The sequence below is a fragment of the Pseudomonas sp. NPDC087342 genome (genome assembly GCF_044744265.1).
Classification (GTDB): domain Bacteria; phylum Pseudomonadota; class Gammaproteobacteria; order Pseudomonadales; family Pseudomonadaceae; genus Aquipseudomonas; species Aquipseudomonas nunensis.
In genome coordinates this window covers 56,913-108,989 of record NZ_JBIUXZ010000018.1, presented here as the reverse complement: position 1 = coordinate 108,989, position 52,077 = coordinate 56,913, and the positions used below count along the sequence as shown (strand labels likewise).

The 52,077-nt window shown below is 59.5% G+C and carries 50 protein-coding genes (1 of these 50 cut by a window edge); 24 read left to right on the top strand and 26 right to left on the bottom strand.

Features of this window, described 5'->3' with window-relative positions; translation table 11 throughout:
• The coding region (rplU, locus tag ACIOYV_RS25445; protein ID WP_401328086.1) for a 50S ribosomal protein L21 at nt 1–195 on the bottom strand (195 nt) is incomplete at its 3' end.
• Nucleotides 196–435: 240 nt separating this feature from the next.
• Between rplU and ACIOYV_RS25440 the strand changes: the two genes are divergently transcribed.
• The 3 genes from ACIOYV_RS25440 (at nt 436) to ACIOYV_RS25430 (ending at nt 2,390) form a co-directional block, all read left to right on the top strand.
• Nucleotides 436–1,404 carry a polyprenyl synthetase family protein gene (locus ACIOYV_RS25440; protein ID WP_163911709.1) on the top strand — a complete coding sequence of 323 codons (969 nt, stop codon included), beginning with the start codon at nt 436–438 and terminating at the stop codon, nt 1,402–1,404.
• A gap of 180 nt (nt 1,405–1,584) precedes the next feature.
• Nucleotides 1,585–1,926: a zinc ribbon domain-containing protein YjdM gene (locus ACIOYV_RS25435; protein ID WP_010467527.1), complete on the top strand. Its 342-nt coding sequence runs from the start codon at nt 1,585–1,587 to the stop codon at nt 1,924–1,926.
• A gap of 206 nt (nt 1,927–2,132) precedes the next feature.
• Nucleotides 2,133–2,390: a hypothetical protein gene (locus ACIOYV_RS25430; RefSeq protein WP_401328082.1), complete on the top strand. Its 258-nt coding sequence runs from the start codon at nt 2,133–2,135 to the stop codon at nt 2,388–2,390.
• 126 nt (nt 2,391–2,516) lie between these two features.
• Here the strand turns inward: ACIOYV_RS25430 and ACIOYV_RS25425 are convergent, their stop codons facing one another.
• From ACIOYV_RS25425 to ACIOYV_RS25415, 3 genes are all read right to left on the bottom strand, one after another.
• Nucleotides 2,517–3,134: an FKBP-type peptidyl-prolyl cis-trans isomerase gene (locus ACIOYV_RS25425; RefSeq protein ID WP_054051384.1), complete on the bottom strand. Its 618-nt coding sequence runs from the start codon at nt 3,132–3,134 to the stop codon at nt 2,517–2,519.
• 112 nt (nt 3,135–3,246) lie between these two features.
• A complete protein-coding gene (locus tag ACIOYV_RS25420) occupies nt 3,247–3,558 on the bottom strand; it encodes a DUF6482 family protein (RefSeq protein WP_163911699.1) in 312 nt (103 codons plus the stop codon).
• A 209-nt stretch (nt 3,559–3,767) separates the two neighbouring features.
• The gene (locus ACIOYV_RS25415; protein ID WP_054051388.1) at nt 3,768–4,256 is read right to left on the bottom strand and encodes a TIGR00645 family protein; all 489 of its coding nucleotides are present in this window, start codon (nt 4,254–4,256) and stop codon (nt 3,768–3,770) included.
• 160 nt (nt 4,257–4,416) lie between these two features.
• Between ACIOYV_RS25415 and ACIOYV_RS25410 the strand changes: the two genes are divergently transcribed.
• Nucleotides 4,417–6,246 carry a hypothetical protein gene (locus tag ACIOYV_RS25410; RefSeq protein ID WP_401328077.1) on the top strand — a complete coding sequence of 610 codons (1,830 nt, stop codon included), beginning with the start codon at nt 4,417–4,419 and terminating at the stop codon, nt 6,244–6,246.
• Here the strand turns inward: ACIOYV_RS25410 and ACIOYV_RS25405 are convergent.
• Nucleotides 6,240–6,581, bottom strand: a complete 342-nt coding sequence (locus ACIOYV_RS25405; protein ID WP_054051392.1) for a hypothetical protein — start codon at nt 6,579–6,581, stop codon at nt 6,240–6,242. The genes ACIOYV_RS25410 and ACIOYV_RS25405 overlap by 7 nt on opposite strands.
• Between ACIOYV_RS25405 and ACIOYV_RS25400 the strand changes: the two genes are divergently transcribed.
• The gene (locus tag ACIOYV_RS25400; RefSeq protein WP_401328074.1) at nt 6,580–6,792 is read left to right on the top strand and encodes a hypothetical protein; all 213 of its coding nucleotides are present in this window, start codon (nt 6,580–6,582) and stop codon (nt 6,790–6,792) included. The genes ACIOYV_RS25405 and ACIOYV_RS25400 overlap by 2 nt on opposite strands.
• A gap of 120 nt (nt 6,793–6,912) precedes the next feature.
• Here ACIOYV_RS25400 and ACIOYV_RS25395 read toward each other — a convergent pair whose 3' ends face one another.
• A complete protein-coding gene (locus ACIOYV_RS25395) occupies nt 6,913–9,351 on the bottom strand; it encodes a Lon protease family protein (RefSeq protein WP_054616671.1) in 2,439 nt (812 codons plus the stop codon).
• Between the two features lie 280 nt (nt 9,352–9,631).
• Here ACIOYV_RS25395 and ACIOYV_RS25390 point away from each other — a divergent pair, with 280 nt between their 5' ends.
• From ACIOYV_RS25390 to ACIOYV_RS25375, 4 genes are all read left to right on the top strand, one after another.
• A complete protein-coding gene (locus ACIOYV_RS25390; protein ID WP_054051400.1) occupies nt 9,632–10,120 on the top strand; it encodes a DUF3015 domain-containing protein in 489 nt (162 codons plus the stop codon).
• A gap of 93 nt (nt 10,121–10,213) precedes the next feature.
• Entirely contained in the window at nt 10,214–12,067 is a 1,854-nt protein-coding gene (locus ACIOYV_RS25385; RefSeq protein WP_401328070.1) for a DUF4105 domain-containing protein, read from the top strand.
• 212 nt (nt 12,068–12,279) lie between these two features.
• Nucleotides 12,280–12,636: a hypothetical protein gene (locus ACIOYV_RS25380; RefSeq protein ID WP_401328067.1), complete on the top strand. Its 357-nt coding sequence runs from the start codon at nt 12,280–12,282 to the stop codon at nt 12,634–12,636.
• Between the two features lie 70 nt (nt 12,637–12,706).
• A complete protein-coding gene (locus tag ACIOYV_RS25375) occupies nt 12,707–13,201 on the top strand; it encodes a GreA/GreB family elongation factor (protein ID WP_401328064.1) in 495 nt (164 codons plus the stop codon).
• 163 nt (nt 13,202–13,364) lie between these two features.
• On the opposite strand, the gene ettA is transcribed toward ACIOYV_RS25375, so the two are convergent.
• A complete protein-coding gene (gene ettA, locus ACIOYV_RS25370) occupies nt 13,365–15,029 on the bottom strand; it encodes an energy-dependent translational throttle protein EttA (RefSeq protein ID WP_401328061.1) in 1,665 nt (554 codons plus the stop codon).
• Between the two features lie 284 nt (nt 15,030–15,313).
• On the opposite strand from ettA, the gene ACIOYV_RS25365 reads away from it, so the two are divergent.
• The 5 genes from ACIOYV_RS25365 to ACIOYV_RS25345 all read left to right on the top strand — a co-directional run bounded on the left by ACIOYV_RS25365 (nt 15,314) and on the right by ACIOYV_RS25345 (nt 23,730).
• A complete protein-coding gene (locus ACIOYV_RS25365; protein ID WP_401328058.1) occupies nt 15,314–19,162 on the top strand; it encodes an EAL domain-containing protein in 3,849 nt (1,282 codons plus the stop codon).
• A gap of 247 nt (nt 19,163–19,409) precedes the next feature.
• Entirely contained in the window at nt 19,410–20,663 is a 1,254-nt protein-coding gene (glyA, locus tag ACIOYV_RS25360; protein ID WP_401328055.1) for a serine hydroxymethyltransferase, read from the top strand.
• A gap of 277 nt (nt 20,664–20,940) precedes the next feature.
• Nucleotides 20,941–22,254 carry a C4-dicarboxylate transporter DctA gene (locus ACIOYV_RS25355; protein ID WP_401328052.1) on the top strand — a complete coding sequence of 438 codons (1,314 nt, stop codon included), beginning with the start codon at nt 20,941–20,943 and terminating at the stop codon, nt 22,252–22,254.
• Nucleotides 22,255–22,311: 57 nt separating this feature from the next.
• Nucleotides 22,312–23,016 (top strand): FadR/GntR family transcriptional regulator, encoded by a 705-nt coding sequence (locus ACIOYV_RS25350; RefSeq protein ID WP_054616677.1) that lies wholly within the window; start codon nt 22,312–22,314, stop codon nt 23,014–23,016.
• A 24-nt stretch (nt 23,017–23,040) separates the two neighbouring features.
• Nucleotides 23,041–23,730 (top strand): GntR family transcriptional regulator, encoded by a 690-nt coding sequence (locus ACIOYV_RS25345; protein WP_401328048.1) that lies wholly within the window; start codon nt 23,041–23,043, stop codon nt 23,728–23,730.
• 99 nt (nt 23,731–23,829) lie between these two features.
• On the opposite strand, the gene yjiA is transcribed toward ACIOYV_RS25345, so the two are convergent.
• The 3 genes from yjiA to ACIOYV_RS25330 form a co-directional block, all read right to left on the bottom strand.
• Nucleotides 23,830–24,801 carry a GTPase gene (gene yjiA / locus ACIOYV_RS25340; RefSeq protein ID WP_265041002.1) on the bottom strand — a complete coding sequence of 324 codons (972 nt, stop codon included), beginning with the start codon at nt 24,799–24,801 and terminating at the stop codon, nt 23,830–23,832.
• Nucleotides 24,802–24,965: 164 nt separating this feature from the next.
• Complete coding sequence (locus tag ACIOYV_RS25335) at nt 24,966–25,163, bottom strand: YbdD/YjiX family protein (RefSeq protein WP_007895266.1); 198 nt, start codon at nt 25,161–25,163, stop codon at nt 24,966–24,968.
• Nucleotides 25,164–25,178: 15 nt separating this feature from the next.
• Complete coding sequence (locus ACIOYV_RS25330; RefSeq protein WP_401328045.1) at nt 25,179–27,245, bottom strand: carbon starvation CstA family protein; 2,067 nt, start codon at nt 27,243–27,245, stop codon at nt 25,179–25,181.
• Nucleotides 27,246–27,405: 160 nt separating this feature from the next.
• Between ACIOYV_RS25330 and ACIOYV_RS25325 the strand changes: the two genes are divergently transcribed.
• Nucleotides 27,406–27,774, top strand: a complete 369-nt coding sequence (locus tag ACIOYV_RS25325; RefSeq protein ID WP_401328042.1) for a PilZ domain-containing protein — start codon at nt 27,406–27,408, stop codon at nt 27,772–27,774.
• Nucleotides 27,775–27,870: 96 nt separating this feature from the next.
• Here the strand turns inward: ACIOYV_RS25325 and radA are convergent, their stop codons facing one another.
• From radA to ACIOYV_RS25310, 3 genes are read right to left on the bottom strand one after another with little or no spacing between them, the layout of a single operon-like run.
• Nucleotides 27,871–29,238 carry a DNA repair protein RadA gene (radA, locus tag ACIOYV_RS25320; RefSeq protein WP_054051427.1) on the bottom strand — a complete coding sequence of 456 codons (1,368 nt, stop codon included), beginning with the start codon at nt 29,236–29,238 and terminating at the stop codon, nt 27,871–27,873.
• A gap of 45 nt (nt 29,239–29,283) precedes the next feature.
• A complete protein-coding gene (locus ACIOYV_RS25315) occupies nt 29,284–29,838 on the bottom strand; it encodes an ankyrin repeat domain-containing protein (protein ID WP_401328039.1) in 555 nt (184 codons plus the stop codon).
• 60 nt (nt 29,839–29,898) lie between these two features.
• Nucleotides 29,899–31,440: a catalase gene (locus tag ACIOYV_RS25310; RefSeq protein WP_401328036.1), complete on the bottom strand. Its 1,542-nt coding sequence runs from the start codon at nt 31,438–31,440 to the stop codon at nt 29,899–29,901.
• A gap of 287 nt (nt 31,441–31,727) precedes the next feature.
• Here ACIOYV_RS25310 and mscL point away from each other — a divergent pair, with 287 nt between their 5' ends.
• Nucleotides 31,728–32,141 (top strand): large-conductance mechanosensitive channel protein MscL, encoded by a 414-nt coding sequence (mscL, locus tag ACIOYV_RS25305; protein ID WP_054051433.1) that lies wholly within the window; start codon nt 31,728–31,730, stop codon nt 32,139–32,141.
• A gap of 47 nt (nt 32,142–32,188) precedes the next feature.
• Here the strand turns inward: mscL and ACIOYV_RS25300 are convergent, their stop codons facing one another.
• The gene (locus ACIOYV_RS25300) at nt 32,189–32,965 is read right to left on the bottom strand and encodes a ferredoxin--NADP reductase (RefSeq protein WP_401328033.1); all 777 of its coding nucleotides are present in this window, start codon (nt 32,963–32,965) and stop codon (nt 32,189–32,191) included.
• A gap of 335 nt (nt 32,966–33,300) precedes the next feature.
• On the opposite strand from ACIOYV_RS25300, the gene ACIOYV_RS25295 reads away from it, so the two are divergent.
• Together ACIOYV_RS25295 and ACIOYV_RS25290 are read left to right on the top strand one after the other, a co-directional pair.
• Complete coding sequence (locus tag ACIOYV_RS25295) at nt 33,301–34,014, top strand: autoinducer binding domain-containing protein (RefSeq protein WP_401328030.1); 714 nt, start codon at nt 33,301–33,303, stop codon at nt 34,012–34,014.
• Nucleotides 34,015–34,191: 177 nt separating this feature from the next.
• Nucleotides 34,192–35,316 carry a methyltransferase gene (locus ACIOYV_RS25290; protein ID WP_401328028.1) on the top strand — a complete coding sequence of 375 codons (1,125 nt, stop codon included), beginning with the start codon at nt 34,192–34,194 and terminating at the stop codon, nt 35,314–35,316.
• Between the two features lie 75 nt (nt 35,317–35,391).
• Here ACIOYV_RS25290 and ACIOYV_RS25285 read toward each other — a convergent pair whose 3' ends face one another.
• The 3 genes from ACIOYV_RS25285 to ACIOYV_RS25275 all read right to left on the bottom strand — a co-directional run bounded on the left by ACIOYV_RS25285 (nt 35,392) and on the right by ACIOYV_RS25275 (nt 38,094).
• A complete protein-coding gene (locus ACIOYV_RS25285) occupies nt 35,392–35,559 on the bottom strand; it encodes a DUF2474 domain-containing protein (RefSeq protein ID WP_082356715.1) in 168 nt (55 codons plus the stop codon).
• 81 nt (nt 35,560–35,640) lie between these two features.
• Complete coding sequence (gene cydB / locus ACIOYV_RS25280) at nt 35,641–36,648, bottom strand: cytochrome d ubiquinol oxidase subunit II (RefSeq protein WP_163911643.1); 1,008 nt, start codon at nt 36,646–36,648, stop codon at nt 35,641–35,643.
• A gap of 3 nt (nt 36,649–36,651) precedes the next feature.
• On the bottom strand, nt 36,652–38,094 hold the full coding sequence (locus ACIOYV_RS25275) for a cytochrome ubiquinol oxidase subunit I (RefSeq protein WP_163911639.1): 1,443 nt from the start codon (nt 38,092–38,094) through the stop codon (nt 36,652–36,654).
• Between the two features lie 531 nt (nt 38,095–38,625).
• Between ACIOYV_RS25275 and ACIOYV_RS25270 the strand changes: the two genes are divergently transcribed.
• The gene (locus tag ACIOYV_RS25270; protein ID WP_163911636.1) at nt 38,626–39,864 is read left to right on the top strand and encodes an MFS transporter; all 1,239 of its coding nucleotides are present in this window, start codon (nt 38,626–38,628) and stop codon (nt 39,862–39,864) included.
• Here ACIOYV_RS25270 and ACIOYV_RS25265 read toward each other — a convergent pair.
• The 5 genes from ACIOYV_RS25265 to ACIOYV_RS25245 form a co-directional block, all read right to left on the bottom strand.
• Nucleotides 39,861–42,062 carry a xanthine dehydrogenase family protein molybdopterin-binding subunit gene (locus ACIOYV_RS25265; protein WP_401328023.1) on the bottom strand — a complete coding sequence of 734 codons (2,202 nt, stop codon included), beginning with the start codon at nt 42,060–42,062 and terminating at the stop codon, nt 39,861–39,863. The genes ACIOYV_RS25270 and ACIOYV_RS25265 overlap by 4 nt on opposite strands.
• The gene (locus ACIOYV_RS25260) at nt 42,062–43,048 is read right to left on the bottom strand and encodes an FAD binding domain-containing protein (protein WP_401328020.1); all 987 of its coding nucleotides are present in this window, start codon (nt 43,046–43,048) and stop codon (nt 42,062–42,064) included. Before ACIOYV_RS25260 ends, ACIOYV_RS25265 begins: the two co-directional genes overlap by 1 nt.
• Entirely contained in the window at nt 43,045–43,566 is a 522-nt protein-coding gene (locus tag ACIOYV_RS25255; protein ID WP_401328017.1) for a (2Fe-2S)-binding protein, read from the bottom strand. The genes ACIOYV_RS25260 and ACIOYV_RS25255 overlap by 4 nt, the downstream gene beginning before the upstream one ends.
• A 168-nt stretch (nt 43,567–43,734) precedes the next feature.
• Nucleotides 43,735–44,286 carry a DJ-1 family glyoxalase III gene (locus ACIOYV_RS25250; protein ID WP_401328014.1) on the bottom strand — a complete coding sequence of 184 codons (552 nt, stop codon included), beginning with the start codon at nt 44,284–44,286 and terminating at the stop codon, nt 43,735–43,737.
• Nucleotides 44,287–44,353: 67 nt separating this feature from the next.
• Nucleotides 44,354–44,812, bottom strand: coding sequence for a YolA family protein (locus ACIOYV_RS25245; RefSeq protein ID WP_265041026.1), 459 nt, complete (start codon nt 44,810–44,812; stop codon nt 44,354–44,356).
• 205 nt (nt 44,813–45,017) lie between these two features.
• On the opposite strand from ACIOYV_RS25245, the gene ACIOYV_RS25240 reads away from it, so the two are divergent.
• Both ACIOYV_RS25240 and trmA read left to right on the top strand, forming a co-directional pair.
• Nucleotides 45,018–46,313: an NCS2 family permease gene (locus tag ACIOYV_RS25240; protein ID WP_054616690.1), complete on the top strand. Its 1,296-nt coding sequence runs from the start codon at nt 45,018–45,020 to the stop codon at nt 46,311–46,313.
• On the top strand, nt 46,310–47,389 hold the full coding sequence (trmA, locus tag ACIOYV_RS25235; protein WP_401328010.1) for a tRNA (uridine(54)-C5)-methyltransferase TrmA: 1,080 nt from the start codon (nt 46,310–46,312) through the stop codon (nt 47,387–47,389). The genes ACIOYV_RS25240 and trmA overlap by 4 nt, the downstream gene beginning before the upstream one ends.
• A gap of 57 nt (nt 47,390–47,446) precedes the next feature.
• On the opposite strand, the gene ACIOYV_RS25230 is transcribed toward trmA, so the two are convergent.
• Both ACIOYV_RS25230 and ACIOYV_RS25225 read right to left on the bottom strand, forming a co-directional pair.
• Complete coding sequence (locus tag ACIOYV_RS25230; protein ID WP_401328008.1) at nt 47,447–47,893, bottom strand: DUF2442 domain-containing protein; 447 nt, start codon at nt 47,891–47,893, stop codon at nt 47,447–47,449.
• Complete coding sequence (locus ACIOYV_RS25225) at nt 47,890–48,318, bottom strand: DUF4160 domain-containing protein (protein ID WP_401328005.1); 429 nt, start codon at nt 48,316–48,318, stop codon at nt 47,890–47,892. The genes ACIOYV_RS25230 and ACIOYV_RS25225 overlap by 4 nt, the downstream gene beginning before the upstream one ends.
• A 241-nt stretch (nt 48,319–48,559) precedes the next feature.
• Here ACIOYV_RS25225 and ACIOYV_RS25220 point away from each other — a divergent pair, with 241 nt between their 5' ends.
• From ACIOYV_RS25220 to ACIOYV_RS25210, 3 genes are all read left to right on the top strand, one after another.
• On the top strand, nt 48,560–49,471 hold the full coding sequence (locus ACIOYV_RS25220; RefSeq protein ID WP_163911608.1) for a LysR family transcriptional regulator: 912 nt from the start codon (nt 48,560–48,562) through the stop codon (nt 49,469–49,471).
• Nucleotides 49,472–49,611: 140 nt separating this feature from the next.
• Entirely contained in the window at nt 49,612–50,052 is a 441-nt protein-coding gene (gene aroQ / locus ACIOYV_RS25215) for a type II 3-dehydroquinate dehydratase (RefSeq protein WP_401328003.1), read from the top strand.
• A gap of 5 nt (nt 50,053–50,057) precedes the next feature.
• Nucleotides 50,058–50,912, top strand: coding sequence for a shikimate dehydrogenase (locus ACIOYV_RS25210; RefSeq protein ID WP_401328000.1), 855 nt, complete (start codon nt 50,058–50,060; stop codon nt 50,910–50,912).
• A 73-nt stretch (nt 50,913–50,985) separates the two neighbouring features.
• Here ACIOYV_RS25210 and ACIOYV_RS25205 read toward each other — a convergent pair whose 3' ends face one another.
• Together ACIOYV_RS25205 and quiC are read right to left on the bottom strand one after the other, a co-directional pair.
• Nucleotides 50,986–51,663, bottom strand: a complete 678-nt coding sequence (locus tag ACIOYV_RS25205; RefSeq protein WP_401327997.1) for a TetR/AcrR family transcriptional regulator — start codon at nt 51,661–51,663, stop codon at nt 50,986–50,988.
• Nucleotides 51,664–51,765: 102 nt separating this feature from the next.
• Nucleotides 51,766–52,077, bottom strand: the 3' portion of a protein-coding gene (quiC, locus tag ACIOYV_RS25200; protein ID WP_401327994.1) for a 3-dehydroshikimate dehydratase QuiC. It continues 1,590 nt past the right edge of the window; 312 of the gene's 1,902 nt are visible here — the last part of the coding sequence; the start codon falls outside the window, past its right edge; its stop codon occupies nt 51,766–51,768.

Below are 52,077 nucleotides of genomic sequence, written 5' to 3'. Positions count from 1 at the left end.
GATCACTTCAGCCACAACGGTAGCGCCTGCAACAACAGGAGCGCCGATGTTCACGTCATCGCCATTGGCGACCAACAGAACGAGATCAAAAGACACGGATACGCCAGTAGCGATTTCCAGTATTTCGATCTTCAGGTATTCACCTGGGGCGACCTTGTATTGCTTGCCACCAGTAACAATTACTGCGTACGACATGGTATTTCTCCGATAATCCTGCTCACCCAGCTCTTTATAAGAAGAGGTATTGGCTGGCATGGCTGCATAAGGCTGGAAGGCCTGATTGCAATTGCGTAAGGCAGGTGCTGCCCAGGAAGTTCAGGGTGCGCGATTGTACGCAAGCTGCCTTTGCGATGCAAGAGGCCGTCCATCGTACCTTGACACCTGCGGACGTGGGTCCTAGCATGCCGCGCAACCCTTCTGGAGCAACTGTCGCTGATGCAACCCCAAGCTTTCTACCGCGCGGTGGCGGACGATTTTAACGCCGTCGACGGCATCATCAAGAAGCAGCTGACTTCCCGAGTGCCGCTGGTATCGAAAATCGGCGACTACATTACCTCGGCGGGCGGTAAACGCCTGCGTCCTCTATTAGTGTTGCTGTGTGGCAAGGCACTGGGTCGCGAAGGCGATGACCTGCGCCTGCTGGCCGCCACTATCGAGTTCCTGCACACCGCCACCCTGCTGCATGACGATGTGGTCGACATGTCCGGCATGCGCCGTGGCCGTTCGACCGCCAACGCCATGTGGGGCAACGCCCCAAGCGTGCTGGTGGGCGACTTCCTGTATTCGCGCTCCTTCGAAATGATGGTCGAACTGGGCTCCATGCCAGTGATGAAGATCCTTTCGCAAGCCACGCGGATCATTGCCGAAGGCGAAGTGTTGCAGCTGTCGAAAATCCGCGACGCCAGCACCACCGAAGAAACCTACATGGAAGTCATCCGCGGCAAGACTGCGATGCTCTTCGAGGCCTCGACCCATAGCGCCGCCGCCCTGTGCGAAGCCACCGCTGAACAGGCTGAAGCCCTGCGTACGTTTGGTGATCACCTGGGCGTAGCCTTCCAACTGGTCGATGACCTGCTGGATTACAAAGGCGACGCGGAAACCCTGGGCAAGAACGTCGGTGACGACCTGGCCGAAGGCAAGCCGACCCTGCCGCTGATCTACACCATGCGCGAAGGCACCCCGGAACAGGCCGCACTGGTACGCCAGGCGATCCAGAAAGGTGGTATCGAAGACCTGGAAAGCATCCGTGAGGCCGTTGAAGCTTCAGGCTCGCTGGACTACACCGCATCGCTGGCCCGGGATTACGTGGCCCGCGCAATCAAATGCCTCGACGCCCTGCCGGCCAGCGAATATCGCGATGCGCTGGTTGAGTTGAGTGAGTTTGCGGTAGCCCGCACGCACTAACACGCGCCCTCGTAGGAGCGAAGCTTGCTCGCGAAGGCGGTCTATCAGTCGACATTGATGTTGGCTGACAGATCGCCTTCGCGGGCAAGCCTCGCTCCTACAAATCATGTGTCACCCCCTCCTCCGTATAAACCCTATATAATGTGCGACTTTTAGCGATCCTCAATCCAAGGAGCTTTAGTGAGCACGTTGCCACCCTGCCCGAAATGCAATTCCGAATACACCTACGAAGACGGCGCGCAGCTGATCTGCCCGGAGTGCGCCCACGAGTGGTCCGCCAGTGGCGAAGCCGAAGCGGCGTCCGATGACACCGTGAAAAAGGATTCGGTGGGCAACGTCCTGCAGGACGGCGATACCATCACCGTGATCAAGGACCTCAAGGTCAAAGGCACGTCCCTGGTGGTCAAGGTCGGCACCAAGGTCAAGAACATCCGCCTGTGCGATGGCGATCACGACATCGACTGCAAGATCGACGGCATTGGCCCGATGAAGCTCAAATCCGAGTTCGTCAGAAAAGTCTGAAGTTGCTGTGCTCCATCCTGCGCCCGGCGTGGGATGGTGCTTCACCCTCCCCCGCTTTGCCCCGCAATCCCTCGCAGTAGCCAAACGCCAGCCGTTTTGACCTTACGCAACCTTTACCCTGAAAAAAACACAAACCGCCAATAGGCCCTTGCTATTTGATGAATAAGAATTATTCTCATTGAAACCAATCAATGGAGATGAGACCCATGACTTATTTGATCGATGCCTGGCTGGACCGCCCACACCCCTACCTCAGGATCCTGCATCGGGAAACCGGGGAAGTCTGTGCGGTGCTTGAAGAGGAAGCCTTGAACGAGCTGCAGGATCAGGGTGACCTGGACGTCAGTGGCTTGAGTTCCAGCGAGCCGGTGGTGCTCAAGGAACTGGTGCGTAATCTGTTTCTGTTCTGCTATGCCCGGGCGTTGCGCCCGTCGAATGAACTGCACCACAAGATCGAACTATGAGTAACGCTGAAAACCCTGTAGGAGCGAGGCTTGCCCGCGAAGAGGCCATCACATTCAACATCATCGCTGACTGAGACACCGCCTTCGCGAGCAAGCTTCGCTCCTACAGGTTTACAGGTTCAGGTCTTAAAGTACGTCGAGCAGCTCGACGTCGAACACCAGTACGCTGTGCGGCGGAATGCTGCCAACGCCTTGAGCGCCGTAAGCCAGTTCGCTCGGCACGTACAGACGCCATTTGCTGCCGGCATTCATCAGTTGCAGGGCTTCGGTCCAGCCAGCGATCACGCCGCCAACCGGGAATTCTGCAGGCTGGCCGCGCTCGTAGGAGCTGTCGAACACAGTGCCGTCGATCAGGGTGCCGTGGTAGTGAGTGCGCACTTGATCTTCACGGGTCGGCTTGGCGCCTTCACCTTGAGTCAGTACTTCGAATTGCAGGCCGGAAGCCAGGGTGGTGATGCCGTCACGCTTGGCGTTTTCAGCCAGGAAGGCCAGGCCTTCGCCAGCAGCGGCTTCAGCTTTGGCAGCCGCTTCGGCTTGCATGATCTCGCGGATCACTTTGAAGCTGGCGGACATTTCTTCCTGGCCCACACGGCTTGGCTTGCCGGCGAACGCGTCGGTCAGGCCAGCCAGGATGGCGTCTAGGTTAACGCCCGGTGGCGGGTTGTCGCGCAGTTGGTCGCCCAACTGACGGCCGATACCGTAGCTGACGCGGGTTTCGTCGGTGGACAGATTTACTTCGGACATGACACTGCTCCGCTGTGCGGACAGCCCTGGAACTTGCCGTGCGAGCACAGCGCATCCCGGAGCGCCCGGAACCAAAAGGGCGAGCAGACTAGCACAGATGCAGGCGTGGTGATCAGCTCTGCCAGGTCGACCGGAAGGCAATCGGTACCTTCAGGCTTTCCTCGGCACTGGCGCCGAGCCCGCACATCTCGTCATGAACCGAGGTGTGCACCAGGTTGAATTGCAGCTTGGGAAAAGCGTGCAGCACTTCGCGCGCGTGTTCGACCGAACGCAGATGAAACATCTGGCCGTGGGTATCGCTCAACGGATACGCCGCACCATGCATCCGCGCTTCCAGCAGATAGATCCCGCCTTCCAGCGAAATCAGGTTCAGCTCATCGACCTTCCCGGCGATGGCATACGCATTCAGCTCTTGCAGGTTCATGAGCGCACCTCTGACAGTGACGAATCAAGACCCCTACAGGCATATGCCTCGACGCTTCAAAGTACAAGCCATAAACCACACCGCCCGTCTGTTTACATTGCCCCTGTAGGAGCGAGGCTTGCCCGCGAAGGCGGCGTTACAGTCGAAACTAATGTAGTCTGACACGGCCTCTTCGCGGGCAAGCCTCGCTCCTACAGGGGTCGTGTAAATCAATGCTTGGTCAGTTTATCCAGGTAGCCCATCGCAAACGCCGAGATCACGAAGGTCATGTGAATGATCACGTACCACTTCAGATGCTCGGGATCGACGTTCTTGGCGTCCATGAAAATCCGCAGCAGGTGGATCGACGAAATCGCCACGATCGAGGCCGCGACTTTCATCTTCAGCGAAGACGAATCCATGGTCCCCAACCAATGGAGCTTCTCTTTGTTCTCGTCGATGTCCAGCTCGGACACGAAGTTCTCATAACCGGAAATCATCACCATCACCAGCAGTCCGCCCACCAGCGCCATGTCGATCAGCGACAGCAGCACCAGGATCAGGTCCGATTCCGCCATCGAGAAGACATTGGGGATGACATGGAAAACTTCCTGGAAAAACTTCAACGCCAGAGCCAACAAGCCCAAGGACAATCCGAAGTAGATCGGCGCCAGCAGCCAGCGGGAGGCGTACATTGCATTTTCGATAAAGCGTTCCATTGAGTCTCACACAAGGGCTGGTAAATGGCCGCGAGTATATCAGCCGTATGTAACAGCCAGAAACCGCCCGGAAATCCGCAACCTGCGCGTTTGTGACAAGGTTTTTCTGCTAGTGTCCAAACCATTGACAGGTTAGCGACACCGGACAGGAAGACAGGAAATGGATGTGCGATTGCCTTTAACGAGTGCCGGACTTTGCTTCGCGCTGCTGCTCGGCGGATGTTCACCCAGCGATGAGAAACGCCAGGTCAGCCTCGAAGAAAAAACCGCGCAGTTCGAAAAGTCCCTGGATGCCATTGCGGACCCGAAACTCAAGGACGCCGTTGCCGAGCTGGGCGGTTCGCTGCTGTTGCTCGAACGGGCGCAACTCAAGCTCGACAGCAAACCGCTGCAAACCGAGTACAGCGAAGACGCGCTGGCGGTGCTCAAGCACTACCCCACGCCGCAAGCGCTGGTGGACACCTACATCAACGGCCTGTTTGTGCTGCACAAGGACTCCAGCTCCGATTACCTGACCGACCTGCAACCGGTATTCCCTTTCAACTTCAGCATTCCCGCAGCCTTCCTCTTCCCCCATGGTCTGGAATGGCAATCGGTGACCCTGAGCAACAAGCGCGTCATTCCCTTCCAGCCGGAATGGTCGGAAACCGATCCCGGCATCCAGTTGAGCCCTTCCAGTTCGAACCTGACCAACCCCGATGACCTGACGGTGACCTACCCGTTCATCGATGGCCTGGACGTGGAAAACAAGAACCAGCCACAACCGGTGAGCCTGCAAGGCAAGGTCGAAGTGGTTGCGCCACGCCGCCTGTACAGCTTCGACCTGACGAAAAAAGACGTCGGCCAGACCCGCACCAACGACAACCTCAGCGTCACCCTGCTAAAGCTCGGCCCCAACTACGCCGAAGTCGAACTCAGTAACGCCTTGCCATTGGCCCCGGAAGTCAGCGAAACACCGCTCAACCCGCTGATCGTGCAAGCCAAGGACAGCACCGGGCAGTTTCTCTCGCGCTCGGGCTCAATCAACGAAACCGCCGCGCAAATCGCCTTTTACCAAAAACAACTCGCGCAACTGCAACAACAGAAAGCCTGGACCGAGACGCTCGAAAAACAGCTGGACGAAGACCAGCGAGCGTTTGAGAAGCAGCAGACCCGGCATTACACCAAGGTGTATTTCAACGGCCCGATCGAGACGCTCGAAGTCAGTGTGCTGGACTTCTCCAGCGCCACCGTGACGCGCAAGGACCTGAACCTGCCGATACGCCGCTTTGATCACGACACCACCGAAAAAACCATCCAGCCGTTGAGCTTGCCGGTGGTGGTGTACGACGATCAGGCGCCGATCTGGCTCAAAGGCGCGACACTCGGCGAGGAACAGCTGAAAAAGAGCGTCAGCATTACCCAGTCGGTGGATGACCCGAGTGCGGCGCGCATCGAGTTCGATCATCCGCGCAGCTTCAACGATGAGCTGCTCGGTTCGTCCTTCAGCCCCGGCGAGAGCCCGGTGACGTTCTTCACCGCCGATGATAACGGCAAGCGCGATGAACCGATTGAATTGCCGGCCGAGGCTTACCAGATTGATCCGTTGCGCGGGGTCATTACTTACGATTTGAATCTGTTTCCAGAAACACCGGTCTTTGCGGTGGGCTCGATGCCGCTGTTCCTCGCCACGATCGAACAGAAATCACTCGACGCAAACCAACTGCCCAAGGGCCTGGAACTCAAAGGCAATGCGCTGGTGGTTGATCTGAAGCTGTTTCCCGCCCAGGAATGGCGCTTTTTCGCCAAGGACGACAGCGGTAACTATCTGAAAGAGATTCTTTCGGTCACACATGACGCGAGCGCAGAAGGCCCCGCGCTATTTGGCGTGCATTATTTCTACGGCCAGCCAACCCGACTGGAAACCTACCAACGAACCGACCTCAGCACCGTGCAATATGGTTTTGAGGTCAAACTCGACAAAACCGAGATGCCCGATGCTGATCAGTGATCAGGGCGAAACTCGAAGCCACCCAGGCTTCGACTACGGCCACCATTGATTTCCCGCAGTTGGGCTTGCAGGTGCAGGCTCCAGATTTGCGGATCATCGGCCAGCTCATAGCCATGCAGGGTCAGGCTTTCAACAATTGTGTCGAGGATAGATTCGGCCACGAACGGGCCATGAAACGGGCCTTGAGCCTTGATGGCGGAAGGTTGTTCGCCGGCCATTCCGGCGGCGAAGAGTAAGGTCCACATGCCCGTATCCCCCGCCAATGGGCGGATGGCGCACTCGATACGGGTCACAAGACCCAGGCATTGACGTGTGAGGCAGAGGTTGCGCGACATGGCGGCGACCCTCGGTAGATCCGGTATTCAGCCTCCATCGGAAGGCTGTTTCGATCCAGTGATTACTGTCCTTATCCTTGAGCTGAGAATAGAAGAAAAGTTCGTGTCGCAAGCAAAGCGAAACCAGAAGGCGCCGAGCGGTCATTGTGTGAATATTGACGTCAGCCTGATGGCACTTTTTCTACTGATTGTCGATTTCGCCAATGCATAAAAAACCCTGTAGGAGCGAGGCTTGCCCGCGAAGGCGGTGTATCAGCCAAGATTAATGTCGGCTGATAGATTGCATTCGCGGGCAAGCTTCGCTCCTACAGGGGATCTACGTCGAGATTGTTCAGGCAGGTTTGGCCTCGACCAACGCCTCCAGCGCAATCTCCTTCTCGGCTTCCTTGAGATCCTCCTCGCTGATCATTTCCGCGATCACTCGCAGGCGTTCCACGACTCGCGCATTGACGCTGCCTTCAGGGAATTCACCGTTCTCGTCCGGCGAACCAGCCGGCTCGCCCACCAACAAGCTCAGGGCTTCGTCAGCCTGGCGCACCGCGTAGACATGGAACTGCCCCGCGCGCACTGCCGCCAGCACTTTCTCGTCGAGCATCAACGTCGCCACGTTAGCCTGGGGAATGATCGCCCCTTGCTCACCGGTCAATCCGCGAGCCTCGCAGAGGCGGAAGAAGCCTTCGATCTTCTCGTTGACCCCACCGACTGCCTGCACTTCACCGAACTGGTTGATCGAACCGGTGATCGCAAAGCACTGCTTGAGTGGTGTTTTCGACAGCGCCGAGATCAGCGTGCATGCCTCGCCCAACGATGCACTGTCACCATCGACATAGCCGTAGGACTGCTCCAGCGCGATGCTCGCGGAAATCGCCAGCGGGAATTCCTGCGCATAACGGCTGCCCAGATACCCGGTGAGGATCATCACGCCTTTGGAGTGAATCGGCTGGCCAAGGTTAACTTCGCGCTCGATATCGACAATCCCGCTGCCCCCCGGATACACCGTGGCGGAAATCCGCGCCGGCACACCGAACGCCGAGTCACCGACTTCCAGCACGGTCAGCCCGTTGCACTTGCCGACGGCCGCGCCATCGGTGTCGATCAGGATGATCCCGGCCAGCATGTCGTCGAGAATCCGCGCCGAGACGCGCCCGGTGCGGGTCGCCTTGGCCTTGAGCGCACGCTCGATGTGCCCGGCATCGGTCATTTCATCGCCCGCCAGGTGACGAATGAAATCCGCTTCGCTGACCAGTTGGAACAGATCGCCAATGCGCGCCGACAAACGCCCCTGGTGTTCCGCCAGACGTGCGCTGTAGGTCGCCAGACGCGCTACCGCATCGGCGGTCAGCGGTGCCATGCCTTCTTCGGAAGTGCGGGTCTTGAGCAACTGGGCGAACTGCTCCAGGCTCTCGTCGACCATCGGGATGTCTTCGTCGAAGTCCACCAGGACGCGGAACATCTCCTGGAAGTCCGGATCGAGGTCTTGCAGCGTGTAGTAGAGCTGCCGGGCGCCGATGATGATGACTTTGACCTGCAACGGAATGTGTTGCGGGGTCAGGGTCACGGTGGCCAGACGCCCCAGTTCACCGAGCGGCGATTCCATTTTCAGTTTGCGCGACTGCAAGGCGCGCTTGAGCGCATCCCACACGAACGGCTCGCTGAGCATTTTTTCCGCTTCAAGAATCAGGAAGCCGCCGTTGGCCCGATGCAATGCACCCGGGCGCAGCTGCCGATACGTGGTGTAGAGCGCGCCCTGATCGGTGCTGTATTCGATACGGCCGAACAGGTTTTCGTAAGTCGGGTGCGGTTCGAACACCACCGGTGCGCCGCCGCTGGCCGAATGACCGACCACCAGGCTTGGCGCGTATTGCTCTTCGAGCATCTTGCGCGCTACGGCATCGACCTTGCTGTCGTCGACCAATTGCTCGACCACGGTTTTCAGCAGGTAAACCTGCATTGCTTGCAGGTAACCGCACACCGCGGCGTTCTCGGCGTATTTCTCCGACAACGGCGAAAGCAACGGCTGCAAGGCCAGGGTGATGGTTTCTTCGTTGAGCTGGCGCAGTTGATTGCTCGACTCGCGCTTCCATTGCGGCAGGCTGGCGAGTTCTTCGTTCAGACGCTCTTCCAGACCGGAAATGTCTTCGTGAAAACGCTCGCGATCGGCTTCCGGCAATTGCGCGAATTCGGCTTCATCCAGTGCCTTGCCTTCGCTCATCGGGGTGAACGCGATGTTGCTGGCGTCGCGGTACAGCGCGACTTCCTTCTCCAGTGCCAGGCGTTCGATGATGTCCAGCGCCTTGTCGTAGCGCTGGTTGAAGGCGCGGTCGATGGCGCTTTTCTTTTGCTGGTAGGACGGGTGCTCGAAAACGGCCGGAAACGTCGCCAGCAGGTTGTCGATCAGGCCGTTGATGTCACCGATGAACGCGCCGGCGGTGCCGGATGGCAATTCCAGGGCACGGGGTTCGCGCGGTTCATCGAAATTATTGACGTAGACCCAGTCCGCCGGGGTCTGCAGGCGCTTGCCTTCGGCTTTCAGGTAGCGTTTGACGAACGAGAAACGGCCAGTGCCGGGCTCGCCCATGACGAAGACGTTGTAACCGGGGCGTGGCATGGCCACACCAAACTGCAAGGCTTCAACAGCACGTTCCTGGCCAAGCACACCGCGGAAGGGCTCCAGATCATTGGTGGTAGAGAAGCTGAACTGTTCAGCGGAAAACGGACGGGTCAGCGCTTCGGGCGCTAGACGCAAGCTGGCAGCAACAGGATCAGGCATCGGGCTTCCTTACATCAGGCGGGGCAGATAGCGGCATTCTGGCGCTGCCCATACCCGACTGGCAAGGCGCGCCTCAAGTCAAAGCATAGACAAACCACCATCGCCCGGCGGGGCGGGGGCAAATCAATGTTTTACCGCGAATGTTTTGGAAAAAATCACGGAACCCTTGGAACGTGCCTAAACTCCAAACTGCGCGGCTGGAACTAATAACCGGCCCACTGGTGTCGAGATGGCACCAGAACCCCTTGTCCATTGGTATGCACACAAAGAGAACAAAGCTATGAAACGGATTCTTCTCGGTACTCTCTTCACCGTTGTATCCCTCAATGCTATGGCTCAAGCGCCAGGCGGCCCGGATTGTGGTTGGGGCAACATGCTGTTCGAAGGACAGCGCGGCACCCCGGCTCACTTCCTGGCATCCACCACGAACGGCACCTCGGGTAACGCAACATTTGGTATGACCTCCGGTACCAACGGTTGCTCGACCAACGCGGCGCTGACCTATGGCGGCAAATCCTGGATTGCCATGAATGGCATGATGAACGAGCTGTCCGAAGACATGGCCAAAGGTAACGGCGAAGCGCTGACTACCTATGCCGTGGTACTGGGCGTGGCGCCGGAAGACCGTGCGCACTTCGCCGCTGTGACTCACGAGCACTTCCAGCAGATCTTCAGCAAAGCTGACGTGACCGCTGACGACGTGCATACCAACACCCTGGCCGTCCTGAAGAGCGATCCTCGTCTGGCCAAGTACGCCACTCAAGCTTAAGCTCGAACCAACCGCTCCCTTCGGGGAGCGGCTTTTGTTTTTTGGACCTGCCCCTCTTTGGGTCTTTGTTTCTTCCGACTTAAGTTGCCCACTATGCTCAAACGCCTTGCCTGGCTGGCGCTCTGTGTCTGCGCCCCGCTGTCCGCCGCGCCACACATCGACGATCAACGTTTGCAGCAACTGGCCAACGACCCTTTCTGGATTTCCCTGGGTCATTACGAAACCGCCAAACTCGGCGGCTGGCGCAGCTATGTCAGCGACAAGAAGTTCTTCCTCGCCGCCGACGGCAATGAACACCCGGATCGTGAACTGGCCGCAACGGTACAGGCGTTGTACGCCCCCGCCAGCGCCGGCGAAAAACATGCGCAATGCGTCTACCCGGCGCGCACTCGCTGGCTCAAGGCACAACTCAACCTGAGCGATTTGCCGAAGCTGGACTGCGCCGAATTCACGCAATGGTTCAAGGACGTCGCGCCCCACAGCGCGGTGATGATTTTCCCGGCGGCATACCTCAACAGTCCGTCCTCGATGTTCGGCCACACCCTGCTGCGTATCGATCAGGCGAATGTGCAAAGCGACCAGACCGCCCTGCTCAGCTACGCGATCAACTTCGGCGCCTACATCGAAGGCTCGGACAACAGCATCCTGTATGCCTGGAAAGGCTTGATGGGCGGCTATCCGGGGTTGTTTGCGCTGGTGCCGTATCAGGAAAAACTCTCCGAGTACCGCAGCCTGGAGAACCGCGATCTGTGGGAATACCGGCTCAACCTGACCCAGCAAGAAACCGAGCGCATGGTCGAGCACGTCTGGGAGCTCAAGCAGATCCAGTTCGACTATTTCTTCTTCGACGAAAACTGCTCCTATCGCCTGCTCGAACTGCTGCAAGTGGCGCGGCCGAGCCTGCGCCTGACCGAACAATTCCCGCTGACGGCAATCCCGACCGATACCGTCAAAGCCGTGAAAGAAGCCGGGTTGGTGGAATCGATCCAATATCGCCCGTCCCGCGAGCGTGAATTGCTGAGCCGCGCCGAGCCGCTGAACGGTGAAGAACAGGATTGGGTGCTGAAAGTCAGCGCCGATCAAAAACAACTGCAGGCCCCGACCTTCAAAGCGCAGCCCAAGGATCGCCAAGCGCTGATCATCGACGCCGCCTACCGACTTGAACGCTACCGCGCCAACGGCCAGGAACGCGATCCGCAACGGGCCCAGCGCAGTTTCGAACTGCTGCGCGCGATCAATCAGAACCCGCCGCCGGAGCTGGACATCCCGCGTCCAGGTTTGCCTGAAGACGGTCACGAATCCCGCACCTGGCAGGCCGGTATCGGCACCCGGGGCGACAAGGCTTTCGGCGAGTACGGCTTGCGCATGGCCTATCACGATCTCAACGACAACGCCGAGAGCTTTCCGCTGGGCGCGCAGATCGAAATCCTGCAAATGAAGCTGCGCCAGTACGAAGGCAATCACTGGCAATTGCAGCAACTGGACCTGGCGACCATCCGCTCCCTGACCCCGCGCAATGAGCTGTTGCAGCCGCTGTCCTGGCAAGTCACCGGCGGCCTGGAACGGGTGCCGGGCAAACATGACGATGAAACCCTGGTCAGCCACGTCAACGGCGGTGCCGGCGGGACCTGGCAACTCGGCGAGGACATGCTCGGCTTCGCCCTGGGCACGGTGCGCATCGAACACAACAACGACTTCGCCGGATTCGTCGCCCCGGCGGCCGGTTTCAACAGTGGCGTGTTGTGGAAAAACCCGCTGGGCAATTTCAGCCTGGAAACCAAGGGCGATTTCTTCACCAACGGCGAAGTGCGCCGCAGCGTGAGCCTGAACCAGCAGTGGGAATTGTCGCGCAACCTCGGCCTGCGTCTGAGCGCCCAGCGAGAATTCAGCCACCTCGCCTCCCCCGAGAACGAAGTGATGCTTGAAGTGAAGTGGTATCACTACTGACCCACCCCCAATCCCCTGTGGGAGCGAGCCTGCTCGCGAAAGCGGTGTGTCAGTCAACATCTACGTTGACTGACAGATTGCATTCGCGAGCAGGCTCGCTCCCACAGGGAGATTCGTGTCATCCAACGGATTAATCACAGCCCTTTCACAAATGCCTGACGAATCGACTTCTAGACTTCCCTTATAGGCCGTCAAACGGCCGGGAGTCCGAGATGTGGCGTTGTGTGGGTGTGGTGGGGTTGTTGCTGTTGTGCGCGGGTTGCCAGTCGACCCACGAAGATCTGATCGCCAAGGGTTACCCGCCGGCATTCGCTGACGGCTTCGATGACGGTTGCGTCAGTGGTCGTCAGGCGGCCGGGGCGATGACCGGTGAATTTCGCAAAAACGTGCCGCGTTATCTCAAGGACAAACAGTACGCCGAGGGCTGGAGCGATGGCTTCCGCCAGTGTCAGGCGATGCTGGAAAACCGCGATCGCGAGGACTATCGCAGCCACCATTGGGACGACCGCGACCGAGCCTGGCAACAGCAAAAAGACCAGGACGCCGCCCGAGCGTTTCGCTCGCCCTGAGTCGCTGGCAGACATCCGTCGAAACTAAATCCCTGCGAGCATGGCCCAAACCCTATAACGGGAGAAAACCATGAGCCGTGCTTTCGTCAATGAAGATAACGCCGCCGCGCAAGCCGATCAGCCGGTAGAACGGCAGGTCAGCGCGCAACCCAACTACGTCACCCCCGCCGGCCTCGCCCAGCTACAAGCGAAACTCGCCGAGCTGCAGAACCTGCTGAATGAGCAAAGCGCAAAAGGTGAACTGGCTGACAAGCAACGCCAGGCCGACCTAGAGCGCGACTGGCGGTATTTCAACCAGCGACTGCAAAGCGCCCAACTGGTTGTACCGGCCTCCTCTACTGACAAAGTGCAGATTGGCGCTTGGGTGACGTTTGCCGATGAGCAGGGCAATGAGCAGCGTGTGCAACTGGTGGGCGAGGATCAGGCCGATGCGGCCAGTGGGCTGATCAATTGGGGTTCGCCGCTTGGGCGGGCATTGTTGGGTGTGCAGGTGGGGGATGAAGTGCTGTGGAAGCGGCCGGCGGGGGATTTGCTGATTGAGGTTTTGAGCATAGAGATTGGGTGAGTTTGAGGGCCCCGTCGCGGGCAAGCCTCGCTCCTACAGGGGAATGCATTCCAAATGTGGGAGCGGGCTTGCTCGCGAAGGCCACACCCCGGTCTATCTGAATAAAACCCATAAAAAAACGGAGCCCCTGAAGGCTCCGTTTTTTCATGCAACCAACCAGATATCAGGCCAGTTTCTTGTGCCGTACACGGTGCGGCTGGGCAGCCGCTTCGCCGAGGCGCTTTTTACGATCCGCTTCGTACTCGGTGTAGTTACCTTCAAAGAAGATCGCTTGCGAGTCGTCTTCGTACGCCAGGATGTGAGTCGCGACGCGGTCAAGGAACCACCGATCGTGAGAGATCACAATGGCGGCGCCCGGGAAGTCCAGCAGGGCTTCTTCCAGGTTTGGCTGGGTTTCAACGTCGAGGTCGTTGTACTGTTCTTCGTCCAGATTGTAGTTCCCACCCTCCTTCAGGGTCAGCGCCAGGTGCAAGCGACCGCGCTCACCACCGGACAGGTCCTTGACGAACTTCTGCTGATCGCCACCCTTGAAGTTGAAGCGACCGACGTAGGTACGCGACGGAATCTCGTAGTTACCGATGCGGATCTGATCGGAACCGTCGGAGATTTGCTGGAACACAGTCTTGCTGCCGTCCAGGTCTTCGCGGCTCTGATCGACGCACGCCAGTTGCACGGTTTCGCCGACTTCGATGCTGCCCGAATCCGGTTGTTCCTTGCCCATCAGCATGCGGAACAGCGTGGATTTACCCGCACCGTTACCGCCGATCACGCCGACGATGGCGCCTTTAGGCATGGAGAACGACAGGTTGTCGATCAACACGCGATCGCCGTAGCCCTTGGTGACGTTCTTGAATTCGATGACCTTGTCACCCAGGCGCGGACCGGCCGGGATGTAGATCTCGTTGGTTTCGCTGCGTTTCTGGAATTCCTGCGATTGCATTTCTTCGAAGCGTTGCAGACGAGCCTTGGATTTGGACTGGCGGGCCTTGGCGCCTTTGCGCACCCACTCCAGTTCTTCCTTCATGGCTTTTTCGTGGGCCGACTGCTGCTTGGATTCGGCAGCCAGACGATCGGACTTGGCTTCAAGCCAACCCGAATAGTTGCCCTCGTAAGGGATACCGGCGCCGCGGTCGAGTTCGAGAATCCAGCCAGCAACGTTATCCAGGAAGTAACGGTCGTGCGTGATCGCTACCACAGTGCCCGGGAAGTCGTGCAGGAAGTGCTCCAGCCAGGCGACGGAATCGGCGTCCAAGTGGTTGGTCGGTTCGTCGAGCAGCAACATGTCGGGGGCGGACAGCAGCAGGCGGCACAGGGCCACACGACGCTTTTCACCACCGGACAGGAATTCGACCTTGGCATCCCACGCCGGCAGACGCAGCGCATCGGCGGCGACTTCCAGTTGGCGATCCAGATTGTGACCGTCGCTGGCTTGCAGGATGGCTTCGAGCTTGGCCTGTTCAGCCGCCAGTTTGTCGAAGTCGGCATCTTCTTCAGCGTAAGCCGCGTAGACCTCGTCCAGGCGTGCCTGGGCGTTCTTGATCACGCTGACCGCTTCCTCGACCACTTCACGCACGGTCTTGGTCGGATCCAGGATTGGTTCCTGCGGCAGGTAGCCGATGTTCAGCTCCGGCATCGGACGGGCTTCGCCCTCGAACTCGGTGTCGACGCCAGCCATGATTTTCAGCAGCGTGGACTTACCCGAACCGTTGAGGCCGAGTACGCCGATCTTGGCGCCGGGGAAGAAGGACAGCGAAATGTTTTTCAGGATTTCCCGCTTCGGCGGAACAACTTTGCCCAGCCGATGCATGGTGAAGACGTATTGAGCCATGGAGAACCTTGGGTCAGTGACAGATGAATGATTGGAGCGCAGGCAAAGCCCGGCCAGGCTGTGCGCGTCGTCGCTTGATAAGCATCAATGCGCGCGCGCTGAAAAAACCTGATTCTAGGAGCTGGAACGCTCCCGCGTAACCGGCAAAGCTACCTGAATGACCGATGGCAGTCCAGCCGGGAGGGGCTGGCACTTAGCCACAACTCAAGGCATGCTAGCCGCCCTCCGGGCGTCCGGCTTATAGTGCACGTCGCGCCAGTCCAGCCAAACCGCAGGATTTCAGTTTGTCTAATGTCACGCCGCCTCTTTCCAACCGTGCACCGGCTGCTGCGCTCGGCTCCCCCCTGCGCGGAACTTTGAAGGGCGCACTCGCGACTCTCGTGCTGTTGCTGCTCGCGCTGTTGTTTTGGCAATTGCTGGATCAACTGCGCGAAACCCAGAAAAACCAGCGCCAGTACACCATCGACTACACCGCCGACCTGGCCTCGCAAGTCAGCCTGAACATGGCGCTCAACGCGCAGATCGCGCTGAATCTGCTACCGATCGTCGAGCAACCGCAATCCGCCGACGAACAGCAGGCCCTGCTGCGCAAATTGCAGCAGTCGCTGCCCGACCTGCGCAGCCTGGCGTTATTGAGCCCGTCCGGCAAAATTCTCACCGACAGCGCCGCCGACAGCCAGGACGCCGACTACCTCAGCGATCTGGTGCGCCGCAGCCGTTCGCAAGCCCACTATTTCAGCAACGCCGACGATGGCTCCGTGGTGCACTTGCTGCTGCATCAGGCCAGCGGCAGCACTCGCGGTTATTGGGCCTTGCGCCTGACCCCGACATTTTTCTCCTCGCTGACCAAACAGAGCGAAGCCGGGATTCGCCCGTTGTGGCTGGTGGAAAACCGCGTCAATCATCAAATCATCAGTCGCGATGAAGCCCTGCCGGCGACCCGCCAGGGCACGCTGAGCGACGATGACCTGGCCAACAGCGTGTTGACCGTGCCCCTGAGCAGCAGCGACTGGCAACTGCGTGGGCTGTTCGACCGTCAACAGGTGCTCGAACAACTGCTGCCGGCGTTCATCGGCAAATGCCTGCTGGGCCTGGCGTTCTCCCTGCTGCCATTTATCGCGCTGCTGAACATGCGCCGACGTCAGCGTCAGCTACATGAAGGACGCCGCCGCTATCAGGACATTTTCGAAGGCACCGGCGTTGCGCTGTGCGTGCTCGACCTGTCCGGGCTGAAAAGTTTTTTCGACAAGGCCCAACTCAACAACACTGAACAACTGAAGGCCTGGCTAGAAGTCCCGGAACAACGCCTGCAACTGCTGCAGGAATTGCGCATCACCGAGGTCAACCAGGTCGCCCTGCAACTGCTCAACGTCAATTCCTGCGATCAGGCCTGGAAACTGCTGATCGATGGCTGTCCGCTGGATGGCACCGCCATCGGCAACCAAGTCCTTGAAGCCGTGCTCAACCAGCAAAAACAACTCGAACTGGAAATCAAACTCCAGGACACCAACGGCCGCGACCAGCATCTGTGGCTGGTGCTGCGCCTGCCGGAAGAGCAACACGACTACAAAGCGGTGATCCTGAGCATCAACGACATCACCAGCCGCAAGCTCATCGAGCTGTCGCTGCTGGAGCGTGAGGGCTTTTGGTCCGACGTGGTGCGCACCGTGCCGGATCACCTGTACGTGCAGGACGTGATAAGCCAGCGGATGATCTTCAGCAACCACCATCTGGGGCAAACGCTGGGCTACAACCGCACCGAACTGCACCAGATGGGCGAGTATTTCTGGGAAATCCTGCTGCACCCCGAAGATGCCGACTATTACCACCGCTCGCGCCAGACCCAACGCCAGGGCGGTTTTTCGCAATTGCTGCAATGCCAGCTGCGTTTCCGTCATCGCGATGGCAACTGGCGGCGTTTCGACATGCGCGAGCAAGCCCTGGCGCGGGACAAGCACGATCAAGTCACACGCATCATCGGTGTGGCCAAGGACATCACCGAGCAGATCGAGGCGAGTGAATCCCTGCGTGACAGCGAACAGCGCTACCGCATGCTCGCCGAAAGCATCAGCGACGTGATTTTCTCCACTGACAGCAAGCTGTCGCTCAATTACGTCAGCCCTTCGGTGCAAGCGGTGCTCGGCTATGACGTCGACTGGATTTTCCAGAACGGCTGGCAATCGACCATCGCCAACCCGCAACAGCTGTCAGGCATCTACAGCCTGATGGACCGGGTCAGCAAATCTCTGGATAAACCCGAGCAACTGGCGTTGTTACGCAGTCAGGTGCAGACCCAGTTGTTCCTGTTCGACTGCTTGCGCGCCGACGGACGCAAGATCCCGATCGAACTGCGACTGGTGCTGGTCTGGGACGAACATGGCGGTTTCGAAGGCGTGCTCGGGGTCGGTCGTGACATCAGCCAGCAGCGCCGCGCCGAGAAAGACCTGCGGATGGCGGCCACGGTATTCGAGCATTCGACCTCGGCGATCCTGATCACCGACCCGGCCGGCTACATCGTCCAGGCCAACGAAGCGTTCAGTCGCGTCAGCGGTTATGCGGTGTCGCAGGTCCTCGACCAGTTGCCGAACATGCTCACCGTCGACGAGCAACAGGAAGCGCATCTGCGTTATGTGCTCAAGCAATTGCATCAGCACAGCACCTGGGAAGGCGAAGTCTGGCTCAAACGGCGCAATGGCGAGCATTACCCGGCGTGGGTCGGCATCACGGCGGTGCTCGACGACGAAGGCGATCTCGCCAGTTACGTGTGCTTCTTCAGCGACATCAGCGAGCGCAAGGCCAGTGAGCAGCGGATTCATCGCCTGGCTTATTACGACGCCCTGACCCACCTGCCCAACCGCACGCTGTTCCAGGATCGCCTGCACACCGCGCTGCAATCGGCGGAACGGCAGAAGTCGTGGGTGGTGCTGATGTTCCTCGACCTCGACCGTTTCAAGCCGATCAACGACTCCCTGGGCCACGCCGCCGGCGACCGCATGCTCAAGGAAATGGCCACGCGCCTGCTCGGTTGCGTCGACGATGACGACACGGTGGCGCGCATGGGCGGTGACGAGTTCACCTTGTTGCTGCAACCGCGGATCAACCGTGAAGTGGCGCTGAACCGGGCGATTCACGTGGCTGAACAGATTCTTGCCAGCCTGGTGAAACCGTTTGTGCTGGAAGGTCGCGAGTTCTTTGTCACGGCGAGTATCGGCATCGCCCTGAGCCCGCAGGACGGCAATGAACTCAGCCAGTTGATGAAGAACGCCGACACCGCGATGTACCACGCCAAGGAGCGCGGCAAAAACAACTTCCAGTTCTATCAGGCGGACATGAACGCCAGCGCCCTCGAGCGCCTGGAGCTGGAAAGCGACTTGCGCCACGCCTTGGAGCAAAACGAATTTGTGCTGTATTACCAGCCGCAGTTCAGCGGCGACGGCAAACGCCTGACGGGCGCTGAAGCCCTGCTGCGCTGGCGTCATCCGCGTCGCGGCCTGGTGCCGCCGGGGGATTTCATTCCGGTGCTCGAAGAGCTCGGTCTGGTGGTGGATGTCGGCGACTGGGTGATCAGCGAGGCCTGCCGTCAGCTCAAGACCTGGCATCAGGCCAAAGTGCGGGTGCCGAAGGTTTCGGTGAACATCTCGGCACGGCAGTTCTCCGATGGCCAGCTTGGCAACCGCATCGCCAACATCCTCAAGGAAACCGGCCTGCCGCCGGCGTGCCTGGAGCTGGAACTGACCGAAAGTATCCTGATGCGCGAAGTCAGCGAGGCGATGCAGATTCTTGCCGGGTTGAAAAACCTCGGCCTGAGCATTGCGGTCGACGACTTCGGCACCGGTTATTCATCGCTCAACTACCTCAAGCAGTTCCCGATCGACGTACTGAAAATCGACCGCACCTTCGTCGACGGCCTGCCGTCGGGCGAACAGGATGCGCAGATTGCCCGGGCGATCATCGCCATGGCCCACAGCCTGAACCTGGCGGTAATCGCCGAGGGCGTGGAAACCCACGAACAACTCGACTTCCTGCGTGAGCATGGGTGTGACGAGGTTCAGGGGTATCTGTTCGGGCGGCCGATGCCGGCGAGCCGGTTTGAAGCGCAGTTCAGTAATGATGCGTTGTTCATGTTTGATTGAGATTTGTAGCGCGGCGGATGACGCCTTCGCGGGCAAGCCTCGCTCCTACAGGTTTCGGGGTGTACGCACCGTTTGTGAACACCGCGTCCCTTGTAGGAGCGAGGCTTGCCCGCGAAGAGGCCAGCACGATCACCGCTGATCCCCTCATGAAGCCCACTTGTCTGCGACATGATGTCCTTTCATATGCCATCTAAAACCCATTGGGTTAGAATGCCCCCCTTTTCTGCCCCGATCCTTGAGGACCGCCATGTTCAGCCGTGATTTGACTATTGCCAAGTACGACGCCGATCTCTTTGCCGCCATGGAGCAAGAAGCTCAGCGCCAGGAAGAACACATTGAGCTGATCGCTTCGGAAAACTACACCAGCCCTGCGGAGATGGAAGCTCAAGGCTCGGAACTGACCAACAAGTACGCCGAAGGCTACCCGGGCAAGCGCTACTACGGTGGTTGCGAGTTCGTCGACGTGGTTGAGCAACTGGCCATCGACCGCGCCAAAGAACTGTTCGGCGCCGATTACGCCAACGTTCAGCCGCACGCCGGTTCCCAAGCCAACAGCGCCGTTTACCTGGCCCTGCTGCAAGCTGGCGACACCATCCTGGGCATGAGCCTGGCCCACGGCGGTCACCTGACACACGGCGCCAGCGTTTCGTCCTCCGGCAATATGTACACCGCCGTTCAATACGGTATCGATGCCAACGGCCTGATCGACTACGACGAAGTCGAGCGCCTGGCGGTCGAGCACAAGCCGAAAATGATCGTGGCCGGTTTCTCTGCCTACTCGCAGATCCTCGACTTCCCGCGTTTCCGCGAAATCGCTGACAAAGTCGGTGCCTACCTGTTCGTTGACATGGCCCACGTGGCCGGTCTGGTCGCCGCTGGCGTCTACCCGAACCCGGTGCCTTTCGCTGACGTCGTGACCACCACCACGCACAAGACCCTGCGCGGTCCACGTGGCGGCCTGATCCTGGCTCGCGCCAACGCCGACATCGAGAAGAAGCTGAACTCCGCCGTATTCCCGGGCGCCCAGGGTGGCCCACTGGAGCACGTGATCGCTGCCAAGGCGATCTGCTTCAAAGAAGCGCTGCAGCCTGAGTTCAAGACTTACCAGCAACAAGTGGTGAAAAACGCCAAGGCCATGGCCGGCGTGTTCATCGAGCGCGGTTTCGACGTGGTATCCGGCGGTACTGAAAACCACCTGTTCCTGCTGTCGCTGATCAAGCAGGAAATCTCCGGTAAAGACGCCGACGCCGCTCTGGGCAAGGCTTTCATCACCGTGAACAAGAACTCCGTGCCAAACGATCCACGCTCCCCGTTCGTGACCTCCGGTCTGCGTTTCGGTACTCCAGCCGTGACCACTCGCGGCTTCAAGGAAGCCGAGTGCAAAGAGCTGGCTGGCTGGATCTGCGACATCCTGGCTGACCTGAACAACGAAGCGGTGATCGACGCCGTTCGTGAGAAGGTCAAGGCCATCTGCAAAAAGCTGCCGGTTTACGGCGCTTAATTGCACCGCTGAATCGCAGCGATAAAAAAACCGGTCAGTGATGGCCGGTTTTTTTTCGCCTGGATTTTTTTCAAACCGGGAAAAGGCTCAAGGTCGGGGCATTGCGCTCAACTGGTAAGACCGGTAAAGCCAATCGTGCATTTTTCACTTGCGATCCGCCAAAAACAGCGCCTAGACTGCGCCTGCACTGGACATACCGGTAAGACCACAATAATTAAGTCCTGAATCTGATGCGTTCAAGCGCACGGCAGCCAGGACACCGACCAGGATTCCTCCCATGCTCAGATGGTGCTCGCGTTCAATCTTCCTCCAAGTGGTTCTCGGACTGGTGCTCGGCATCGTCTGCGGGCTGACCCTTCCCGAATACTCCGCACAGCTCAAACCCCTGGGCGACGGTTTCATCAAACTGATCAAGATGCTCATCGGCCTCATCGTGTTCTGCGTGGTGGTCAGCGGCATCAGCGGTGCCGGCGACTTGAAGAAGGTCGGGCGCATCGGCCTCAAGTCGGTGATCTACTTCGAAGTGTTGACCACCATCGCTCTGGTGATCGGCTTGGTGTTCGCCTTCAGCACCGGTATCGGCAGCGGCGCGAACATTCATCTGGAGCAGCTCTCCACGGCCGATATCGGCGACATCGCCCAGCGCGGCCAGCACATGCACACCACCACGCAGTTCCTGATGGACCTGATTCCGACGTCGGTGATCGGCGCTTTCGCGGACAACAACATCCTGCAGGTGCTGCTGTTCTCGGTACTGTTTGGCAGCGCGTTGAACCTGGTGGGCGAAGCGGCCTCGGGCATTTCCCGGCTGATCAACGAACTCAGCCACGTGATTTTCCGCATCATGGGCATGATCGTGCGCCTGGCGCCGATCGGCGTGTTCGGCGCCATCGCTTTCACCACCAGCAAATATGGCCTGGATTCCCTGCAACACTTGGGCAGTCTGGTGGGCCTGTTCTACCTGACCTGCGCCGCGTTTGTGTCGCTGATTCTCGGTCTGGTAATGCGCCTGTCCGGCCTGCGGATGTGGCCGTTGCTCAAGTACCTGCGCGAAGAATTGATGATCGTCATGGGCACCGCCTCTTCCGACGCCGTGCTGCCGCAGATCATGCGCAAGCTTGAGCACCTGGGCATCGGCAGTTCGACGGTCGGGCTGGTGATTCCAACCGGGTACTCGTTCAACCTCGACGGTTTCTCGATCTACCTGACCCTGGCCATCGTCTTCATCGCCAACGCCACCGGTACGCCGCTGGCCATGACTGATCTGCTGACGATTCTGCTGGTGTCGCTGATCACCTCCAAAGGTGCCCACGGCATCCCCGGCTCGGCGCTGGTGATTCTGGCGGCAACCCTGACCGCGATCCCGGCGATTCCAGTAGTCGGCCTGGTGCTGGTGCTGGCGGTGGACTGGTTCATGGGCATTGGCCGGGCGCTGACCAACCTGATCGGTAACTGCGTCGCCACCGTGGCCATCGCCCGCTGGGAAAAAGACATCGATATCCAGCGCGCAAACAAGGTGCTTTCCGGACAGCAGGGTTATACCTTCCAGCCGAGAAAACCGGTCGCGCCGGCGCATCAACAGGAATTTTGAATCATGCGGGAGTCTGCCTCGGGGCAGGCTCCCCAGCCATTACCCATGGAGCCAACAGTGATTACCACTTCAACGGTCGTCAATTCAGTCGTAGAAAAACTTCGGGCCGCGCTGGCCCGGGGTCAGTGGCGCTCCGGCGATATGCTGCCGGGCCAGCGTGAACTGGCCGAACAACTGGGCATCAGCCGCCCGAGCCTGCGCGAAGCAGTGATCGTGCTGGAAACCCTCGGGCTGGTGCGCTCGATGCCGGGCAAAGGCGTGGTGGTGCTGGAAGCCAATCTCAGTGACAGCCAGCATCATGACAGTGCAGTTGCCGGCGCCAGCCTGGAAGACGTGCTGCAACTGCGCTACACCCTTGAGCCGTTCATTGTCGGGTTGGTAGCGCAATCGATCAGCAGCAAGGAAGTCGGGCAACTGCGCCTGACCCTGATGGACATGCGCGAAGCGCTGGAAGCCAACGACGCCGAAGCCGGGGTCAACGCCTACATCGCGTTCCACGAAGAGCTGTTCACCCTGACCTCGAACCCGATCTTCCAGAGCGTGGTGCAACAGACCAGCAACGCCCTCAAGCAAAGCGCCGAAGTACTGCGCAATTCGCCTGAGCATCTGGCCGAACGCCTTGAAGAAAACGAAGCCGTGGTCCGTGCGATCCGCAGCAAGAACAGCGCCCAAGCCAGCGCCGAAATGCGTCGGCACATCCTTCGCGAAGGCCAGCGCATGGGCATCGAACTGAACATTCCGGACGACAACCTCGGCAGTTGAAACCATCCGAACTGGAGACAGGCCATGAACAGCTTCGCCTCAGCGCAAACCCTCACTGCCCTGCCCTTCCCCCGGCGGGCGGATGATCTCTACTCACAGATCTTCGACGCGATTCTCGAACTGCGCATTGATGCGGCCAGTCGCTTTACCGAAGAAAGCCTGGCGCAAATGTTCAGCGCCCGACGCAGTGACGTTCGCGGCGTACTGACGCGACTGTCGCATCAGCAGATCATTGTCCTTCGCACCAACCATCGGCCCCGCGTCGCGTCGCTGGATCACGAGCAGACCCGGCAGATGCTGCATGCTCGGCGGCTAACCGAGATCACGCTGGTGCGACTGGCCTGTCAGCAATCCCGGCCGCAAGACTTGAAACCGCTACGTGCCTTGATCGACAGCGAACGCCACTGCACCGCACGCGGTCCGGCGATTCGGTTATCCGGGGAGTTTCATTTGCGCCTGGCAGAAATGGCCGGGAATGCACCGTTGGCGCATTTTCTCTGCAGCTTGGTGCCGCTGACGTCGTTGGCGATTGCGCAGTTTGATGCACAGGCGCAAGACTATTGCGTGTGGCAGGTGCATCTGGGGATTCTGGAGGCTGTGGAGCGTCGGGATGCCGTTGCGGCGGTGACCTTGCTGAGCCGGCATCTGGATTATCTGGAGGGGATGTTGCTGAACGCTGGACCGACACTCAGTCAGAGTCGTGTTGCTGGTTAGATTGTCTTCGCGGGCAAGCCTCGCTCCTACAGGTATGTCGCCGCCCTTGTAGGAGCGAGGCTTGCCCGCGAAGGCGTCATCACAGACAAACTGACAATTTCAATCCGCCGCCACCCGCTCAAACCCCGCCCGAATCTTCTCTTCCGGCAAATCATCGGCAATAAACACGATCACACTTTCCCGCGCCTCACCCTCAGCCCATTCGGTGTCCCAATCGAAGCCGTACAACTTCAACACGCCTTGAAACACCATGCGCCGTGGCTCGCCGACGATGCTCAACACACCTTTGTAACGCAGCAATTGCTTGCCATGGTCTTCCAGCAGTTCGTTCATGAACTCGCTGAGCTTGTCGAGATCCAGCGGTTTGTCGGTGCGCAGCACCAGGCTGGAAATGCGGTCGATGGACGGCGCTTTGCTCACCGGTCGCAGACTCACGCCACCGCCGAGGTCGGCGTTGAGGTTGAAACCGCGCACATCGAGCAGTTCCGCCAGGTCGATCTTGCCGTGCTCGACCACGCGAATCGGCGCACGACGGTTGATGCGGGTCAGGCGTTCGCTGAGGGCGGTGAAGGTCGGCTCGTCCACCAGATCCCGTTTGCTCACCAGCAAACGATCGGCAAAACCGATTTGCGCCTGGGCGATGGTCTGGGTCAGGTGCGTCTCGGCGTGGGCGGCGTCCACCAGGGTGATGATGCCGTCGAGAATGTAGCGCTCGCGCAGTTCTTCATCGATGAAAAAGGTTTGCGCCACCGGGGCCGGGTCGGCCAGGCCGGTGCACTCGATCACCAGGCGGTCGAAGGCGATTTCACCGCTGTCCAGGCGTTCGAGCAGCAGGTACAGGGCCTTGGTCAGGTCGGTGTGAATGGTGCAGCAGACGCAGCCGTTGGACAGCGTCATCACTTGCACCGGCTCTTCGCCCAACAGCTGGGTGTCGATGCCGGCGTCGCTGAATTCGTTTTCGATCACGGCGATTTTCAGGCCGTGCTCGGCTTTGAGCAGGTAGCGCAACAGCGTGGTTTTACCCGCGCCAAGGAAGCCGCTGAGGATGGTTACCGGGATGGGAGAGGACAACTGGAATCTCCTGTTCACAAAATTAAAGACCAATACAAAAACAAATGTGGGAGCGAGCCTGCTCGCGAAAGCGGTGTGTCAGTCAACAACAGTGTCGACTGACAGATTGCCTTCGCGAGCAGGCTCGCTCCCACAAGGTGATGCGTTACTTCAGTGCCAATAAATCAGCAACACTTCGGCCCACCCTTGCCACCGTAACGCGCTTCCTGACGTTCGCGGAAGAACATCTCATAGCTCATCACCGGTTTGTCCGGGTGTTTGGTTTGCATATGCTCGACGTAGTTGTCGTAGTCGGGCATGCCGACCATCAGGCGCGCAGCCTGACCGAGGTATTTACCGAGGCGACTCAGGTCATTGAACATCGTTGCAATCCTCGATCACGCGTCCGGCAAAGCCTGGAAGGGTGCTTCTTTATCCGTGCGTTCTTTTGTACCCCAAGCCGAAATACCGACCTTGAGCGCATAGAACAGGATGCTGAATACCACGAACAGGAACAGCGCCGTCAGCGTTGCGTTGGTGTAGGCGTTGAAGATTACGTGCTGCATTTGCGTAATGTCCTTGGCCGGGGCGAGGATCTGACCGTTGGCCAGGGCATAGCTGTATTTTTTCGCCAGCGACAGGAAGCCGATCGCCGGGTTGGCGTCGAACAGCTTGATGAAGCCGGCAGTGGTGGTGCAGATCAACAACCACGCCGCTGGCATCAGGGTCACCCAGATGTAGCGTTGGCGTTTCATTTTGATCAGTACGACGGTGGCAAGCATCAGCGCGATACCGGCGAGCATCTGGTTGGAGATGCCGAACAGCGGCCACAAGGTGTTAATCCCGCCCAATGGGTCGATCACGCCTTGGTACAGCAACCAGCCCCACATCGCCACACAACCGGCGGTGGCGATCAGGTTGGCAGTCCAGGACTCGGTGCGTTTCAGCGCCGGGACGAAGGAGCCGAGCAAATCCTGGAGCATGAAACGTCCAGCACGGGTGCCAGCATCGACAGCGGTCAGGATGAACAGCGCCTCGAACAGGATCGCGAAGTGGTACCAGAACGCCATGGTGTTTTCACCCGGCAGCACGCTGTGCAGGATTTGCGCGATACCAACCGCCAACGTCGGCGCACCGCCGGCACGGGCCAGGATGGTGGTTTCACCAATGTCATGGGCCACCGCTTGCAAGGCTTCAGGCGTAATCGCAAAACCCCAGCTGCTGACGGTTTGCGCCACGGCCACCACGTCACCGCCGACCACGGCCGCCGGACTGTTCATGGCGAAGTACACGCCCGGCTCGATGACCGAAGCGGCAACCATCGCCATGATCGCGACAAAGGATTCCATCAACATCGCGCCATAGCCGATGTAGCGGGAATTGACTTCGTTATCCAACAGCTTCGGCGTCGTGCCGGAAGAAATCAGCGCGTGGAAACCGGACACCGCGCCACAGGCAATGGTGATGAACAGGAACGGGAACAGACCGCCCTTCCACACCGGCCCGGTGCCATCGACGAACTGGGTCAATGCCGGCATTTTCAGCTCGGGCATGGTCACCAGGATGCCAATCGCCAGAGCGATGATGGTGCCGATTTTCAGGAAGGTGGAGAGGTAGTCACGCGGCGCCAGGATCAGCCACACCGGTAACGAGGCGGCAACGAAACCGTAACCGACCAGCATCCAGGTAATCTGCACGCCAGTGAAGCTGAACGCCTTGGCCCACACCGGATCGGCGGCAATCTGCCCGCCCAGCCAGATCGAACCCAGCAGCAGCAAGACGCCGACCACGGAGATTTCGCCGATGCGACCCGGGCGGATGTAGCGCATGTAAATGCCCATGAACATCGCGATCGGGATGGTCGCCATCACCGTGAAAATACCCCACGGACTCTCGGCCAGGGCTTTCACCACGATCAGCGCCAGCACCGCGAGGATGATGATCATGATCAGGAAGCAGCCGAACAGCGCAATAGTCCCCGGGATGCGGCCCATTTCTTCCCGGACCATGTCGCCCAGGGAGCGGCCATTGCGGCGGGTGGACATGAACAGGACCATAAAGTCCTGCACCGCACCCGCCAGCACCACGCCAGCGATCAGCCAGAGCGTGCCGGGCAGGTAGCCCATCTGCGCCGCCAATACCGGCCCGACCAAAGGCCCTGCGCCAGCAATCGCTGCGAAGTGGTGACCGAAAAGGATGTGTTTGTTGGTCGGGACGTAGTCCAGGCCATCATTGTTGAGCACGGCGGGGGTGGCCCGGCGCGGATCGAGTTGCATCACATTGTTGGCGATGAACAGACTGTAGTAACGATAAGCAACCAGATAAATGGCCACGGCGGCGACCACAATCCACAAGGCGTTGATCGCCTCGCCTCGACGCAATGCCACTACGCCCAGGGCGCACGCTCCTACGATTGCCAGCAGCAGCCAGGGTAGATGGCGTAGCAGGCTATTATTATTTTTCATTTTATTATTCCAGCCAGGGTGGACAAGAAAGACAGCCAGTTCGAGTTTAGCTCTACTGGCGCCAAAGACCATAGTCCGACATTGGTCGAGCGCCATTACCGTGCTGGCAGCCTTCGGTGATGCAGGTCTATAGTCAGGCAACCTTCACGAGGATTGCGCCATGAGCGACCACCCTGCCGATCGCCGCCGCTTCAAACGTATTGCGTTCGATGCCCGAACCGAGCTGAGCCAGGGGGAATCCACCTGGCCGGTGAAGCTGATCGACCTGTCGCTCAAGGGCCTGCTGATCGAAAAGCCCGAGCCCTGGCTGGGTAATCCGGACTGGCACTTCCTGGTCGACATCCATCTGAACGCCGACGTCGAGATCAAGATGGACGTGATGCTGACCCACGATGACCATGGTCAGCTCGGGTTCGTCTGCAAACACATCAGCCTGGAATCCATCGAGCGTCTGCGGCGGTTGATTGAGTTCAACCTGGGCGATCCAGACGAACTGGAGCGCGAATTGGGGGCGTTGATCGAAGTCTGAAGACTGGTGCCATACAAAATGTGGGAGCGAGCTTTTGTGGCGAGGGAGCTTGCTCCCTCGCCACAGCAAGCCCGCTCTCACAGGGAGTTTGATGAGTTACTCGAATAATGCGTCCAAAGCCTGCTCCAGTCGGGTCACCGCAATAATCTGCAACCCCGGCGGGGCTTCTTTCGGTGCGTTGCCCTTGGGCACGATGGCGCGCTTGAAGCCGTGCTTGGCCGCTTCTTTCAGGCGTTCCTGACCGCTTGGCACCGGGCGCACTTCACCCGACAACCCGACTTCACCAAACACCAGCAAATCATGCGGCAGCGGCCGATTGCGCAGGCTGGACATCACCGCCGCCATCAGCGCCAGGTCAGACGCGGTTTCCAGTACCTTGACCCCACCGACCACGTTGAGGAACACGTCCTGATCGTGGGTCGGAATCCCGCCGTGACGGTGCAGCACCGCCAGCAACATCGCCAGCCGGTTCTGATCCAGCCCCAAGGTGACCCGACGCGGGTTGGCCAGATGACTGTCATCCACCAGCGCCTGCACTTCGACCAGCATCGGCCGGGTGCCTTCCCACGTCGCCATGACCACACTGCCCGGGACTTCTTCCTGAGCCCGTGTGAGAAAAATCGCCGAGGGGTTGGAGACTTCTTTGAGGCCCTTGTCGGTCATGCCGAACACGCCGAGTTCGTTGACCGCGCCGAAACGGTTTTTCACCGCCCGCAGCAGCCGCAAACGCCCATCGGATTCGCCTTCGAAATACAGCACGGTATCAACCATGTGCTCCAACACTCGCGGGCCGGCCAAGGCGCCTTCCTTGGTCACGTGGCCCACCAGGAAAATCGCCGTGCCGCTCTGCTTGGCATAACGCACCAGCAACGCCGCACTTTCGCGGACCTGGGACACGCCGCCCGGTGCTGATTGCAGTTGTTCGGTGAAAATCGTCTGGATCGAGTCGATCACCATGACCTTGGGCTTTTCCTGCCGGGCCGTGGCGATGATGGTTTCGATGCAGGTTTCGGTCATCACCCGCAGCTTGTCCTGGGGCAAACCGAGACGACGGGCGCGCATGGCCACTTGTTGCTGGGATTCTTCACCGGTGACGTACAGCGCCGGCATGCTCTTGGCGAGGTTGCACAAGGTTTGCAACAGAATGGTCGACTTGCCGATGCCGGGATCACCACCGATCAACACCACCGAGCCGTCCACCAGGCCGCCGCCGAGCACGCGATCGAGTTCGCTGGAGGCTGTGGAAAAACGCGGAATCTCTTCGACGCTGACTTCCGCCAGGGTCCTGATCTGCGCTTGTTGGCCGGTCCACCCGGTTCGACCGCTGGGCGCCGCAGCGCCGCCGCTCTCGACCATGGTTTCGGTCAGCGTGTTCCAGGCCCCGCACTCGCCGCACTGGCCGGCCCACTTGGGGAAGGTTGAGCCGCACTCGGTGCAGCCGTACATGCGCTTGGCCTTGGCCATCTGAACTCCCGGCAAAAACCGCGATGATAGCGCAGCCGGGCCGGATCAGCGCGGCGGCGCGTTGCGGATTTCACCGCTGGCCAGACGCGCGGCGCTATTGCCCAGCGGATCTTCGGCATTCAGGTCGGCACCCTTGGCCTTGAGTGCATCCAGCAATTCGACACGGTTGAACAGCCCGGCGTACATCGCCGCCGTCTGCCCGGCGCCGTTACGCTGATCGGGACTGCAATTGGCAGCCAGCAGGGTCCGGGCAATCTGCACTTCGCCCTTGAAAATCGCGCCCATCAGCGCCGTATTGCCACGCTGATCCTGGGCGCAGGCATCGGCGCCAGCGGCGAGCAAACGGTCCACTGCGGCACTCTGGCCGTGATAGGCCGCCCGAATCAGCGCGGTGTAGCCTTTGTCGTCTCGCGTATCGAGGGAATAACCGGCCTCGATAAATGTGTCGAGCATCGGCACATCGCCACGGCGCGCGGCATCGAAGTAGTAATCCTGCAATTGGGCTTTCAGCGCGGCGGGGTCTTTCGCGACCTCCGCCGTCGGTCCGGCAAACACGCTGAACGACAGGGCTGCCAGAAACAGGGATAGATAAAAACGCATGGACAGGCTCCTTGGTCTGACGGGGCCCCGAAAGAGGCCCCGCGTTTCAGGCAAACAGGATCAGTCGGCCAGTTTGGCCGCCAGTGCCTTGACCCGGTCCAGGTCACCCTTGGCGACCTTGGTCACGCCGGTGCCGTATTCCGGGTCGGCCTTATAGAGGAACGACAGCATGATGTGCTTGCTCTCGTCGTCGGTGGTGGCGAGCGAGCCGCCGAAGCTGTCGATCAGGTCCTGGCGTTCTTTCTGGCTGAAGGAGCGATACAAATCGCCGGCCTGCTTGAAGTTCTGCTCGCGCTGAATCTTCGCCTGCTGAGTGCTGCCCGACAGCGCCGACTGGCTGTAGCGTGCGGTTTGCGGCTCTTCACGGGGCAGCAAACGGCTTGGCTGGTAGTTCACGCTGCTGCTGCTGGCGCCGCTGTTCATCGCGCCATCCTGGTTACCGTTGTTGACCGCAACCTTTGGCGCGTTGATCGGTAGTTGCAGAGCATTTGGCCCCAGGCGATACATTTGCGTATCGGCATACGAGAACACTCGCCCCTGCAACAAACGATCTTCGGATGGTTCAATACCGGGAACAAGATTGGCGGGCGCCATGGCAACTTGCTCGGTCTCCTGGAACACATTGGCCGGATTACGGTTCAACACCATTTGTCCAACTTTTCGCTCAGCAATACCCGGCCAGATCTTGGTGGCGTCCAATGGATCAAAATCGAACTTAGACAAGTCCTGCGGATTCACGACTTGAACGTACAAGTCCCACTTCGGAAAGTCGCCCTTATTTATATGAGCCACCAGATCATTAGTCATATGACTGTAGTCTTTGCCTTGGACTTTTTCGACCGACTTTGGATCGAGATTATTAATGCCTTGCAAACTTTTCCAATGGAATTTCACATAGTGAACTTCACCTTTGACATTCACTAACTTATAGGCATGGACACCATTACCGTCCATTTCCCGATAACTGGCAGGTGTTCCGGAATTGGAATACAGCTCAGTCAGGGTGCGTGTGGCTTCCGGCACATGGGAGAAGAAATCGAAACGACGCGAGTCGTCGTCAAGGTTGGTGCGTGGGTCCGGCTTGAAGGCGTGCACCATGTCCGGGAATTTGATGGCGTCACAGATGAAGAAAGTCGGGAAGTTGTTGCCGACCAGGTCCCAGTTGCCGTCAGCGGTGTAGAACTTGGTGGCGAAACCGCGCGGGTCGCGCAGGGTTTCCGGGGAGTGATTGCCATGCACTACCGCCGAAAAGCGCACGAACACCGGCGTGCTCTGGCCGCCGGCAAACACCTTGGCCTTGGTCAGGTCGCTGAGATCATCGGTCACCGTGAACGTACCGTGGGCGCCAGTACCCCGGGCATGCACCACGCGTTCCGGAATGCGTTCGCGGTCAAACCGTTGGAGTTTCTGGATCAATTGCACGTCTTGCAGCAGCACCGGGCCCGTGGCGCCGGCGGTTTGCGAGTTCTGGTTGTCGCCAACGGCGGCGCCGTTATCGCGGGTCAGTGTCGCGGCACTCACGGAAAAGGACAGCAGGCCGGCGCTCAAGACGCCCAGGGCGCGGCGATGGGAATAAGCCCCAAGGCCAAGGGAAGTTGTCATAGGAGTTTCCTCTGATTTTATAAAGCGCATCCAGGTGCGCTCAACAGAGGCTAGTGACCGCCAGCCCAAAACCTAAATAGAAATGCCACACCGAGGCGATAGTAAAAAGATGCTGGAAGGCCCGGCCTAGAGCGGGTAAACCGCGCGCGAATGGTGGCCTTTTGTAAACTTTCTGCAAATGAGCAGGTCGATAGCAGGCAAGCGTTGTAAGCAGTTGTGTCGAGCAGGATGCGTTTTGCTGATTTACACTGCGTTCACCAACCTCATCTGTAACAAGGAAATAACCTATGGGCGTGCTTAACGAGTTCAAGGCCTTCGCGGTCAAAGGCAATGTGGTCGATATGGCCGTCGGTATCATCATCGGCGCCGCGTTTGGCAAGATCGTCTCGTCGTTCGTCGGCGACGTGGTCATGCCGCCAATCGGCTTGTTGATCGGTGGGGTGGATTTCAGTGACTTGGCTGTTACGCTCAAGGCCGCCAATGGCGACATCCCGGCGGTGGTACTGGCGTACGGTAAGTTCATCCAGAGCTTGATCGACTTCGTGATCGTTGCGTTCGCGATCTTCATGGGCGTCAAGGCCATCAACCGCCTGAAGCGTGAAGAGGCCGTGGCACCGACCCTGCCGCCGGTACCGACCAAGGAAGAAGAACTGCTGAGCGAGATCCGCGATCTGCTCAAGGCTCAGAACGACCGGCCTTGAAGGCTGTGTAGCGATGTAAAAACGGCGCCTTCGGGCGCCGTTTTTTATTACCAATAGTTTTCCACCGCCACCTGGCCGGGTCGCCGGCTGAGGCTCAGGTTCATATCACGCAGCTTCAGCAATTTACGCGTGTCATCGATCATTTGTGGGTTACCGCAGATCATCACCCGCGAGTGCTCGGGCGTCAGCTCCAGCCCCGCCGCCCGCTCCAGCTCGCCATTTTCAATCAGGGTGGTAATCCGACCATTCAGAACACCCGGAATCTGCTCGCGGGTGACCGTCGGGATGAATTGCAGTTTGTGCGCATGCTCCGCCAGGTAATCACGCTGCGCCAGCCCTGCGATCAATTCCTGATACGCGAGCTCCCGGCCTTCGCGCGCGCTGTAGACCAGGATGATGCGTTCGAATTTTTCCCACACCTCGAAATCCTGCAGGATCGAAAGGAACGGTGCCACGCCCGTGCCTGTGGATAACATCCAGAGATCGCGGCCATCGACGAAACGATCCAAAGTCAGGTAGCCCGTGGCCTGCCGTTCTACCAGCAACGTATCCCCGACTTCCAGACGGCTCAGCTCGCTGGTGAACTCGCCACCCGGCACAACGATGGAGAAGAATTCAAGAAACTCGTCATACGGCGACGAAACCATGGAATAGGCGCGCCACACGGTGCTGCCATCAGGTTTGGTCACCCCCAGACGCGCGAATTGCCCGGCGCGAAAACGAAAACCCGAGTCCCGGGTTGTACGCAGGGTAAACAGGCTCGACGTCAGTGGCTGGACGTCGAGCAGAGTCTGGCGTGTGAATTTTTCTGCACTGGCGGTCATGGGGCACTCCATTGAACAGGTGCCCCCAGTGTCCCGCAAAGCCGAGGACTTAAACACCGGCGATTTGTAGTGGCTTTAGCAACCGGGGCTTTTGTTATTTAAATAACAATAAAGGGCATAGTTCTTACTGGCCATTAGATCCATAAAGGGTTTTTCAACATTAATTTAATTTCGTCATACTCGGTTACATCACCAAAATCTGTTATGCACTTCTCGAACGCCATACATATCCAAAAAATTGGAGCGTGCGTACCAGAAAAGTCCTACACTCGGTCCGTGCCAGATCTCTGGATCCAAAAGGCCACCCCAGCGAAACATAAATATGGAGGACTAAAATGGAAATGTGGAAGGAGTCGCAATTAACGCAACTGTCTTATACCAATGAAATTGACATCGCGTACCAGATTTCACTCAATTTCATTAAAAATCTGGGGTATAAATTCTGTGCGTTTTCAATAACATCAAAAACTATTGGCGCAGAGGATCACACCTTTAGCCGAAATAACTTTCCCCCTGGCTGGAACACCCAATATAAAGAAAACAAATACAGTGCTATAGACCCAGTAGTGGCTCATTGCAATCAATCCATGTTGCCGATTATGTGGACCGAAGAAGTTTTTTCAAAGACGCCCTGGATGTGGCAAGCCTTGCAACAGGAAGGGCTTCAACATGGTTGGTCGCAATCGATCCATGATCAGGAAAGCGGTCTTTGCAGCATTCTGAGTCTGGCTAGAAGCCATTGCCCGATCAGCGCTTATGAATTGTATGAAAATCTCGGCTTCACGGTTTTCATCAGTCGTCATCTGCACAATCTGGCCGCCAAGACGTTGCCCAAAGGCGTATCGAAACCAATCGCACCGCATTTGTCTCCCAGAGAAGTCGAGGTATTGAAGCTGTCAGCCGATGGCAAGACCGCGTACGAAATTTCCATAATCCTCAGCCTTAGCGAGCGCACTGTGAATTTTCACGTGCACCGGGCAATCGAAAAACTCGGGGTCTGCAACAAGACTGCCGCCGTGACCAAAGCGGTCAGGCACGGCGTTATTTGAAGCAGTTCGATTCAGGGAAAACCTTCGAGTAATCCAATAGAAAAAAACGTACCATTTGCGATTCTTCCAGAGTGATGACGTGTGACCCTTCACGACGCAGTCCACTCGGTCGTTTCTGCCCGCTACATCGCCCCTTGGCTGCGGGATACCCGTTGATTATCCAGAGCCCCCCGCCCCATGCCCTTGCTCGAAACACCTTTCGCCCAACTCGACCTGATCCGCCAGCCCGAACAGCAGAATGAACCACTGCAAGCGTTCGATGCTGCCGACGAATACCTGCTGAATCATCTGGCCGAGCAACAACCGACGGCGGATTCTCGGGTGTTGGTACTCAACGACAGTTTCGGCGCATTGGCCGCCAGCCTGGCAGGCAAGGTTCAAGTGACCAGCAGTGGCGATTCGTTCCTGGCCTTCCTGGGGCTGGAAAAGAACCTGATCCGCAATGCGAAGGCGTTTGACGCGGTGCCGCACGTGCCGGCCAGTGAAATGTTTGTCGGGCCGTTCGACCGGGTGTTGATCCGGGTGCCGAAAACCCTCGCCTTACTTGAAGAACAACTGATTCGCCTGCAAGGCCAACTGGCCCCGGGTGCCCAGGTGATTGCGGCGGCGATGGTCAAGCACCTGCCTCGCGCCGCCGGGGATTTGCTGGAGCGCTACATCGGCCCGGTACAAGCCTCGCTGGCCGTGAAGAAGGCCCGGTTGCTGATCGCCACCGCGCAATCCAAAACCCCCGTGGCATCGCCCTACCCTTCGCGCTACCTGCTCGACGAGCCTGCGATCGAACTGCTCAACCACGCCAATGTGTTCTGCCGCGAAGGGCTGGATATCGGCACGCGTGCGTTCCTGCCGCACCTGCCGAAAAACCTCGGCGCCGCGCGGGTTGCTGACCTTGGTTGCGGTAACGGTGTACTGGCCATCGCCAGCGCCCTGCAAAACCCTGAAGCGCATTACACGCTGGTGGACGAGTCATTCATGGCCGTGCAATCGGCCGGCGAAAACTGGCGCGCGGCGTTGGGTGAACGGGATGTAATCGTGCGCGCCGACGATGGCCTGGCCGGCCAGGAACCGCAATCTTTGGATGTGGTGCTGTGCAATCCGCCCTTCCACCAGCAACAGGTCGTCGGCGATTTTCTCGCCTGGCGGATGTTCCAACAGGCCCGGGAGGCTTTGGTGGTCGGCGGCGCGTTGTACATCGTCGGCAATCGTCACTTGGGTTATCACAGCAAATTGGCGCGGCTGTTCCGCGGTGTCGAGCAAGTGGCGGCTACCCCGAAATTCGTGATTCTCAAGGCGCGCAAATAACCCGGGCAAAAAAAACCCTCCGTCAGGAGGGTTGAGGCCGTGCCACAAGGCATCGGGATGGGAACTGTGGGTGTTTCAGTGGGTGGTCAGGCCTGCGGCATTCATGAACATGCGCATCAGGCTGGCCACGATAAACAGGGCCACGACACTGCCGGTCCAGATCATCGCCAACCATCCGAGCCGCTGCCACAGCGGCTTTTTTTCGGCCTGTTCGATGTCGTGCAGGGAAGGTTTGGTGGACATGACTCAATCCTCTCTGAGGTGAATGGCGCCGGTGAGGGCGCCTTCGCGAGCAAGCTTCGCTCCTACAGTTACAGGGCGGGGCTAGTGGTAACCGTCTTCATGGGTGACCTTGCCGCGGAACACGTAGTAGCTCCAGAAGGTGTAGCCCAGGATGAACGGGATGATGAACAGCGTCCCCACCAGCATGAAGCCCTGGCTTTGCGGCGGTGCGGCAGCGTCCCAGATCGAGATCGACGGCGGCACAATGTTTGGCCACAGGCTGATGCCCAGGCCGCTGTAGCCGAGGAAGATCAGCACCAGGGTCAGCAGGAACGGCGTGTAGTTCGCGTTGCGGGCCACGGCACGGATCAGACCGTACATGGTCACCAGCACCAGGATCGGTACCGGCAGGAACCAGAACAGGTTCGGCAAGGTGAACCAGCGCGCGGCGATATCGGCATGGGCCAGCGGAGTCCAGATGCTGACGATACCGATCACTGCCAATACAACGAACGCCAAGGGCCGCGCCAGGTTATGCATCTGCTCCTGCAACTTGCCTTCGGTCTTCATGATCAGCCAGGTACAGCCGAGCAACGCGTAGGCAATCACCAGCGCTACGCCGCAGAACATGGTGAACGGCGTTGCCCAGTCGAGTGAACCGCCGGCGAACTGGCGGTCAACTACGGGCAATCCATCGATAAACGCCCCGAGCGCCACGCCCTGGAAGAACGTCGCCGCCACCGAACCACCGATGAACGCCTTGTCCCACAGGTGACGCTTGTCGTCCTTGGCCTTGAAGCGGAACTCGAACGCCACACCACGGAAAATCAGCCCGATCAGCATGAAGATCAGCGGCAGGTACAACGCCGACAACACCACCGAATAGGCCAGCGGGAAGGCGCCGAACAACGCCGCGCCGCCCAGTACCAGCCAGGTTTCGTTACCGTCCCAGACAGGGGCGACGGTGTTCATCATTACGTCACGGTCGGTCTTGCCCGGGATGAACGGGAAGAGAATCCCGATGCCCAGGTCGAAGCCGTCCATGACCACGTACATCATGATGCCGAAGATGATGATCACGGCCCAGATCAGCGGAAGATCAATACCCATGATTCAAATCTCCTTGGTCAGGCTGTGGCGGTGGTCACCGTCGGTGTCATCATCGTCAGCTGCGGACAGCGGACGGGCCGGCGTGCGTTTCTGGCCAGGACCACCGTCGTTGGTTTCCTTGCCTTCGTCGATCTTCGGCCCTTTGCGTACCAGCCTCATCATGTAGCCCAGGCCGGCACCGAACAGCGCGAAATAGACCACGACGAACATGATCAACGTGATGCTCATCTGCATGAAGCTGTGATTGGAGGACGCATCCGCCGTGCGCATCAAGCCATACACCACCCACGGCTGACGGCCGATTTCAGTGGTGAACCAGCCCGCAAGAATTGCGATCAGACCCGACGGCCCCATCCACAACGCCAGGTACAGGAACGGCCGCGAGGTGTACAACCTGTCGCTTTTACGCAGCCAGAGGCTGCACAAGCCGGTGAAGATCATCAGGAAGCCCAGGCCAACCATGACCCGGAACGACCAGAATACGATGGTCGAATTCGGCCGGTCTTCAGGCGGGAAGTCCTTGAGTGCCGGCACTTGCTTGTCCAGCGAGTGCGTGAGGATCAGGCTGCCGAGGTAGGGAATCTCGACTGCGAATTTGGTCTTTTCGGCTTTCATGTCCGGCCAGCCGAACAGGATCAGCGGGGTCGGTTCATCTCCGACGTTTTCCCAGTGACCTTCGATCGCCGCGATTTTCGCCGGCTGATGCTTGAGCGTATTGAGGCCGTGGAAGTCACCGATCACTGCCTGGATGGGCGCCACGATCAACGCCATCCACATCGCCATCGAGAGCATGGTGCGGATCGCCGGGTTGTCTTTGCCGCGCAGCAAGTGCCACGCCGCCGAGGAACCGACAAAGAAAGCAGTCGCTACGAACGCTGCCGTCGCCATGTGCATCAAGCGGTACGGGAACGACGGGTTGAAGATCACCGCCAGCCAGTCCACCGGAATCACTCGACCGTCGATGATTTCGAAGCCTTGGGGCGTCTGCATCCAGCTGTTGGACGCGAGAATCCAGAACGTCGAGATCAGCGTGCCGACGGCTACCATGACCGTGGAGAAGAAGTGCAGCTTGCGCCCGACCTTGTTCCAGCCGAACAGCATGACGCCGAGGAAGCCGGCTTCGAGGAAGAACGCGGTGAGCACTTCATAAGTCAGCAGCGGCCCGGTGACCGCCCCGGCGAAGTCCGAGAAACGGCTCCAGTTGGTGCCGAACTGATAGGCCATGACGAGCCCGGAGACCACGCCCATGCCGAAGTTGACGGCAAAGATCTTCGACCAGAAGTGGTACAGATCGCGGTAAGTGTCGTTGTGGGTTTTGAGCCACAGCCCTTCGAGTACCGCCAGGTAACTCGCCAGGCCAATGGTGATGGCCGGGAACAGGATGTGGAACGAGATGGTGAACGCGAACTGCATCCGGGCGAGATCAAGTGCCTCCAAACCGAACATAAGTCTTCCTCTGTCAGGTAATACCGGTTGAAGGGCTTATGACCCTGCACCCACTCTGCCCCCACGGATATGGAGTGTGGCGAATTCGAATTCGTTCTTTTTTTACAAACATCACAACGTAGGGAGTCTGGCCGTGTGGCCGCCGGATCAATTCCTTGTGGGGTATTGATCTGGATCAAGCAACGTTGAAAGAGTAGTCCCATTTTTGACGATGGACGGTGTGGTCTTTTGCCGCGTGACAGGTTGCCTCATCACTTTGGCAATCCGCAGCAACACATCTCCTGTGGGCGCGGGCTTGTTGTGGCGAGGGGGCTTGCCCCCGCTGGACTGCGAAGCAGGCCCAAAATCTTGTGAGCGCTTCGCACTCAAGCGGGGGCAAGCCCCCTCGCCACAGCAAGCCCCCTCACCACAGGTGATCGGCGCTGGGTTTTGGAGATCGGTGTCTAGCTACCTAAAATTTTTGTCAGCGCAACTTCTTGTTACAGCTTGGTGATAACCTCAACCCTCCCCTCGCTCAAGACCTGCCTTCAGATGCCCAGCCAAGCGCCCCTGCTGTTACGTCATCACCGTCCTTTCATTGCGTTCTGGCTGGCCCGGGTGTTTACCGCCAGCGGTTTTCAGATGCTCACCGTGGCCATCGGCTGGAATCTGTACCAACTGACTGGCAACGTGCTGGACCTGGGCCTGGTGGGTTTGGTCGAGTTCGCCCCGCGCGTATTGTTCATGCTGCACACCGGGCATGTCGCGGACCGTTATGACCGGCGCAAAGTCGCGGCAATCTGCCAGTCCCTGCAAGCCTTGATCGCGTTGTCCCTGGCCATCGGCAGCGCCACCGATCACGTCACCCGGGAAATGATCTTCATCCTTGCCTTCCTGCTCGGTGCCGCCCGTTCCTTCGAGATGCCGACCACCCAGGCGCTGCTGCCAAGCATCGTACCGAGTGCGCTGTTCCCACGGGCCGTGGCCGCCGCGCAATCGGCGCAGCAATCAGCGACCATCGTGGCACCGGCGCTCGGCGGTTTGCTGTACGCCTTCGGCAGCGTCTGGGTGTATGGCCCGACGGTTGTTCTGTACATCATCGCCTGCTGCTTGATGCTCAACCTGCCCGCGCGGCAGACGCCGTTGAACAAGGGTAAGGCGACCATGGATTCGCTGCTGGCCGGCATCCGTTTCATTCGCAGTCGCCCGGACATCCTCGGGGCGATTTCCCTGGACCTGTTCGCGGTTTTGCTGGGTGGCGCGACGGCGCTGTTGCCGGTGTTCGCCAAGGACATTCTGCTGACTGGCCCTTGGGGCCTGGGTCTGCTGCGTTCGGCGCCAGCGGTGGGCGCGCTGTTGATGTCGCTGTTCCTGGCGCGATTTGCCGTGGAGCGCAAAGTCGGACGGGTGATGTTCACCGCCGTGGGCATCTTCGGCGTGGCGACCATCGCCTTCGGCCTGTCCACCTCGTTCTGGTTTTCCCTGGCGGTGCTGGTGGTACTGGGCGCGGCGGACATGATCAGCATGGTGATCCGCGCCTCCTTCGTGCAACTGGAAACCCCGGATGAAATGCGTGGCCGGGTCAGCGCCGTGAACGGACTGTTCATCGGCGCTTCGAACCAGTTGGGCGAATTCGAATCCGGCCTCACCGCCCACTGGTTCGGCACCGTGCCGGCCGTGGTCATGGGCGGCATCGGTACACTGGTGGTCACCGGGACCTGGATCAAACTGTTCCCGACCCTGGCCAACCGCGACCGCATGCACGTCGCGGTCGAAGAAGCCAAGGCCTAGAGCAGCTTGTCCAGGGTGACGGGAAAGTCCCGCACCCGTTTGCCGGTGGCGTGATAGATAGCATTGGCCACCGCCGCCGCGACCCCGACGATACCGATTTCGCCGACGCCCTTGGAACCGAGGGCGTTGACGATCTCGTCGTGTTCTTCGACAAACAGCACGTCAATCTCGCCGATATCGGCGTTTACCGGGATGTGGTACTCGGCCAGGCTGTGGTTCATGTGACGACCCAGCGCATGGTCGGTTTGCGTCTCCTCATGCAGCGCCATGCCGATGCCCCAGACCACGCCGCCGAGGATCTGGCTGCGGGCCATTTTCGGATTGACCACGCGTCCCGCAGCAATCGCGCTGACTACCCGGTTGACCTTCACCGTGCCTAAATCCTCATCCACCAACACTTCGACGAACACCGCCGAGTGGGTCGCCGTGGCGTAGGCTTCGCGTTTTTTGTCCGGTTCGGCGTCGACTTGAACCTCAATCGCATCCTCGCCACTGTCCCGGGCCAGATCGGCCAACTGGATACGCGCCTCACCGAATGACAGCTGTCCGTCTTCGAACACTGCCTGCTCCGAGGTCACGCCACTGAAAGCCGGCGACGTTTGCCGGGCCACGGCGAGCAGTTTTTCCTTCAAGGCTTCACACGCTTGCTGCACCGCCGTGCCGACCGACGACACCGTGAACGATCCGCCCTGCAACGGCGCGGTGGGTAATGAAGAGTCGCCGAGGACAAAGGTGACGTCCTTCAGCGAAACGCCTGACGCCTGCGCGGCTATTTGCGTCATCACCGTGTAGGTGCCTGTGCCGATGTCGGTGGTCGCGCTGCTGACGGTGAGTTTGCCGTTGTGATCGAGTGAGGCCTTGGCGCTGGCCTTCTGCTGCATCGCCTCCCATACGCCACCGGCCATGCCCCAACCGACCAACTGCCGGCCCTGGCGCATGCTGCGCGGTTCAGGATCGCGCTTTTCCCAGCCGAACCGTTTGGCGCCCTGGGCGTAACACTCGCGCAGTTCTTTGCTGGAATAGGGTTTGTCTTCGTTCTGATTGCGCTCGGAATAGTTGATCAGGCGCAGTTGCACCGGATCGATGGCCAGCGCGCAGGCCAGTTCATCCATCGCACACTCCAGGCCAATCAGCCCCAGCGCCGCGCCCGGCGCCCGCATGTCCAGCGGCGTGAAGACATCGAGTGGCAGCAGTTTGTAGGTCAGTTGCACGTTGTCGCAGTGGTAGAGCATGCCGCTCCACTCCACCACATGCTCGGTGAAATCCTCGAAACGCGAGGTCTGGCCGATGGCGGTATGCGCCACCGCGAGCAAGCGACCATTGGCCGCCGCGCCCAATTGCAAACGCTGCAAGGTGCGCGGGCGATAGCCGAAGGTAAACATCTGTTGCCGCGTCAGCGTGAGGCGTACCGAACGCTTGAGGTGCAGCGCCGCCATCACCGCCAGCGGCAGTTGATACTGCGGACGCAAACCGGAACCGAACGCCCCACCAACATACGCAGCGAAAATCCTGACCTGCTCTTTCTCCAGGCCAAAGACCTTTTGCACGTAGGACTGACAGTTCTGCGGGCCTTGGGTCTTGTCGTGGATGTGCAGGCTGCCATCGGCCTGATACAGCACCGTACTGGCATGCGGTTCCATCGGATTGTGGTGTTCGATCGGCGTGCTGTAGTTCAGATCCAGGCTCATGGCCGCACCGGCGAACTCGGCCTGAAAATTCCCACGCGGTTTCGGCAGTTCGGCGGGTGCGGGATGGGCGTCGCCCTGCAGACTCAAGAGATCGGTCTGATGGCTCTCGGCGTCGTACTCGATCTCGATCAACGAACCGGCATAGCGCGCCAGTTCGAGGTTATCCGCCACAACCAGTGCCAGTGGCTGACCGCTGTACAGGACACGGTCGTTGTACAGCGGACGAAACGGCGAGCCGTCAGCCGAGTCGGCGTCTTCATAGTCCTTGTCATAACTGGCGATCTTCGGGCGGTTGGTGTGATCGATCACGGCGACCACGCCCGGCAGCGCGAGGGCTTTGGACGCGTCAATGTTGAGCACACGACCGCAGGCGATGCGGCTGGAGACAACACTGCCATGCAGCAGGCCGTCCTCGGGAAACTCCCCGGCATAGCGCGCCTGACCGGTGACTTTGAGATGGCCATCGACGCGATCCAGCGGTTGCCCCATCGGTTTAGTGAACGTAGTCATCAGGCTTGCCCTCCCCGCGCGGCATCGCTCAAGGCGCGAACAATCGCCCGGCGGGCCAGTTTGACTTTGAATGCGTTGTGTTCGAGAGGCTGCGCGTTCTGTAGCAACGCGTCGGCGGCAGCGGTGAAGGTTTCGACGCTGGCCGCTTTGCCAACCAACCAATTTTCGACAGCTTCGTCGCGCCACGGCTTGTGCGCCACGCCGCCGAGGGCGAGACGTGCCTGGCGAATCACGGGGCCAGTGAAATCCAGCGCAGCGGCCACCGAAACCAGCGCAAAGGCATAGGACGCCCGGTCGCGAATCTTCAGGTAATGGCTGTGTTCGGCAAAACCGGTGGCGGGCAGTTCGATGGCGGTGATCAGCTCATCGTCGGCCAAGTGGTTGTCGCGCTCGGGGTGGTCGCCCGGCAAGCGGTGAAAGTCGCCGAACTCGATAATTCTTGCGCCGTTGCGGCCTTGCACATGGACCACCGCTTCCAGCGCAGCCAGTGCCACGCACATATCCGACGGATGCGTCGCGACACATTGCGCACTGGCGCCGAGGATCGCGTGAATCCGATTGAGTCCGTCCCGCGCCGGGCAACCGCTGCCGGGTTCGCGCTTGTTGCACGGCACATTGGCATCGTAGAAGTAATAACAGCGGGTGCGTTGCAGCAGGTTGCCACCGGTGCTGGCCATGTTGCGCAGTTGCGGCGAAGCGCCTGCCAGAATCGCTTGGGACAACAGTGGATAACGCTGCTCGATCACCGGGTGCCAGGCCAGATCAGCGTTACTGACCAACGCGCCAATCATCAGCCCACCCTTGGCGGTTTCAGTGACCTCGCGCAGTGGCAAACCGGTGATATCGATCAGATGTTCGGGACGGGTCAGGTTTTCCTTCATCAAATCCAGAAGATTCGTACCGCCCGCGATGAAGCGCGACGCCGGGCCGGCAAGATGCACGGCGTCCTGCACCGAATCCGGCTTGCTGTAGTGGAAAGGATTCATTGGCCACCTCCTTGGCGGCAGGCGGGCAAGGCTTCTTCGATGGCATCGCGGATGTTGCTGTAGGCACCGCAGCGGCAGAGGTTGCCGCTCATCAATTCCTGGATCTGCGCAGTGGTTTGCGCTCGACCTTCATTGGCCAGCCCCACCGCCGAACAAATCTGCCCCGGCGTGCAATAGCCACATTGAAAGGCATCATGCTTGATAAAGGCTTGCTGCATCGGGTGCAGTGCTTCGCCGCTGGCGAGGCCTTCAATCGTGGTCAATTCCGCGCCATCGCACATTACCGCCAGGGTCAGGCAGGCATTCACCCGCTTACCGTTGAGCAACACCGTGCAGGCGCCGCACTGACCGTGGTCGCAGCCCTTTTTCGTGCCGATCAGATCAAGTTGCTCGCGCAGCAAATCCAGCAACGTGGTCCAGGGCAGGACCTCGAGCTGACGCACCTGGCCGTTAAGCGTCAGGCGTAACGGATGGCGTGCGAAGGACGGCGTCGCCGCCTCGGGAGTGGTCGCGCTCATAAACACCTCACGGTTAGTCATACATTCGCGGCGTTTTGGCAAACCGCCGTCATAAGGGGTACGACTTCGGGGGTTGGATGAGCGTTCAAAGGAATTGATCTGTGGCGCGAGAGTTTGGGCCTGCTTCGCAGGCCTGCGGGAGCAAGCTCCCTCGCCACAGGTTTAGCGCTAAACCAACAACTCCGCCGCCACCGTCGCGCGCGTGGCTTTACCGCAGAGTTGTTCCACCAGCGCCAGCGCAAAGGGCAGTGCGGCGCTCGAGCCTTGGGCGGTGATGCAGTTGCCATCGACCACCACCGGTTGATCGACGAAGGTGCAGCCCGACAATTGATTGCTGACCGTGGGCAGGCAAGTCATGCGTCGTTGACGCAATACACCAAAAGCCTGCAGCGCCAGCGCCGGGGCTTCGGCGATGCCGGCGAACAGGCGCCCGGCGGCGGCCTGGTCCTTGATCAGTTGTTGCAGGGGTTGATGCGCCGCCAGGTGTTGCGCGCCAACGGCACCGCCGGGCAGGACAATCAGGTCGAACGGCTGGGCCAGCAGATCCACCAGCATGGCGTCGGCGGTCAGGCGGGTGCCACGGGCGCAAGTGAGCATGCGCCGGCCCTCGATGCTGGCCACCACCACTTCTACTTGAGCGCGGCGCAGCACATCGACCAGGGTCACGCATTGCAGGTCATCGATGCCCTCGGCGAGGGTAATCAGAGCTCTAAAGGTCATGGGCACGGTCCACAGGATGATCCTTAAAGCTTAGTCAGCTTTATTGACCCTGGTTCGCGCCCGGTCGTTACTTGATGTAAAGCTGCGTCGATAGCGTGTTGCCCGGCGCGTTGATCGAGGTGTTGCTGAAGGTGAATGTCCCTTCCTGCCTGTCGCCCAGGTCATAGACGTAAAGCTTTCCGACAACCCTGGTCTCGGTGCTGGTGCATTGCGTCGGGTTGCCGTTGCCGTAGGCACAGACGTTGGTCTGCCCGCCGGCGACGCTAAAACCGTCGATGGAAGCACGCGGTCCGCGTCCGTAGCCCATTTCCAGCACATAGACCTTGATGTTCGCCCCGCCGTGATCGCAGGTCGTGCGTTCCTGCCCCGCCGAGATATTTTCAATCCCGCACGCCGCCGACTGGACCTTGAGCACCTGAACGTTGGTCAACGGCGGTGCCGACGCCGCCATAACGGCAGGCACACCGGCCAGCAACGCGAAAAACAGCCCAAATGACCGAACAATATTGCGCTTGATGCGAACCATGAAGACTCCCCCAAAACAGGCGCGCAGTATGGCTCAGTTCAGCGAACCGCAAAACATCGCCGACGATCGCAGCCATTACCCCACGCGGCTGGTATGATGCGCGGCTTTTTCCGACCCACAGAAAATTCCGGGCGCCCTGGGCAGTCTGTGCTTTGCTGTTGAGGTCGATACATTCACGGCGCACTGCGCGCCACGGGGAGCAGACATGCTGGAAAGGCTGTTTCAACTCAAGGCACATAACACTAACGTGCGGACCGAGATTCTTGCGGGCGTCACGACCTTCCTGGCCATGGCCTACATTCTGTTCGTCAACCCGAGCATCCTCGGCGAGACCGGCATGGACAAGGGCGCGGTGTTTGTCGCCACGTGCCTGGCCGCAGCCTTCGGCTCGACGGTGATGGGCCTGATCGCCAACTACCCGATCGCACTCGCGCCGGGCATGGGCCTGAACGCATTCTTCACCTACACCGTGGTCCTGCACATGGGACACACCTGGCAAGTGGCGCTGGGTGCAGTGTTCATTTCGGCGGTGTGCTTCTTTCTGCTGTCGATCTTCCGCATCCGTGAATGGATCATCAACAGCATTCCACTGCCCCTGCGCTCGGCGATTGCCGCCGGTATCGGCCTGTTCCTGGCGCTGATCGCCCTGCACAACGCCGGCATCGTGGTCAGCAACCCGGCAACCATGGTCGGCCTCGGTGATCTGAAACAACCGGCACCGATCCTCGCGACCCTGGGCTTTGCCCTGATCGTTGCACTCGAAGCACTCGCCGTGCGCGGCGCGGTGCTGATCGGCATCCTGGCGGTGACCATTGTCTCTATCGTGATGGGCTTCACCGCGTTCGGCGGCGTGATGTCGATGCCACCGTCCCTGGCTCCGACCTTCCTGCAACTGGATATCAAGGGCGCACTGGATATCGGTCTGGTCAGCGTGATCTTCGCCTTCCTGTTCGTCGACCTGTTCGACAACTCCGGCACCCTGATCGGCGTCGCCAAGCGAGCCGGCCTGATGGGCAAGGACGGCCACATGCCGAAAATGGGCCGTGCGCTGATCGCTGACAGCACTGCGGCCATGGCCGGTTCGCTGCTGGGCACCTCGACCACCACCAGCTACATCGAATCCGCAGCCGGCGTGAGTGCCGGTGGCCGCACCGGCCTGACCGCCATCGTGGTAGCGATTCTGTTCCTGCTCGCGTTGTTCTTCTCGCCACTGGCCGCCAGCGTTCCGGCGTTTGCTACGGCACCGGCACTGCTGTTCGTCGCGGTACTGATGACATCCGGCCTGGCCGAAATAGACTGGGACGACATCACCGTTGCAGCACCGGTCGTGGTCACCGCGCTGGCCATGCCGTTCACATATTCCATCGCCAACGGCATCGCCTTCGGTTTCATTTCCTGGACCGTGATCAAGTTGCTGTCCGGCCGCGCCCGTGAGCTGAACCCGGCGCTGGTGATTCTGTCGATTCTGTTCGTGATCAAGTTGGGTTGGTTCAACGCATGACTTTTGATTCCCAGGCCTACGCCGTACAGCTCGAAGAAAAGGTCACGCGTTTGCGTGACCTGCTGGCCCCGTTTGGTGCGCCAGAACCCGTCGTATTCGACTCGCCGCTGAAAAACTTCCGCCTGCGTGCAGAGTTTCGCCTGTGGCGCGAAGGCGGCGACCGTCACTACGCGATGTTTGCCCAGGACGACAAACGCACGCCGATCCTGATCGAAGAATTCCCGATCGCCAGCCTGCGCATCAATGAACTGATGCCGCAGCTCAAGGCAGCGTGGCAAGCAAGTGCAGCCCTGAGCCACAAGCTATTTCAGGTGGAGTTCCTGACCACCCTGGCCGGCGATGCGATGATCACCCTGTGCTATCACCGTCCGCTGGACGAGCACTGGCACAGCGCTGCGTCGAAACTGGCGGCGGACCTGAACGTCAGCATCATCGGTCGCTCCAAGGGCAAGCGCGAAGTCATCGGCCAGGATTACGTGGTCGAGCAATTCGAAGTCGGCGGCCGCACATTCAGCTACCGCCAGCCGGAAGGCGCGTTCACCCAGCCCAACGGCACCGTGAACCAGAAGATGCTGAACTGGGCTTACGACGCCTTGGGCGATCGCACGGACGATTTGCTGGAGCTGTATTGCGGCAACGGCAACTTCACCCTGCCCCTCGCCACCCGTGCGCGCAAAGCGCTGGCCACCGAAATCAGCAAGAGTTCGGTCAACGCGGCGCTGAGCAACCTGAGCGAAAACGCTGTGGATAACGTCACCCTGGTGCGTTTGTCCGCCGAAGAACTGACCGAAGCCTTGAACGAAGTGCGACCGTTCCGTCGCCTGCACGGCATCGACCTGAAGAGCTACGAGTTCGGCAGTGTGTTCGTCGACCCGCCGCGCGCCGGCATGGACCCGGACACCTGCGAATTGACCCGACGCTTCGACAACATCCTCTATATCTCCTGCAACCCGGAGACTCTGGCAGCCAACATCGCCCAGTTGCATGACACCCACCGCATCAGCCAATGCGCGATGTTCGACCAGTTCCCGTGGACCCATCACATGGAATCCGGGGTGTTGCTGACCCGGCGTTGATTGCAGGTGCCAGATACAAATCAGCCGTCTTGATGACGGCTTTTTTGTGGCTGCTGCTTATTGGACGACTTCGACCTTGCGCGGGCGACCGCCCTTTTTACCGTTAGCCCGAGCCGCTTCAGCCTTGGCGGCGCTGCTTTGGCGACCATTGCGCGAGGAAATGACCGAGGCCGCCATATTCATCAGCGGCTTGCTGGCAGAAATCAGCCCGGCGATGGAGACGTGCAGGTCCTTCTCTTCATTGCACAGTGCGGTGCCCGAAAAACCGACGCTAAGAGCGGCAAAATCCTCGGCCTCAAAACCATCGAACTCCGGGAAGAGTTTCACAGGCAGCAACACACCAGCGCCATCCTCGAAGCGGATCGTCAGGCATCCATCCTGAAAGGTCACTGTCGTCGCCTGCAAAGCACTTTTGTGGCGCAGTCGCCCCCGTTCAATTGCTTCGTCCAGTACCTCTTCAGTCACTGGCCGATCCACCTGCAGTTTTGCCGATATCGTTTTCATAACTCGATCTCCACGCCCTCCGGTGCGCCTATCAGCGCCAGCAGGGTCTTGTTCTCATCAGGCTCGTAACACGCCGACCCAATCATGTAGGTCGTGCTGGCGAGCCGTTTCATGACCACGACTTCGTTGCTCTCCCCGTCCCACAGCTGATTGTCGAGGCAGGCGGTGTGCAACTTGTCCCACCAGATGCCCCGCGCCCTGCGCAAGTGGGCCGGTTGCCTGAGTGCATGGCGCAATCCCTCCAGCACCGCCACCGGCGGGCGGCGCGAAAGCGGCACCACATCCCAAAGCTCGACAGCGTTGTGCCAAAAACTGAATTTGAAGCGCGCGCTCCAGGTTCCGGCGTCCACATGCGCGTGTGGCGGGCAGTGCTCATCGCGCAACATGATCACCATTGAAAATCTTTTGTAGCTGAATAATCTCATGCTAACCCATCCGTTAGGTTAATAAGTCGCAAGACTCGACATTCCTTGGAATTCCGATAACTGGCGCTGACTTCCCCAAATCAGCCACCTGAACTGAGCCTAGCTTTCGAGACCACGAACGCCCTGCCCGCTACGCCGGAAAATGGTAAGCAATCCTTTCGTAGTAACAGGCTGTATTAATGCGCGGGCATTTGATAAATACAGAGCTCGAGCCTTCATTTGATCCCCGGCGTAATCAATCATGCAGCGACATTTCGACGATCTTCAGCTCGGCAGCATCGAGCTGTTTTGCCTGGCCGCCGAAGCTGGAAGCTTTACCGCCGCCGCGCTGGTCGCCGGAGTGACGCCGGCCGCCGTGAGCCGATCGGTGTCGCGCATGGAGGAACGCCTGGCGGTGCGGTTGTTCGCCCGCACCACCCGTAGCGTCAAGTTGACCGACAGTGGTCGACGTTATTACGAGGAATGCCGTCAGGCGCTGGCGCAATTGGTTGAAGCGCAAAGGGAGGTCATGGGCCAGCAGCAGGAACCGTCTGGCACCCTGCGTATCAGTATTCCTACGACCTATGCCCATCACCGGATCTTGCCGTTGCTGCCGGCGTTTCGCGCGCGTTTTCCAGCGGTGAAGGTCGAGACGCACATCAGCAACCGCAACATCGACTTTGTTGGCGAAGGCTACGACATGGCGATCCGCGTGCGGGCGATTCCGGATTCGGGTTTGATCGCCAGGCCGCTGGAAGACGCGGCGCTGGTGATGATCGCCAGCCCCGATTACCTGAAGCGCGCCGGGGTGCCGCAAACCCTGGATGATCTCCCGCAGCACGAATGCATTCAGTACGAATTGCCCAGCAGCGGCCGGCGGATTGCCTGGCTGTTCAATGACAATGGCGAGCCTCGGGAGATTCTCGCCGAGGGCAACCTCAGTTGCTCCGACGACGTGCTCGGCGGCGTGACCCTGGCGAAACACGCTGCGGGGTTGTTTCAGACCTATCGTTTTATCGTCGAAAAAGAGTTGGCGGATGGTTCGCTGGTGGAAGTGCTCAAACCGTATGGCGGACGCTCGCGGCCCTTCACCCTGCTGTATCCGCAGAGTCGGCATGTGCCGTTGCGGTTGCGGGCGTTCATTGATTTTCTGGTTGAGCATTTGCCACGCTGAATATTCAAACCGTCCGATCACCGCACACAAAAACCTGCGACATCGCCTCTTCAATTGACCAAATTAACCAGCTAGTACAATTTATCTCCACAGGCTGAAACCAATAGCCAATGCCAACAATAATAAGTGGAGAGAATCCGATGCCCCCTATCGTTCTGGTGCTCAACGGCCCGAACCTGAACCTGCTCGGCACCCGTGAACCGGCGACTTACGGCCACGAAACCCTGGCCGACATTTCCGCGATGTGCGGACGCGCCGCCGAGGAATTCGGCCTGACGGTGGAGTTCCGCCAGACCAACCATGAAGGCGAATTGCTCGACTGGATTCACGCCGCCCGTGGCCGCTGCGCCGGGATCGTGATCAATCCGGCAGCCTGGACCCACACCTCAGTGGCGATCCGCGATGCGTTGGTCGCCTGTGAACTGCCGGTGATCGAAGTTCACCTGTCCAACGTTCACGCCCGCGAACCGTTCCGTCATCACTCTTTCGTCTCAGCCATCGCCACCGCAGTGATGGCCGGTTTCGGCAGCCACGGCTATCGTCTGGCGCTGGAGCATTTCAGCCTGCGTTTCAAGGGATGAGCAACATGACACATAACACTGTCGTACTGGCCGGACTGATCGGCGCCGGCATCCAGGCCTCGCGCACGCCAACGTTGCATGAGCATGAAGGCGATGCCCAGGGCATGCGTTATCTCTATCGTTTGATCGACCTCGACCAGTTGCAGCTTGACCTTAACGCCCTGCCCGACCTGCTGATGGCCGCCGAGCGCATGAACTTCACCGGGCTGAATATCACTTTCCCGTGCAAGCAGGCGATCATCCCGTTGCTCGACGATTTGTCCCCGGAGGCTCGGGGCATAGGCGCGGTGAACACAGTGGTGCTGAAGGATGGAAAACGCATCGGCCACAACACCGACTGCCTGGGTTTTGCCGAGGGTTTTCGCCGGGGCTTGAAGGACGTTGCCCGTGAGCGTGTAGTCCAAATGGGCGCGGGTGGTGCGGGTGCGGCGGTGGCCCACGCGTTGCTCAGCGAAGGCGTCCGGCAACTCAGCATTTTCGATGTGGATGACGGCCGGGCGCAGGCGCTGGCGAACAACCTCAATCAGCTTTTCGGTGCTGGCCGAGCCGTGGCCGGGCATGATCTGGAGAGCACCTTGGCCGTGGCTGACGGTCTGGTGAACACCACGCCCATGGGCATGAAAAAACTGCCGGGCATGCCGGTGCCGGTGGAGCTGTTGAGAACTGACTTGTGGGTGGCGGAGATTGTTTACTTCCCACTGGAAACTGAACTGCTGCGCAACGCCCGGGCCTTGGGTTGCCGGACGCTGGATGGGGGCACCATGGCGGTGTTCCAGGCGGTGAAGGCGTTTGAATTGTTCAGTGGCGTGGTGCCGGATGCGCAACGGATGCTGGCGCATTTTCAGAGTTTGAATGGTTGAATGATTGAGGGGGGCTGCTTCGCAGCCCAGCGGGGGCAAGCCCCCTCGCCACAGCAAGCCCCCTCGCCACAGGTCAGGCCTGCAAATAGCGCAAAACCGACTCGCAAATCATCGCCCGATGACGCTGCTTGACGGTTTCATCCGGCAAGTCGATCTGAAATATCTCACTAAAGGTATGGCGGTTCGACACGCGGTAGAAGCAGAACGAACTGATCAGCAAATGCACATCCAGCGGGTCCAGGCCTGTCCGGAACACACCCTCTTCAGCCCCGCGACGCAGGATCTCGTTCAGAGAATCGAGGATGGTGTTGTTCATCGCCTTGATCGCATCGGAGCGCTTCACAAACTCGGCGTTGTGAATGTTCTCGATGCAGACGATGCGCACGAAATCGACATTGCGGTCATGGTGATCGAAGGTGAATTCCACCAGCCGCCGAATTGCCTCCACCGGTGCCAGTTCGGCCAGGTGCAAACGGTTTTCGGTGCTACGGATATCGCCGTAGAGTTTCTCCAGCACCTCGACGTACAGCTGCTCTTTACTGCCGAAGTAGTAATAGATCATGCGTTTCGAGGTGTGGATGCGTTCGGCGATCGCATCGACGCGAGCGCCGGAAAGTCCTTGCTGGACGAACTCGACAATCGCCTCTTGCAGGATGTTCTCGCGGGTCTTTTCCGGGTTGTTCTTGCGACTCTTGCGAGGCTCCACAAGTGGTTCGTCGGGGGCTACGGGGAGTTCTGAAGTTATTGTCATTGCGGGCTCACGGCCATCACTGCACAGGCTGGCGATTATGGGCCGCGCTGCACAGTGAAGGAAGTCGCGCGGCCGTGGTTTAACCCCGTGTTTACGATTTTCCTACAACTTTGCCTGACGTACGGCACCACTTCGGGATTTGGCCATGGCCGCCAGGCGCACCGCGACGTTGGCCGCACCGTAACCGGCGTAGCCGTTTTTGCGCTGGATGATTTCAAAGAAGAATCGCCCTTCGAACGGCTCGGTGTAAACGTGGAACAGCTCGCCACCCTGGGCATCACGGTCGTAGAGCACGTTGAAATACGCCAGTTCGCTGAGGAACTCGTCATCGAAATCAAACCGCGCGGCGAGGTCATCGTAATAGTTGAGCGGGATATCCAGCAGCGGCACGCCCGCCTCTTTCGCACGGCTGAC

Excerpts from the sequence above, each read along its gene's own strand:
- ACIOYV_RS25225 (WP_401328005.1), bottom strand. The coding sequence starts at position 48,318 with ATGAGATTATTCAGCTACAAAAGATTTTCAATGGTGATCATGTTGCGC.
- ACIOYV_RS25230 (WP_401328008.1), bottom strand. The coding sequence starts at position 47,893 with ATGAAAACGATATCGGCAAAACTGCAGGTGGATCGGCCAGTGACTGAA.
- ACIOYV_RS25285 (WP_082356715.1), bottom strand. The coding sequence starts at position 35,559 with ATGTCCACCAAACCTTCCCTGCACGACATCGAACAGGCCGAAAAAAAG.
- ACIOYV_RS25355 (WP_401328052.1), top strand. The coding sequence starts at position 20,941 with ATGCTCAGATGGTGCTCGCGTTCAATCTTCCTCCAAGTGGTTCTCGGA.
- ACIOYV_RS25295 (WP_401328030.1), top strand. The coding sequence starts at position 33,301 with ATGGAAATGTGGAAGGAGTCGCAATTAACGCAACTGTCTTATACCAAT.
- ACIOYV_RS25335 (WP_007895266.1), bottom strand. The coding sequence starts at position 25,163 with ATGTTCAATGACCTGAGTCGCCTCGGTAAATACCTCGGTCAGGCTGCG.
- ACIOYV_RS25245 (WP_265041026.1), bottom strand. The coding sequence starts at position 44,812 with ATGGTTCGCATCAAGCGCAATATTGTTCGGTCATTTGGGCTGTTTTTC.
- ACIOYV_RS25415 (WP_054051388.1), bottom strand. The coding sequence starts at position 4,256 with ATGGAACGCTTTATCGAAAATGCAATGTACGCCTCCCGCTGGCTGCTG.
- ACIOYV_RS25205 (WP_401327997.1), bottom strand. The coding sequence starts at position 51,663 with ATGACAATAACTTCAGAACTCCCCGTAGCCCCCGACGAACCACTTGTG.
- ACIOYV_RS25395 (WP_054616671.1), bottom strand. The coding sequence starts at position 9,351 with ATGCCTGATCCTGTTGCTGCCAGCTTGCGTCTAGCGCCCGAAGCGCTG.
- ACIOYV_RS25265 (WP_401328023.1), bottom strand. The coding sequence starts at position 42,062 with ATGACTACGTTCACTAAACCGATGGGGCAACCGCTGGATCGCGTCGAT.
- ACIOYV_RS25410 (WP_401328077.1), top strand. The coding sequence starts at position 4,417 with ATGGATGTGCGATTGCCTTTAACGAGTGCCGGACTTTGCTTCGCGCTG.
- ACIOYV_RS25345 (WP_401328048.1), top strand. The coding sequence starts at position 23,041 with ATGAACAGCTTCGCCTCAGCGCAAACCCTCACTGCCCTGCCCTTCCCC.
- ACIOYV_RS25255 (WP_401328017.1), bottom strand. The coding sequence starts at position 43,566 with ATGAGCGCGACCACTCCCGAGGCGGCGACGCCGTCCTTCGCACGCCAT.
- ACIOYV_RS25420 (WP_163911699.1), bottom strand. The coding sequence starts at position 3,558 with ATGAACCTGCAAGAGCTGAATGCGTATGCCATCGCCGGGAAGGTCGAT.
- glyA (WP_401328055.1), top strand. The coding sequence starts at position 19,410 with ATGTTCAGCCGTGATTTGACTATTGCCAAGTACGACGCCGATCTCTTT.
- ACIOYV_RS25440 (WP_163911709.1), top strand. The coding sequence starts at position 436 with ATGCAACCCCAAGCTTTCTACCGCGCGGTGGCGGACGATTTTAACGCC.
- ACIOYV_RS25260 (WP_401328020.1), bottom strand. The coding sequence starts at position 43,048 with ATGAATCCTTTCCACTACAGCAAGCCGGATTCGGTGCAGGACGCCGTG.
- ACIOYV_RS25405 (WP_054051392.1), bottom strand. The coding sequence starts at position 6,581 with ATGTCGCGCAACCTCTGCCTCACACGTCAATGCCTGGGTCTTGTGACC.
- mscL (WP_054051433.1), top strand. The coding sequence starts at position 31,728 with ATGGGCGTGCTTAACGAGTTCAAGGCCTTCGCGGTCAAAGGCAATGTG.
- radA (WP_054051427.1), bottom strand. The coding sequence starts at position 29,238 with ATGGCCAAGGCCAAGCGCATGTACGGCTGCACCGAGTGCGGCTCAACC.
- ettA (WP_401328061.1), bottom strand. The coding sequence starts at position 15,029 with ATGGCTCAATACGTCTTCACCATGCATCGGCTGGGCAAAGTTGTTCCG.
- ACIOYV_RS25430 (WP_401328082.1), top strand. The coding sequence starts at position 2,133 with ATGACTTATTTGATCGATGCCTGGCTGGACCGCCCACACCCCTACCTC.
- ACIOYV_RS25275 (WP_163911639.1), bottom strand. The coding sequence starts at position 38,094 with ATGTTCGGTTTGGAGGCACTTGATCTCGCCCGGATGCAGTTCGCGTTC.
- ACIOYV_RS25385 (WP_401328070.1), top strand. The coding sequence starts at position 10,214 with ATGCTCAAACGCCTTGCCTGGCTGGCGCTCTGTGTCTGCGCCCCGCTG.
- ACIOYV_RS25380 (WP_401328067.1), top strand. The coding sequence starts at position 12,280 with ATGTGGCGTTGTGTGGGTGTGGTGGGGTTGTTGCTGTTGTGCGCGGGT.
- trmA (WP_401328010.1), top strand. The coding sequence starts at position 46,310 with ATGACTTTTGATTCCCAGGCCTACGCCGTACAGCTCGAAGAAAAGGTC.
- ACIOYV_RS25240 (WP_054616690.1), top strand. The coding sequence starts at position 45,018 with ATGCTGGAAAGGCTGTTTCAACTCAAGGCACATAACACTAACGTGCGG.
- ACIOYV_RS25390 (WP_054051400.1), top strand. The coding sequence starts at position 9,632 with ATGAAACGGATTCTTCTCGGTACTCTCTTCACCGTTGTATCCCTCAAT.
- ACIOYV_RS25325 (WP_401328042.1), top strand. The coding sequence starts at position 27,406 with ATGAGCGACCACCCTGCCGATCGCCGCCGCTTCAAACGTATTGCGTTC.
- ACIOYV_RS25220 (WP_163911608.1), top strand. The coding sequence starts at position 48,560 with ATGCAGCGACATTTCGACGATCTTCAGCTCGGCAGCATCGAGCTGTTT.
- cydB (WP_163911643.1), bottom strand. The coding sequence starts at position 36,648 with ATGGGTATTGATCTTCCGCTGATCTGGGCCGTGATCATCATCTTCGGC.
- ACIOYV_RS25250 (WP_401328014.1), bottom strand. The coding sequence starts at position 44,286 with ATGACCTTTAGAGCTCTGATTACCCTCGCCGAGGGCATCGATGACCTG.
- ACIOYV_RS25315 (WP_401328039.1), bottom strand. The coding sequence starts at position 29,838 with ATGCGTTTTTATCTATCCCTGTTTCTGGCAGCCCTGTCGTTCAGCGTG.
- ACIOYV_RS25300 (WP_401328033.1), bottom strand. The coding sequence starts at position 32,965 with ATGACCGCCAGTGCAGAAAAATTCACACGCCAGACTCTGCTCGACGTC.
- ACIOYV_RS25400 (WP_401328074.1), top strand. The coding sequence starts at position 6,580 with ATGGCGGCGACCCTCGGTAGATCCGGTATTCAGCCTCCATCGGAAGGC.
- ACIOYV_RS25330 (WP_401328045.1), bottom strand. The coding sequence starts at position 27,245 with ATGAAAAATAATAATAGCCTGCTACGCCATCTACCCTGGCTGCTGCTG.
- ACIOYV_RS25210 (WP_401328000.1), top strand. The coding sequence starts at position 50,058 with ATGACACATAACACTGTCGTACTGGCCGGACTGATCGGCGCCGGCATC.
- ACIOYV_RS25290 (WP_401328028.1), top strand. The coding sequence starts at position 34,192 with ATGCCCTTGCTCGAAACACCTTTCGCCCAACTCGACCTGATCCGCCAG.
- ACIOYV_RS25270 (WP_163911636.1), top strand. The coding sequence starts at position 38,626 with ATGCCCAGCCAAGCGCCCCTGCTGTTACGTCATCACCGTCCTTTCATT.
- ACIOYV_RS25375 (WP_401328064.1), top strand. The coding sequence starts at position 12,707 with ATGAGCCGTGCTTTCGTCAATGAAGATAACGCCGCCGCGCAAGCCGAT.
- ACIOYV_RS25425 (WP_054051384.1), bottom strand. The coding sequence starts at position 3,134 with ATGTCCGAAGTAAATCTGTCCACCGACGAAACCCGCGTCAGCTACGGT.
- aroQ (WP_401328003.1), top strand. The coding sequence starts at position 49,612 with ATGCCCCCTATCGTTCTGGTGCTCAACGGCCCGAACCTGAACCTGCTC.
- ACIOYV_RS25310 (WP_401328036.1), bottom strand. The coding sequence starts at position 31,440 with ATGACAACTTCCCTTGGCCTTGGGGCTTATTCCCATCGCCGCGCCCTG.